The organism is Bordetella petrii, assembly GCF_000067205.1.
Taxonomy (GTDB): domain Bacteria; phylum Pseudomonadota; class Gammaproteobacteria; order Burkholderiales; family Burkholderiaceae_B; genus Bordetella_A; species Bordetella_A petrii.
In genome coordinates, this window is record NC_010170.1 from 2700887 (window position 1) to 2756488 (window position 55602).

The 55602-nt window shown below is 68.4% G+C and carries 54 protein-coding genes (1 of these 54 running past the window's edge); 32 read left to right on the forward strand and 22 right to left on the reverse strand.

The window, feature by feature from the left end; translation table 11 throughout:
* Positions 1-545: the 3' portion of a restriction endonuclease gene (locus BPET_RS13040; RefSeq protein ID WP_050978239.1), read on the forward strand. 49 nt of this gene lie to the left of the window's left edge; only the last 545 of its 594 coding nucleotides appear in the window; its start codon lies beyond the left edge, outside the window; it ends in the stop codon at positions 543-545.
* Positions 546-612: 67 nt separating this feature from the next.
* The gene (locus BPET_RS13045) at positions 613-1752 is read left to right on the forward strand and encodes a lipoprotein (RefSeq protein ID WP_041862886.1); all 1140 of its coding nucleotides are present in this window, start codon (positions 613-615) and stop codon (positions 1750-1752) included.
* Positions 1753-2089: 337 nt separating this feature from the next.
* Here the strand turns inward: BPET_RS13045 and BPET_RS13050 are convergent, their stop codons facing one another.
* The 6 genes from BPET_RS13050 to BPET_RS13075 all read right to left on the reverse strand — a co-directional run bounded on the left by BPET_RS13050 (position 2090) and on the right by BPET_RS13075 (position 8081).
* Positions 2090-3820 (reverse strand): ABC transporter substrate-binding protein, encoded by a 1731-nt coding sequence (locus BPET_RS13050; RefSeq protein WP_012249491.1) that lies wholly within the window; start codon positions 3818-3820, stop codon positions 2090-2092.
* 98 nt (positions 3821-3918) lie between these two features.
* The gene (locus tag BPET_RS13055; protein WP_012249492.1) at positions 3919-4227 is read right to left on the reverse strand and encodes a DUF2160 domain-containing protein; all 309 of its coding nucleotides are present in this window, start codon (positions 4225-4227) and stop codon (positions 3919-3921) included.
* A gap of 12 nt (positions 4228-4239) precedes the next feature.
* Positions 4240-5052: a carbohydrate ABC transporter permease gene (locus BPET_RS13060; RefSeq protein WP_012249493.1), complete on the reverse strand. Its 813-nt coding sequence runs from the start codon at positions 5050-5052 to the stop codon at positions 4240-4242.
* Positions 5045-5926, reverse strand: coding sequence for a carbohydrate ABC transporter permease (locus tag BPET_RS13065; RefSeq protein WP_012249494.1), 882 nt, complete (start codon positions 5924-5926; stop codon positions 5045-5047). The genes BPET_RS13060 and BPET_RS13065 overlap by 8 nt, the downstream gene beginning before the upstream one ends.
* On the reverse strand, positions 5923-7008 hold the full coding sequence (locus BPET_RS13070; protein WP_012249495.1) for an ABC transporter ATP-binding protein: 1086 nt from the start codon (positions 7006-7008) through the stop codon (positions 5923-5925). The genes BPET_RS13065 and BPET_RS13070 overlap by 4 nt, the downstream gene beginning before the upstream one ends.
* Entirely contained in the window at positions 7008-8081 is a 1074-nt protein-coding gene (locus tag BPET_RS13075; RefSeq protein WP_012249496.1) for an ABC transporter ATP-binding protein, read from the reverse strand. Before BPET_RS13075 ends, BPET_RS13070 begins: the two co-directional genes overlap by 1 nt.
* A 135-nt stretch (positions 8082-8216) precedes the next feature.
* Between BPET_RS13075 and BPET_RS13080 the strand changes: the two genes are divergently transcribed.
* The 11 genes from BPET_RS13080 to BPET_RS13130 all read left to right on the forward strand — a co-directional run bounded on the left by BPET_RS13080 (position 8217) and on the right by BPET_RS13130 (position 19637).
* A complete protein-coding gene (locus BPET_RS13080; protein ID WP_012249497.1) occupies positions 8217-9023 on the forward strand; it encodes a DeoR/GlpR family DNA-binding transcription regulator in 807 nt (268 codons plus the stop codon).
* A 26-nt stretch (positions 9024-9049) separates the two neighbouring features.
* A complete protein-coding gene (locus BPET_RS13085; RefSeq protein WP_012249498.1) occupies positions 9050-10648 on the forward strand; it encodes a glycerol-3-phosphate dehydrogenase/oxidase in 1599 nt (532 codons plus the stop codon).
* Positions 10649-10726: 78 nt separating this feature from the next.
* On the forward strand, positions 10727-11479 hold the full coding sequence (locus BPET_RS13090) for a TetR/AcrR family transcriptional regulator (protein WP_012249499.1): 753 nt from the start codon (positions 10727-10729) through the stop codon (positions 11477-11479).
* Positions 11480-11482: 3 nt separating this feature from the next.
* Positions 11483-12472 carry an HlyD family secretion protein gene (locus BPET_RS13095; protein ID WP_012249500.1) on the forward strand — a complete coding sequence of 330 codons (990 nt, stop codon included), beginning with the start codon at positions 11483-11485 and terminating at the stop codon, positions 12470-12472.
* Positions 12469-13443, forward strand: coding sequence for an ABC transporter ATP-binding protein (locus tag BPET_RS13100; RefSeq protein ID WP_012249501.1), 975 nt, complete (start codon positions 12469-12471; stop codon positions 13441-13443). Before BPET_RS13095 ends, BPET_RS13100 begins: the two co-directional genes overlap by 4 nt.
* Positions 13440-14585 carry an ABC transporter permease gene (locus BPET_RS13105; RefSeq protein ID WP_012249502.1) on the forward strand — a complete coding sequence of 382 codons (1146 nt, stop codon included), beginning with the start codon at positions 13440-13442 and terminating at the stop codon, positions 14583-14585. Before BPET_RS13100 ends, BPET_RS13105 begins: the two co-directional genes overlap by 4 nt.
* 4 nt (positions 14586-14589) lie before the next feature.
* Positions 14590-16155 carry an efflux transporter outer membrane subunit gene (locus BPET_RS13110; RefSeq protein ID WP_012249503.1) on the forward strand — a complete coding sequence of 522 codons (1566 nt, stop codon included), beginning with the start codon at positions 14590-14592 and terminating at the stop codon, positions 16153-16155.
* A complete protein-coding gene (locus BPET_RS13115) occupies positions 16118-16600 on the forward strand; it encodes a YbaK/prolyl-tRNA synthetase associated domain-containing protein (RefSeq protein ID WP_012249504.1) in 483 nt (160 codons plus the stop codon). The genes BPET_RS13110 and BPET_RS13115 overlap by 38 nt, the downstream gene beginning before the upstream one ends.
* 13 nt (positions 16601-16613) lie before the next feature.
* Positions 16614-17384 (forward strand): NRDE family protein, encoded by a 771-nt coding sequence (locus tag BPET_RS13120; RefSeq protein ID WP_012249505.1) that lies wholly within the window; start codon positions 16614-16616, stop codon positions 17382-17384.
* 897 nt (positions 17385-18281) lie between these two features.
* The gene (locus tag BPET_RS13125; protein ID WP_012249506.1) at positions 18282-18719 is read left to right on the forward strand and encodes a carboxypeptidase-like regulatory domain-containing protein; all 438 of its coding nucleotides are present in this window, start codon (positions 18282-18284) and stop codon (positions 18717-18719) included.
* Positions 18720-18773: 54 nt separating this feature from the next.
* Positions 18774-19637 (forward strand): CPBP family intramembrane glutamic endopeptidase, encoded by an 864-nt coding sequence (locus BPET_RS13130; protein ID WP_012249507.1) that lies wholly within the window; start codon positions 18774-18776, stop codon positions 19635-19637.
* Positions 19638-19671: 34 nt separating this feature from the next.
* On the opposite strand, the gene BPET_RS13135 is transcribed toward BPET_RS13130, so the two are convergent.
* Both BPET_RS13135 and arfB read right to left on the reverse strand, forming a co-directional pair.
* Positions 19672-20343: a DUF2238 domain-containing protein gene (locus BPET_RS13135; protein ID WP_012249509.1), complete on the reverse strand. Its 672-nt coding sequence runs from the start codon at positions 20341-20343 to the stop codon at positions 19672-19674.
* A 3-nt stretch (positions 20344-20346) separates the two neighbouring features.
* Complete coding sequence (gene arfB, locus BPET_RS13140) at positions 20347-20763, reverse strand: alternative ribosome rescue aminoacyl-tRNA hydrolase ArfB (RefSeq protein ID WP_041863934.1); 417 nt, start codon at positions 20761-20763, stop codon at positions 20347-20349.
* Positions 20764-20862: 99 nt separating this feature from the next.
* On the opposite strand from arfB, the gene queE reads away from it, so the two are divergent.
* Together queE and queD are read left to right on the forward strand one after the other, a co-directional pair.
* The gene (queE, locus tag BPET_RS13145; RefSeq protein ID WP_041862887.1) at positions 20863-21495 is read left to right on the forward strand and encodes a 7-carboxy-7-deazaguanine synthase; all 633 of its coding nucleotides are present in this window, start codon (positions 20863-20865) and stop codon (positions 21493-21495) included.
* Positions 21496-21523: 28 nt separating this feature from the next.
* Entirely contained in the window at positions 21524-21967 is a 444-nt protein-coding gene (gene queD / locus BPET_RS13150) for a 6-carboxytetrahydropterin synthase QueD (RefSeq protein WP_012249510.1), read from the forward strand.
* A gap of 12 nt (positions 21968-21979) precedes the next feature.
* Here the strand turns inward: queD and BPET_RS13155 are convergent, their stop codons facing one another.
* Both BPET_RS13155 and BPET_RS13160 read right to left on the reverse strand, forming a co-directional pair.
* Positions 21980-23065: a TRAP transporter substrate-binding protein gene (locus tag BPET_RS13155; RefSeq protein ID WP_012249511.1), complete on the reverse strand. Its 1086-nt coding sequence runs from the start codon at positions 23063-23065 to the stop codon at positions 21980-21982.
* An 11-nt stretch (positions 23066-23076) separates the two neighbouring features.
* A complete protein-coding gene (locus BPET_RS13160; RefSeq protein ID WP_012249512.1) occupies positions 23077-23865 on the reverse strand; it encodes an aldolase in 789 nt (262 codons plus the stop codon).
* A 179-nt stretch (positions 23866-24044) separates the two neighbouring features.
* Here BPET_RS13160 and BPET_RS13165 point away from each other — a divergent pair, with 179 nt between their 5' ends.
* From BPET_RS13165 to BPET_RS13190, 6 genes are all read left to right on the forward strand, one after another.
* Positions 24045-24638, forward strand: coding sequence for a helix-turn-helix domain-containing protein (locus tag BPET_RS13165; RefSeq protein WP_041862888.1), 594 nt, complete (start codon positions 24045-24047; stop codon positions 24636-24638).
* A 333-nt stretch (positions 24639-24971) separates the two neighbouring features.
* A complete protein-coding gene (locus BPET_RS13170; protein WP_012249514.1) occupies positions 24972-25448 on the forward strand; it encodes a MarR family winged helix-turn-helix transcriptional regulator in 477 nt (158 codons plus the stop codon).
* Entirely contained in the window at positions 25445-27499 is a 2055-nt protein-coding gene (locus BPET_RS13175) for an FUSC family protein (protein WP_012249515.1), read from the forward strand. Before BPET_RS13170 ends, BPET_RS13175 begins: the two co-directional genes overlap by 4 nt.
* Positions 27496-27705, forward strand: a complete 210-nt coding sequence (locus tag BPET_RS13180; RefSeq protein ID WP_012249516.1) for a DUF1656 domain-containing protein — start codon at positions 27496-27498, stop codon at positions 27703-27705. Before BPET_RS13175 ends, BPET_RS13180 begins: the two co-directional genes overlap by 4 nt.
* 4 nt (positions 27706-27709) lie before the next feature.
* Entirely contained in the window at positions 27710-28588 is an 879-nt protein-coding gene (locus tag BPET_RS13185) for an efflux RND transporter periplasmic adaptor subunit (RefSeq protein WP_012249517.1), read from the forward strand.
* Positions 28585-30072: an efflux transporter outer membrane subunit gene (locus BPET_RS13190; RefSeq protein ID WP_012249518.1), complete on the forward strand. Its 1488-nt coding sequence runs from the start codon at positions 28585-28587 to the stop codon at positions 30070-30072. Before BPET_RS13185 ends, BPET_RS13190 begins: the two co-directional genes overlap by 4 nt.
* 28 nt (positions 30073-30100) lie before the next feature.
* Here BPET_RS13190 and ypfH read toward each other — a convergent pair whose 3' ends face one another.
* The gene (gene ypfH, locus BPET_RS13195; RefSeq protein ID WP_012249519.1) at positions 30101-30811 is read right to left on the reverse strand and encodes an esterase; all 711 of its coding nucleotides are present in this window, start codon (positions 30809-30811) and stop codon (positions 30101-30103) included.
* A gap of 337 nt (positions 30812-31148) precedes the next feature.
* On the opposite strand from ypfH, the gene imuA reads away from it, so the two are divergent.
* The 3 genes from imuA to BPET_RS13210 are packed head-to-tail and all read left to right on the forward strand — an operon-like array spanning position 31149 to position 36489.
* Positions 31149-31856, forward strand: coding sequence for a translesion DNA synthesis-associated protein ImuA (imuA, locus tag BPET_RS13200; protein WP_041862889.1), 708 nt, complete (start codon positions 31149-31151; stop codon positions 31854-31856).
* Complete coding sequence (locus BPET_RS13205; RefSeq protein ID WP_012249521.1) at positions 31786-33252, forward strand: Y-family DNA polymerase; 1467 nt, start codon at positions 31786-31788, stop codon at positions 33250-33252. Before imuA ends, BPET_RS13205 begins: the two co-directional genes overlap by 71 nt.
* A gap of 39 nt (positions 33253-33291) precedes the next feature.
* A complete protein-coding gene (locus tag BPET_RS13210) occupies positions 33292-36489 on the forward strand; it encodes an error-prone DNA polymerase (protein WP_012249522.1) in 3198 nt (1065 codons plus the stop codon).
* A 66-nt stretch (positions 36490-36555) separates the two neighbouring features.
* On the opposite strand, the gene BPET_RS13215 is transcribed toward BPET_RS13210, so the two are convergent.
* The 3 genes from BPET_RS13215 to hmpA all read right to left on the reverse strand — a co-directional run bounded on the left by BPET_RS13215 (position 36556) and on the right by hmpA (position 39650).
* Positions 36556-37806, reverse strand: a complete 1251-nt coding sequence (locus tag BPET_RS13215) for a D-amino acid dehydrogenase (RefSeq protein WP_012249523.1) — start codon at positions 37804-37806, stop codon at positions 36556-36558.
* 170 nt (positions 37807-37976) lie between these two features.
* Positions 37977-38414 carry an Rrf2 family transcriptional regulator gene (locus tag BPET_RS13220; RefSeq protein ID WP_012249524.1) on the reverse strand — a complete coding sequence of 146 codons (438 nt, stop codon included), beginning with the start codon at positions 38412-38414 and terminating at the stop codon, positions 37977-37979.
* An 18-nt stretch (positions 38415-38432) separates the two neighbouring features.
* A complete protein-coding gene (gene hmpA, locus BPET_RS13225; RefSeq protein WP_012249525.1) occupies positions 38433-39650 on the reverse strand; it encodes an NO-inducible flavohemoprotein in 1218 nt (405 codons plus the stop codon).
* Between the two features lie 141 nt (positions 39651-39791).
* Between hmpA and BPET_RS13230 the strand changes: the two genes are divergently transcribed.
* Complete coding sequence (locus BPET_RS13230; RefSeq protein WP_012249526.1) at positions 39792-40250, forward strand: GatB/YqeY domain-containing protein; 459 nt, start codon at positions 39792-39794, stop codon at positions 40248-40250.
* Here the strand turns inward: BPET_RS13230 and dinB are convergent.
* On the reverse strand, positions 40231-41346 hold the full coding sequence (dinB, locus tag BPET_RS13235; protein WP_012249527.1) for a DNA polymerase IV: 1116 nt from the start codon (positions 41344-41346) through the stop codon (positions 40231-40233). The genes BPET_RS13230 and dinB overlap by 20 nt on opposite strands.
* Before the next feature lie 116 nt (positions 41347-41462).
* Between dinB and BPET_RS13240 the strand changes: the two genes are divergently transcribed.
* The gene (locus BPET_RS13240) at positions 41463-41876 is read left to right on the forward strand and encodes a PaaI family thioesterase (RefSeq protein ID WP_041863941.1); all 414 of its coding nucleotides are present in this window, start codon (positions 41463-41465) and stop codon (positions 41874-41876) included.
* A gap of 262 nt (positions 41877-42138) precedes the next feature.
* Here the strand turns inward: BPET_RS13240 and BPET_RS13245 are convergent, their stop codons facing one another.
* The gene (locus tag BPET_RS13245) at positions 42139-42558 is read right to left on the reverse strand and encodes a BPTD_2524 family lipoprotein (RefSeq protein ID WP_012249529.1); all 420 of its coding nucleotides are present in this window, start codon (positions 42556-42558) and stop codon (positions 42139-42141) included.
* Between the two features lie 146 nt (positions 42559-42704).
* Between BPET_RS13245 and BPET_RS13250 the strand changes: the two genes are divergently transcribed.
* The 4 genes from BPET_RS13250 (at position 42705) to BPET_RS13265 (ending at position 49099) form a co-directional block, all read left to right on the forward strand.
* Positions 42705-44576: an alpha/beta hydrolase family protein gene (locus BPET_RS13250; protein ID WP_012249530.1), complete on the forward strand. Its 1872-nt coding sequence runs from the start codon at positions 42705-42707 to the stop codon at positions 44574-44576.
* Between the two features lie 115 nt (positions 44577-44691).
* The gene (locus BPET_RS13255; protein WP_012249531.1) at positions 44692-47295 is read left to right on the forward strand and encodes a penicillin-binding protein 1A; all 2604 of its coding nucleotides are present in this window, start codon (positions 44692-44694) and stop codon (positions 47293-47295) included.
* A 446-nt stretch (positions 47296-47741) separates the two neighbouring features.
* Entirely contained in the window at positions 47742-48917 is a 1176-nt protein-coding gene (locus BPET_RS13260) for a PepSY-associated TM helix domain-containing protein (RefSeq protein WP_012249532.1), read from the forward strand.
* The gene (locus BPET_RS13265) at positions 48914-49099 is read left to right on the forward strand and encodes a hypothetical protein (protein WP_012249533.1); all 186 of its coding nucleotides are present in this window, start codon (positions 48914-48916) and stop codon (positions 49097-49099) included. Before BPET_RS13260 ends, BPET_RS13265 begins: the two co-directional genes overlap by 4 nt.
* Before the next feature lie 57 nt (positions 49100-49156).
* Here BPET_RS13265 and BPET_RS13270 read toward each other — a convergent pair whose 3' ends face one another.
* Complete coding sequence (locus BPET_RS13270) at positions 49157-49984, reverse strand: aldo/keto reductase (protein ID WP_041862890.1); 828 nt, start codon at positions 49982-49984, stop codon at positions 49157-49159.
* A 275-nt stretch (positions 49985-50259) separates the two neighbouring features.
* Between BPET_RS13270 and BPET_RS13275 the strand changes: the two genes are divergently transcribed.
* Both BPET_RS13275 and BPET_RS13280 read left to right on the forward strand, forming a co-directional pair.
* The gene (locus BPET_RS13275) at positions 50260-52062 is read left to right on the forward strand and encodes an ABCB family ABC transporter ATP-binding protein/permease (RefSeq protein WP_012249535.1); all 1803 of its coding nucleotides are present in this window, start codon (positions 50260-50262) and stop codon (positions 52060-52062) included.
* Positions 52063-52068: 6 nt separating this feature from the next.
* Complete coding sequence (locus tag BPET_RS13280) at positions 52069-52476, forward strand: Rieske (2Fe-2S) protein (protein WP_012249536.1); 408 nt, start codon at positions 52069-52071, stop codon at positions 52474-52476.
* Here the strand turns inward: BPET_RS13280 and BPET_RS13285 are convergent.
* From BPET_RS13285 to BPET_RS13305, 5 genes are all read right to left on the reverse strand, one after another.
* The gene (locus tag BPET_RS13285; RefSeq protein WP_012249537.1) at positions 52460-52675 is read right to left on the reverse strand and encodes a hypothetical protein; all 216 of its coding nucleotides are present in this window, start codon (positions 52673-52675) and stop codon (positions 52460-52462) included. The two genes, BPET_RS13280 and BPET_RS13285, sit on opposite strands and share 17 nt — an antisense overlap.
* Positions 52676-52783: 108 nt before the next feature.
* Positions 52784-53890, reverse strand: a complete 1107-nt coding sequence (locus BPET_RS13290) for an AGE family epimerase/isomerase (protein ID WP_041862891.1) — start codon at positions 53888-53890, stop codon at positions 52784-52786.
* A 135-nt stretch (positions 53891-54025) separates the two neighbouring features.
* Positions 54026-54238: a hypothetical protein gene (locus BPET_RS13295; protein ID WP_012249539.1), complete on the reverse strand. Its 213-nt coding sequence runs from the start codon at positions 54236-54238 to the stop codon at positions 54026-54028.
* 176 nt (positions 54239-54414) lie between these two features.
* Positions 54415-54630 carry a hypothetical protein gene (locus BPET_RS13300; RefSeq protein ID WP_231852598.1) on the reverse strand — a complete coding sequence of 72 codons (216 nt, stop codon included), beginning with the start codon at positions 54628-54630 and terminating at the stop codon, positions 54415-54417.
* 61 nt (positions 54631-54691) lie between these two features.
* On the reverse strand, positions 54692-55438 hold the full coding sequence (locus BPET_RS13305; RefSeq protein WP_041862892.1) for a sulfite exporter TauE/SafE family protein: 747 nt from the start codon (positions 55436-55438) through the stop codon (positions 54692-54694).
* Positions 55439-55602 lie beyond the last annotated feature (164 nt).

Sequence of the window (55602 nt, forward strand, 5' to 3'; positions counted from 1 at the left end):
CATGGTGGATCAGCCTGCTGGTGGCGGCCGTACTGATCATCATCGGACTGGCGGCGCTGCCGCCTGCCTACGCGCCGTTTCCGGTCTTTGCGGCCATTCCGTTCCTGGCGATTGCCGGCATCGCCGCCTGGAAGCAGCGCGGCAAGCCTTCGCCGGCGCGGGTCGAGCAAACCGCCAGCGCCCTGGCCGCGCTGTCCTGGCCCGCCTTTGCCGACGCGTTGGAAGCCGCGCTGCGCCGCGACGGCTGCGAGGTCAGGCGCCTGGATGGCGCGGCGGCCGATTTCGAAGTCACCCGCGCCGGCGGTGGCCGCGCCCTGCTGGCCGCGCGCCGCTGGAAGGCGGCCCATACCGGCGTCGAGCCTCTGCAACGGCTGGAAGCCGCCCGGGCCAGTGCCGGCGCCGGCACGAGCATCTACGTGGCACTGGGCGCCCCCTCGGCGCCGGCCCGCGACTACGCCGCCCGCCACAACATCAGTTTCATGGATGCCGAGGCGCTGGCGCGCCTGCTGCCGGCAGGTGTGCCGCAAGCGCCCCGCCAGCAGTAGAATCTGGCGCCTGACGGCGCGCGCAGCCTTCCCTCACTGCCCGCGCGCCGCGCTTCGGAGCCCACCCATGCCCCCCATCGAAACGTCTTGCCCGCCCGCCCCGCGGCAAGGCATCCGCATTGCCGCGCCCGACGCCGGCGCGCTGCAGGCCGAATGCCAGGCGGCTCGAAACTTTCTGCAGGGGTTGGGCCTGGCGCGGTACGTGCAGGCGGTGCCCGACGGTCCGCACGCCATGCATTTCGAACCCAGCCAGGCCCTGCTGGACCAGGCGCCCCAGCGCGACACCACCGCGCTGTGCGCCCGCCTGGGGCTCGATACCGAAGCCCGTGCCGACGACCTGGCGCGTGAAATCCTGCTGGCCATGTTGCTCGGGCCCGTAGCCTTTCCGTTTCCCGACGCCGCCGAGCTGCGCAGCGCCGTGCGCATCCGCCAGCACATTGTGCAGGCCGCCCGCAAAACCGCCCTGGCCTTCGACACCGAACAGGCCGAACGGCCGGCCGGTTACTGGCGCTACGACGAGGCGCGCGGCTTCACCATCGAGCCGGGCGTGTCGTTGATCGAGGCCTTGCAGAAGGCCACGCAGCCCGATGCCTCGGGCAAGCTGTATTCGTTTTCTTGCTACCGCGCCACCGAATACGTCACGCTGCTGGGCATTGCCCTGGAACTGCGGGATGCGCATCCGGCGCTGTACGCGCGGCTGGAACGCCAATGGCAGACGCGCGCCATCATGTCCGGGCCGTTCCATGACGTGTTCCTGCGTGAATACGGCTCGATGGACGCTCCGCTGCCGCCCCGCTACTACGTGCCAGGCGACCGGCTGTGGTTCCGCAACCCCGACGCGCACTCGTCCAACGTGGAAGGTTACGAAGGTTCGTGGGTGTTCTACCTGGGTAGCGGCCTGTTCAACAATTTCTGGAAGCGCGACCAGCCCTACACCCTGACCAGCAAGTGCGTCGAGATCTACCACTGGCGTGACGGCGCGCGCCAGGACGGACAGGGCCGGCTGGTGCTGGACGAAGCCATCGTCGAAGAGCGGGTGGCGCGCAGCCTGGCCGACCCGGCCATGGTGCGGGACATTCTGGCGCGCATGCTGCGGCGGCGCGACCCGCAAGGCGTCTACGCCGAAGGCGGCTGCATCGACGCCACCCGCGAATGCGCGCAATGGGTACTGCCGGGCACGGCGCAGATCGTACTGCCCGATGCGTGAACTGTACGGCTGCGCGGCGCGGCACAACGGTGTCTGACACCTACGGAGTCAGACACCTGACGATTACGCATTACCCGCTTGACTGCCAAGACGGTATCTACGGAGTCAGCCACGTGACGCTATGCGGCGACGTGATGCGGCGACGTGATGCGGCGGCGTTATGCGGCGCCCGGTGTCGCGCGGCGGCCGCCCCAGGGGTCAGGCTCCGCAGGTGCCTGACCCCGCGCTTTAGCGAAACAGCCGCCGCAGGTGCCTGACCCCGCGCTTTAGCGAAACAGCCGAGGCGCTCGGCGGTGTCTGACGCCTGCGGAGTCAGACACCTGGCGCGCATTCAGGTTCAGCGAACTTTGCCCTCCTTCCAGGCTTGCAGCAGCTGGTCGTACGGAATGGTCTGGCCTTGCGGCTTTTCGTTGGCCAGCTTCTTCCACGGCGCGTGCTCGTCGGACAGCCATTTCGACGGATCGCTCTTCTTGTTGAGCTTGGGCGCGCAGTGGCTCATGCCGGCGCGTTCCAGGCGCGCCATGACGCGGTCCATTTCGTCAGCCAGGTTGTCCATGGCCTTCTGCGGCGTCTGTTCGCCCGTGACCGCCGTGGCCACGTTCTTCCACCACAGCTGGGCCAGCTTGGGATAGTCGGGCACGTTGTTGCCGGTGGGCGTCCATGCCACCCGCGCCGGGCTGCGGTAGAACTCGATCAAGCCGCCGTAGCGGTCGGCGTTCTTGGTGAAGTAGTCGCTATGGATGTCGCTGTCGCGGATGAACGTCAGCCCGGTGATGGACTTCTTCAGCGACACGGTCTTGGACGTGACGAACTGCGCGTACAGCCAGGCGGCGGCCAGACGGTCGGGGTCGGTGGACTTGAAGAAAGTCCATGAGCCCACGTCCTGATAGCCGTTCTGCATGCCGTCTTTCCAGTACGGCCCATAGGGCGATGGCGCCATGCGCCACTTAGGCGTTCCGTCTTCGTTGACCACCGGCAGGCCCTTCTTGGTCATGTCGGCCGTGAAGGCGGTGTACCAGAAGATCTGCTGGGCGATGTGGCCCTGCGCGGGCACCGGCCCCGATTCCGAGAACGTCATGCCCATGGCCTGCGGCGGCGCGTACTTCTTCATCCAGTCGATGTATTTGGTCAGCGCGTAGACGGCCGCCGGACTGTTGGTGGCCCCGCCCCGCTCTACCGAGGCGCCCACCGGCGTGCACTTGTCATCGGCCACGCGGATGCCCCATTCGTCCACCGGCATGCCGTTGGGCAGGCCCTTGTCGGCCGCGCCCGCCATCGACAGCCACGCGTCGGTGAAGCGCCAGCCCAGCGAGGGATCTTTCTTGCCGTAATCCATGTGACCGTAGATCTTCTTGCCGTCGAGTTCCTTCACGTCATTGGTGAAGAAATCGGCAATGTCTTCGTACGCCGACCAGTTGGTGGGCACGCCCAGGTCGTAGCCGTACTTGGCCTTGAATTTCTCGCGCAGGTCCGGACGGGCGAACCAGTCGGCGCGGAACCAGTACACATTGGCAAACTGCTGGTCGGGCAACTGGTACAGCTTGCCGTCGGGCGCGGTGGTGAACTTGGTGCCGATGAAATCCTTCAGGTCCAGGTCGGGGTTGGTCCAGTCCTTGCCGGCTCCGGCCATGTAGTCGGACAGCGGCAGAATGGCGCCGTACCGGTAGTGCGTGCCGATGAGGTCAGAATCGGAGATCCAGCCGTCGTAGATGGATTTTCCCGACTGCATCGACGTCTGCAGCTTCTCGACCACGTCGCCTTCCTGGATCAGGTCGTGATTGACCTTGATGCCGGTGATCTCGGTAAAGGCGCGCGCCAGCGTCTTGGACTCGTACTCGTGGGTGGTGATGGTTTCGGACACCACGTTGATCTCGTTGACGCCCTTGGCCTTGAGCTTGGCCGCCGCGTCGATGAACCATTGCATCTCGGCCATCTGCTTGTCTTTGGACAGCGTCGACGGCTGGAATTCGGAGTCGACCCATTTCTCGGCCTCGGGCACTCCTGCCCACGCGGCCGACCACCCGATCAAGGCGATGCTTGCCGCCATGACTTGCAATCGCAATTTCATGACTTCCTCCTCGTTATACCTTCCCGTCTTTTGCTGCAGACCGCGGCCTGGGAAGATGCCGGCCGGCGGCCGTACGCTACAGCTCTTTGTCGGCTTGCCTATCCCTTGCGCATGATCCACGCCAGCAGCAGCATCGAAGCCACGAAACTGATCCACACCGTGGGCGGATCATCCAGCGCGAACCAGTCCATCATCTTTTCGCCCAGGCCCACATAGGCCAGGTTGACCCAGGCCGCGGCCATCAGCCCGATGAACAGGCGGTCGCCGCGCGTGGTGGCAATGGGCAAAAAGCCCTTGCGCAGCCGGGTGGGCGATTTCAGTTCCCACACCGTCATGCCCGCCAGCATCAGGGCGACGCAGATGAAGAACACCGCCACCGGCGTCGTCCACACCATCCACTGGAACATGGCCCTGCCCTCCTATACCCGGCCCATCGCGAACCCCTTCGCGATGTAGTGCCGCACGAACCAGATGACAATGCCGCCGGGCACGATGGTCAGCACGCCCGCCGCGGCCAGCACGCCCCAGTCCATGCCCGAGGCCGACACCGTGCGGGTCATGGTGGCGACGATGGGCTTGGCGTTCACCGAGGTCAGGGTGCGTGCCAGCAGCAGCTCGACCCAGCTGAACATGAAGCAGAAAAAAGCCGCCACTCCCACGCCGGACTTGATCAGCGGCAGGAAAATAGTCAGGAAGAAGCGCGGGAATGAATAGCCGTCCACATAGGCGGTTTCGTCGATCTCGCGCGGCACGCCCGACATGAAGCCTTCCAGAATCCACACCGCCAGCGGCACGTTGAACACCAGGTGCGCCAACGCCACCGCCAGGTGCGTATCCATCAGGCCCAGCGAGCTGTACAGCTGGAAAAACGGCAGCAGGAATACCGCGGGCGGCGTCATGCGGTTGGTGAGCAGCCAGAAGAACACATGACGGTCGCCGATGAAGCGGTAGCGCGAGAATGCGTAGGCCGCGGGCAACGCCACGGCCAGCGACACCACCGTGTTGATGGCCACGTAGATCAACGAATTGATATAGCCCGAATACCAGGCCGGGTCGGTGAAGATGGTGCGATAGTGCTCCAGTGTGAAATGGCTGGGCCACAGCGTCAGGGTGCTGACGATTTCGGTATTGGTCTTGAACGACATGTTCAGCATCCAGTACAGCGGCAGGATGGCGAACAGCAGGTACAGCGCCAGGAAGGCCCCGCGCCAGGCAGCGCCGCGCTTATCCATGGGTGGTCTCCTCGGCGGCCGTGCCGGCCCGCAACATCCAGTTGTACAGCATGAAGCACAGCAGCAGGATGATCAGGAAATACACAATCGAAAACGCCGCCGCCGGCCCCAGGTCGAACTGGCCCACGGCTTTCTGGGTCAGGTATTGCGACAGGAAAGTCGTGGCGTTGCCCGGCCCGCCGCCGGTCAGCACGAAAGGCTCGGTGTAGATCATGAAGCTGTCCATGAAGCGCAGCAGCACGGCGATCATCAGCACGCCCCGCAGCTTGGGCAGTTGTATGTAGCGGAACACCGCCAGGCGCGATGCACCGTCGATGCGCGCGGCCTGGTAATAGGCCTCGGGAATGGCGCGCAGGCCCGCATAGCACAGCAGCGCCACCAGCGGCGTCCAGTGCCAGACGTCCATGGCCAGCACCGTCAGCCACGCGTCGAGCGGGTCGCCGGTGTAGTGGTAGTCGACGCCCAGCCAGGTCAGGGCCGCGCCCATCAGGCCGATGTCGGTGCGTCCGAACACCTGCCAGATGGTGCCCACCACGTTCCACGGAATCAGCAGCGATAGCGCGATCACCACCAGCACCGCCGAGGCGCGCCAGCCCGTGGCGGGCATGCACAGCGCCAGCAGGATGCCCAGCGGGATCTCGATGGCCAGCACCGCCAGCGAAAAACCGATCTGGCGCAACAGCGCCCCGTGCAGTTCTTCGTCCTGCAGCACCATGGCATACCATTCGGTGCCCACGAAGACGCGGCGGTCGGGCGAGATGATGTCCTGCACCGAGTAGTTCACGATGGTCATCAAGGGCAGGATGGCCGAGAACGCCACGCAGATCACCACCGGCAGCACCAGCAGCCAGGCGCGTTGGTTGATGGGCTTCATGAAATGCGCTCCTCGTTGCGGTAGAAGCAGGTGTGCGGGTTCAGCAGCGGCAGCCACGCCGTGTCGCCCTGGGCGGCCGCGCTGCCGGCGCGCGCCCGGGCGCGCAAGGTGGCGCCTTCGAAGTCGCCCGTCAGCAGCAAGTAGGTGCCCAGATCCTGCACGCGGGTAATGCGCACCGGCACGGCGCCCTGGGCGCCCGCGGTACAAGGCTGCAGGTACTCGGGCCGCACGCCCAGGCGCACCTCGCCCGCGCCGGCCAGGGCCTCGGCCATGCCGGCCGGCACGCCCGACAGGCGGCGCGTGCCCACCGCCAGCGCGCCATCGCGCCACTGCGCGGGCAGGAAGTTCATGCCCGGCGAGCCGATGAAATGCCCCACGAAGGTATGCGCGGGCCGCTCGAACAGATCGTCAGGGGTGCCGATCTGCACCGCCTTGCCGCGCGACATCACCACCACCTGCTCGGCGAATGTCAGCGCCTCGGTCTGGTCGTGCGTGACGTAGATCAGCGTCAGCCCGAGTTCCTGGTGGATTTCCTTCAGCTTGCGACGCAACTGCCATTTCAGGTGCGGGTCGATCACGGTCAAGGGCTCGTCGAACAGCACCGCCGACACATCGCTGCGCACCAGGCCGCGACCCAGCGAGATTTTCTGCTTGGCATCGGCCGACAGCCCGCTGGCGCGCCGGTCCAGCTGCGCCGACATATCCAGCATTTCGGCGATGCGGCCGACCCGCTCGCGAATGCGCGCCGGCTCCATGCCGCGGTTGCGCAGCGGAAACGCCAGGTTCTGCGCCACCGTCATGGTGTCGTACACCACCGGAAACTGGAACACCTGGGCAATGTTGCGCTGTTGCGGCGTCAGGTTGGTCACGTCGCGCCCGTCGAACAAAATGCGGCCCTGCGAAGGGCGCAGCAGGCCCGAAATGCAGTTCAGCAAGGTTGTCTTGCCGCAGCCGGAGGGGCCCAGCAGCGCATAGGCGCCGCCGTCGCGAAACGTGAAGCGCAGCGGCAGCAAGGCGTAGTCGTCGTCCGAGCTGGGCGCGCGGACGTACGAATGGGCCAGATCCAGTTCGATGGCCGCCATCAGGCTGCTCCCGCGGGGCGGCCGGCGGCCAGCAGGCGGCCGTCGGCGTCGAAGGCATACAGACTGGCCGGCTCGAAATACAGGGTCAACGGGTCCTCCAGTTCGTAGCGGTGCACGCCGGGCAGTTGCGCCACCACGGGCCCGGCCGCGGTCATTGCGTGCACATAGGTGTCCGACCCGGAAATCTCGGCCAGCTTGACCGAGCCTGGCAGCGCCACGCGACCGGTGGCGGGCGTAACATGGAACGCGCCGGCCCGCAGGCCCGCCGTGATTTCCGCCGCGCCGCCGTCGGGCAACGGATACGCGGCCGTTACGCCGCCGGGCAACGTGATGGTGTCGTGGCCGCGCCGGGCGGCGAACAGGTTCATGGGCGGGTCGCTGAACGCCTGCGCCACCCGCAGCGAGGCGGGCTGGTGGAACACCTGCGCCGCCGGCCCGTACTGCAGCAGTTCGCCGGCATCCATGACAGCGGTATAGCCGCCCAGCAGCAGCGCCTCGGCCGGCTCGGTGGTGGCGTACACCACGGTCGAGCCGCCGCCGGCGAACAAAGCCGCCAGTTCGTCGCGCAATTCTTCGCGCAGCTTGTAGTCCAGGTTGACCAGCGGCTCGTCCAGCAGCACCAGCGGCGCCTCTTTGGCCAGGGCGCGCGCCAGCGCCACGCGCTGTTGCTGGCCGCCGGACAGCTCGGCCGGATGGCGCTCGAGCAGATGCTCGATGTGCAGGCGCTCGGCCATCGCCCGCACGCGGGCCGCGATCTCGGCGGCGCCGCGCAGCTTCAGCGGCGACGCGATGTTGTCGTACACCGTCATCGACGGGTAGTTGATGAATTGCTGGTACACCATCGCCACGTTGCGGCGCCGCACCGGCACGCCCGTAACGTCGGCGCCGTCGACCAGGACCCGGCCTTCGGTGGGGCGGTCCAGGCCCGCCATGATGCGCATGAGCGAAGTCTTGCCCGCCTGCGTGGCGCCCAGCAGCACCGTCATGGCGCCGGGCACGGGGGTCAGGCTCATGGGATACAGGTGGGTTTGCGACCCGGCCTGCAGGGCGATCTGGTCCAGCGTCAACTGCATCGTTCTCCTCCAGATGGACGAATGCGCTTCGCTTTCGTTGTTTTTTTGCTTTTTTGCGTTTTACCTAACAAGCGAAAGAAAAACAATCTTGCAGCGCGGCATTATTTTTCGCTTTTGTTGTTTTATGATGCGAATATGACACTGAATCCTCGCCAAAGCGCCCTGGTGGAAATGGTCCGATCCCAGGGGTCGGCCACCATCGAAGCCCTGGCCCGCCATTTCGACGTCACGCTGCAAACCGTGCGGCGCGACGTCAACCTGCTGGCCGAGGCCGGGCTGCTGTCGCGCTTTCACGGCGGCGTGCGCATCGAAGCCTCCACCATCGAGAACATCGCCTACCGCAAGCGCCAGGGGCTGCACGCCGAAGCCAAGCAGCGCATCGCGCGGGCCGTGGCGCAGGCCGTGCCCGACGGCTGTTCGCTGATCCTGAACATCGGCACCACCACCGAGGCCATCGCGCGCGCGCTGTTGCGCCACCGTGGCCTGCGAGTCATCACCAACAACCTGCACGTGGCCGACATCCTGTCCGATAACCCCGATTGCGAAATCATCGTGGCCGGCGGCGTGGTGCGCCCGCGCGACCGCGGCATCGTCGGCGAGGCCACGGTCGATTTCATCCGCCAGTTCAAGGTCGACATCGGCCTGATCGGCATTTCCGGCATCGAGGCCGACGGCACGCTGCGCGATTACGATTTCCGCGAAGTGCGGGTGGCGCGCAGCATCATCGAGCAATCGCGCGAGGTCTGGCTGGCGGCCGACAGCAGCAAGTTCCAGCGCCAGGCCATGGTCGAACTGGCCCACATTTCGCAAATCGACCGCTTCTTCACCGACGCCTACCCTCAAGAACCCCTGGCGCAAGTGTTGCAAGAGTCCGGCGTGCGCTGCGAGATCGCTGCCGCCGACCCCGACGCCGCCGACGACGAACCGCGCGGCAGCGCCTGACCCCTATTCCCGCCATACGTCCCAACATGAATCCCAACCCCGCATCCCTGCCTGTGCCCGGCCGCGCCGCCCTGCTCGAAACGCTGAACGACAACGCCGCCTGGGACGTCATCGTGATCGGCGGCGGCGCCACCGGACTGGGCACCGCGGTCGATGCCGCATCGCGCGGCTACCGCACGCTTTTGCTTGAAGCCGCCGATTTCGCCAAAGGCACGTCCAGCAAGGCCACCAAGCTGGTGCACGGCGGCGTGCGCTACCTGGCCCAGGGCAACATCGCGCTGGTGCGCGAAGCCCTGCACGAGCGCGGGCTGCTTAACCGCAACGCGCCGCACCTGGTCTGGCCGCTGGGTTTCGTGGTGCCGGCCTACGGCCTGTTCGACCAGCCCTTCTACGGCATCGGCCTCAAGATGTACGACATGCTGGCGGGCAAGCTCAATCTGTCGCCCAGCCGCTGGCTGTCGCGCGCCGAAACACTGGCCCAGGCCGCCACGGTGGCCCCGTCGGTAGCCGGGCGCGGCCTGCGCGGCGGCGTGCTGTACTACGACGGCCAGTTCGACGACGCGCGCCTGGCCATGGCCCTGATGCGCACCCTGTTCGACCTGGGCGGCACCGCCGTCAATTACGTGCGCGCCAGCGGCCTTACCCGCAACGAGAAAGGCGCCATCGACGGCGTGATTGCGCAAGACGTGCTGGGCGGCGGCGAAGTCACGCTGCGCGCGCGCTGCGTGGTCAATGCCGCGGGCGTTTGGGTGGACAGCGTGCGCCGCATGGACGACGCCCAGGCGCAGACCATGGTGGCGCCCAGCCAGGGCGTGCACCTGGTTCTGCCGCGCGAATTCCTGCCCGGCGACAAGGCCATTCTTATTCCCAAGACCGACGACGGCCGCGTGCTGTTCGTGGTGCCCTGGAATGGCCACACCCTCGTCGGCACCACCGACACCCCGCGCGCCGACCTGCCGCTGGATCCGCCCGCCACCGCCACCGAGGTCGATTTCATCCTGCAGACCGCCGCGCGCTATCTCAGCCGCAAACCCACCCGCGCCGACGTCACCAGCGTCTGGGCGGGGCTGCGCCCCCTGGTCAAGGCCACCGGCGAAACCAAAACCTTGTCGCGCGAGCACACCATCGTGGTGTCGCGCGCCGGCCTGGTCACCGTCACCGGCGGCAAATGGACCACCTACCGCAAAATGGCGCAGGACGTGGTCGATACCGCCATCCAGCACCAGCTGCTGCCGCAGGCGGGCTGCCGCACCGCCGACCTGCCGCTGCATGGCGCGGGCGGCGCGCCCGGGCCCGACGCACCGGCGCCCGGCACGCCCGACAGCTACTACGGCAGCGACCTGCCGACGTTGCGCGCCCTGCCCGGCAGCGAACACATCCTGGTCAAGGCCAGCGGGCTGACCGAAGCCCACGTGCGATTCGCCGCGCGCCATGAACTGGCGCGCAGCGCCGAAGACGTGCTGGCGCGGCGCAACCGCGCGCTGTTCCTGGACAGCCAGGCGGCCCTGCTGGCCGCGCCCGAAGTCGCGCGCATCCTGGCCGAAGAGCTGGGTCATGACGCGGCCTGGCAACGCGCCACGGTCGAAGACTTCACCCGCACCGCCGCGCATTACCGGCTCGATTAAGCAAGGCCTCGGGGCTGGCTGGGTCCGGCCCCGCGCCGCCCTCTTTTAATTAATTAAATAATTAATTAAACTGCCGGCATGCCTACTTCAACGCCACGGCCCGCCCGCAAGCTCGGCCGCCCCGCCCGCCCGCAACGCGCAGACAGCCGCGACGCCATGCTGGACGTCGCCACCGCGCTGTTCGCCGCGCAGGGCGTCGCCGCCACCACCATCGCGCACATCGCGCGCCGCGCCGACGTCACGCCGGCGATGGTCCACTACTACTTCAAGAACCGCGAACAACTCATCGACGTCGTGGTGGCCGAACGCCTGGCGCCGGTCATCGCCTCCGTCTGGGCGCCGGCGGCCCTGCCCGCCGGCAATGGCCCTGGCGCCGCGCCGCCGACGCCGCCCGAGCCGCGCGCCATGGTGGCGCAGGTCGTCGCGCGCATCATGCAGTGCGCGGCCGAGCGCCCCTGGCTGGCGCCGCTCTGGATGCGTGAAGTGGTTAACGAAGGCGGGCAACTGCGCGAGAAAGTCTTTCGCTACCTGCCGGTCGAACGCCTGCACGCCTTCGCCGCCACGATCACGTCGGCCCAGCAGCAAGGCGCGGTGAACCCCGGCATCGAGCCGCGCCTGGTGTTCCTGTCCATCCTGGGCATGACGCTGCTGCCGCTGGCCACCTCGGCGCTATGGCAACGCATCTGGGACGCCCAGGGCCGCGCCGCCGGCCTGGACGCCGACGCCATCGCCGCCCATGCCACCGCCCTGCTCGCGGGCGGACTGTTCCCTTCCGAACCCCGCGCGCGGCGTCCCGCCGCGCGCCGCACCCCCACCCGGCAAGGACGCTGACCCATGCCCGCCCTTTTCCGCCTGCCCGCCCTATTGCGCATTACCCCCTGGCGCCGCCTGGCGCTGGGCTGCCTGCCCCTGTGGCTGGCGGCCTGCGGCAACGATGCCGCGCCTTTCTACCAAGGCTATGTCGAAGGCGAATTCGTCTACATGGCCGCCTCGCAGGCCGGCCGCCTGCAAACCCTGCATGTGGCGCGCGGCCAGCAGGTGCAGGCCGGCGCGCCGCTGTTCGCCCTAGAAGCCGACCCCGAAGCCCAAGCGCAGCGCGAGGCACGCGCGCGCCTGGCGTCAGCGCAGGCGCAGCGGCAAGACCTGGCCACCGGCAAGCGCGCGCCCGAAGTCGATGTCGTGCGCGCGCAGCTGGCGCAGGCCGAGGCCGAAGCCAAACGGGCCGCCGCGCAGCTGGCGCGCGATCGCGTGCAGTTCCAGGCCGGCGGCATCGCGCGCGCGCAGCTCGACGACAGCCGCGCGCAGGCGCAGTCCAGTGCGGCCCGCGTGCGCGAACTGCGCGCCCAGTTGCAAGTGGCTGGCCTGCCGGGCCGCGACGAGCAACTGCGCGCCCAGGACGCCCAGGTCGAAGCCGCCCGCGCCGGGCTGGCGCAGGCCGATTGGGCGCTGGCGCAGAAACAGGTGGCCGCCGCCCAGGCCGCGCGGGTGTTCGATACGCTGTACCGGGTAGGCGAATGGGTGCCGGCCGGCAGCCCCGTGGTGCGGCTGCTGCCGCCCGGCAACATCAAGCTGCGCTTCTTCGTGCCCGAGACCGCCCTGGGCGGGCTGCGCTCGGGCCAGGCGGTGCGGGCGCGTTGCGACGCCTGCGGCGAACCGGTCGCGGCCACCATCAGCTATATCGCCGCCGAGGCCGAATACACCCCGCCCGTGATCTACAGCCGCGACAGCCGCGGCAAGCTGGTCTACATGGTCGAGGCCCACCCGGCCCCGCGGGACGCCACCCGCCTGCACCCCGGCCAGCCCGTCGAGGTCACGCTGCCATGACGCCAGCCTCTGCCCGCCCAACCTCTGCCACCCCGCCCTCTGCCGGCGCCCTGGTCATCGACGTGCGCGGCCTGAACAAACATTTTGGCGACAAGCACGTGGTCAACGACGTCTCGCTGCAGGTGGGGCGCGGCGAGATCTACGGCTTCCTGGGCCCCAACGGCAGCGGCAAAACCACCTGCATCCGGTTGATGTGCGGCCTGCTCACGCCCGACTCGGGCAGCGGCACGTGCCTGGGCTACGACATCCTGACCCAGAGCGCCGACATCAAGCGGCACGTGGGCTACATGACGCAGAAATTCTCGTACTGGGAAGATCTCACCATTCGCGAGAACCTCGATTTCGTGGCACGCATGTACGAAATGCCCGACCGCCGGCAGGCCGTGGAGCAGGCCCTGGAAGGCCTGGGCCTGCAAAGCCGCGCCAACCAGCTCACCGGCTCGCTGTCGGGCGGCTGGAAGCAGCGGCTGGCGCTGGCCGCCTGCCTGCTGCATGAACCGCAACTGCTGCTGCTCGACGAGCCCACCGCCGGCGTCGATCCCACCGCGCGGCGCGATTTCTGGGAAGAGTTGCACGCCCTGGCCGCGCGCGGCATCTCGGTGCTGGTCAGCACCCACTACATGGACGAGGCCGAACGCTGCCACAAGCTGGCCTACCTGGCCTACGGCCGCCTGCTGACGCAGGGCACCGCCGCGAGCGTCACGGCCGAACAGGGGCTGGCCACCTGGGCCATCCACGGCCGCGACCTGGTGCCGCTGGGCCAGCGCCTGCGCGGCAGTCCCGGCGTGGACCAGACGGTGGCCTTCGGCTCGGCGCTGCATGTCAGCGGCAAAGACCACGCCCTGCTCGAGCGTACCCTGCGCCAGGCGGTGGCCGGCGGCGACCTGAAGCTGGAGCCGGTCGACACCAGCCTGGAAGACGTATTCATCTACTTGATGAACCATTCCACCGACAACTGGAGCCCCGCATGACAGTCCGTGAACGGCGCTTTTCGTGGGCGCGCTGGTGGAGCATGGTGCGCAAGGAATTCCTGCAGCTGCGCCGCGACCGCATCACCTTCGGCATGATTGTCGGCATTCCCATCATGGAGCTGGCGCTGTTCGGCTACGCCATCAACACCGACCCCAAGCAGATGCCCACCGCGGTGATCGTGTCCGACCACAGCGAATTCACACGCACCTTCGTGTCGGCGATGAAGGCGTCCGACTACTTCCATATTGTCGAAGAACTGCCCGACGAAGAGGCCGGGCGCGCCGCGCTGGCGCAGGGCCGGGTGCTGTTCGTGCTGAACATTCCGCCCGGTTTCACGCGCAGCCTGCTGCGCGGCGAGCGCCCCGCGCTGCTGATCGAGGCCGACGCCACCGACCCCATGGCCACCGGCATGGCAGTGGGCGCGGCGACGCAGCTCAGCCAGGCTGTGGCCCGCAAAGACCTGACCGGCCCGCTGGCGCACCTGGCGGGCGGCCAGCCGCCGTTCGAAGTGCGCGTGCACCGCCTGTACAACGAAGAGCAGATCGCCCAGTACAACACGGTGCCGGGGCTGATGGGGGTGATCCTGAGCATGACGCTGGTCATGATGACGGGCCTGGCCATGACGCGCGAGCGCGAGCGCGGCACCATGGAAAACCTGCTGGCCACGCCAGTGCGCCCGCTGGAAGTCATGACGGGCAAGATCGTGCCCTATATCGCCATCGGCCTCATACAGGCCACCATCATCCTGCTGGCCGCGTTGTATGTATTCCATGTGCCGCTGATGGGCAGTCTGCTGGCCGTCTACCTGGCCGCGCTGCTGTTCGTGGCGGCCAATCTCACGGTGGGCATCACGCTGTCGTCGCTGGCGCAGAACCAGCTGCAGGCCATGCAGCTGACGATGTTCTATTTCCTGCCCAACATCCTGTTGTCGGGGTTCATGTTTCCGTTCCAGGGCATGCCCGTGTGGGCGCAGCACATAGGCAACCTGCTGCCGCTCACGTATTTCAACCGCCTGATCCGCGGCATTCTGCTCAAAGGCAACGGCTGGGCCGACTTGTGGCCGCATGTGTGGCCGCTGCTGCTGTTCACCGCCCTGATCATGGCGCTGGCCGTGAAGTTCTATCGCCGCACGCTGGACTGAATCCATGAACGCCTTTTCCGCCTCTCCGTTGCATGCCGGCGCCCCGCGCGCCGCATCGGCCATGCTGGCCGCGCTGCTGGCGTTGTCCGGCTGCGCCGTGGGACCCGATTTCGAGCAACCCGCGGCGCCGGCCGCCGAACGTTACAGCGCCGCAGCCACGCCCGCCGCGACCGCGGGCGATGACCGCACGCCCGCCCAGCGCCTGCACGCCGGCATGGATATTCCCGCGCAGTGGTGGACGCTGTTCCGCTCGCCCGAGCTCGACCGGCTGGTGCGCGAGGCGCTGGCGCACAGCCCCACGCTGGAGCAGGCGCGCGCGCGCCTGCTCCAGGCGCAGGAAGAATTCCGTGCGGAATCCGGCGCGCGCACCCTGCCCTCGGTGGACGCGAACCTCTCCGGCGCGCGGCAGAAGGTCGACCCTTCGGCATACGGCGTGCCCGTCACCCAGCCGCCGGCTCCGTTCACGCTGTACAACGCATCGATCGACGTGTCGTACACGCTGGACCTGTTCGGCGGCGAACGGCGGGCCGTGGAAGGCCTGCTGGCCCAGGTCGATTACCGGCGGCACGAGCTGCAGGCGGCGCGCATGACGCTGGCCGCCAACGTGGTCACGGCGGCCATCCGGCAGGCCGGGTTGCAGGCCCGCCTGGACGCCACCCAGGCGCAGCTCGATGCGCAGGCCCATCAACTGGACATCGTGCGCCAGCGCCATCAGGCTGGCGGCGCGGCGGCGCTGGAGGTGCGCCGGCAGGAATCACTGCTGGCGCAGACGCGCGCCACGCTGCCAGCGCTCGAGCAAGACATCGAGCGCACGCGGCACCAGCTGGCGGTGTACCTGGGCCGCCTGCCCGCCCAGGCCGACTGGCCGCCGCTATCGTTGCAGGCGCTGCAACTGCCGCTGGACGTGCCGCTGGGCGTGCCGTCGCAACTGACCCGCCAGCGGCCCGACATCCTGGCCGCCGAGGCCCTGTGGCATCGCGCCGCGGCCGACGTCGGCGTGGCCACCGCCAACCTCTATCCGCGCTTCACGCTGACCGGAAGCTTCGGATCGCAGCGCACCCGCGCTGGCGATGTCGCCGACGGCGTCAATGTCTGGAGCCTGGCGCTGGGCCTGACCCAGCCGCTGTTCCATGGCGGCGAACTGCGGGCCCGCCGGCGCGCCGCCGAAGCCGCCTACCAGGCCGCCGCCGCGGCCTACCGCGACACGGTGCTGCAGGGCTTGCAGCAAGTGGCAGATGCGCTGAGCGCCGTGCAGGCCGATGCCGACACGCTACAGGCCCGGGCCGAGGCCGAGCGGCAGGCCGAGGCTGCGTATCGCATCACGGCACAGCAGTACCAGGCCGGCGGAGTCAGCCAGCTGGCCCTGCTCGATGCGCAGCGCGAGCAACTGCGCACCCGCGCCGAGCGCATCCAGGCCCAGGCCGACCGCCACGCCGATACGGCCGCGCTGCTGCAGGCGCTGGGCGGCGGATGGTGGAACGAGCAGGAAGGCGTATCATCGCTGCATCCGACGCAATCCCCGCCCGCCTGCCATGGATGTCTTCCAGCAACTGCAAGCCCTGCTCGCTGACCACCAAGTTCCCTACCGCCTGCTGCGCCACGAACCGGCCGGCAAATCCGAAGAAGTCGCCGCCATCCGCGGCACCGCCGTCAGCCAGGGCGCGAAGGCGCTGGTGTGCCGGGTGAAAATCACGTCGAACCAGCGCATGCATGTGCTGGCCGTGTTTCCGGCCGACAAGCAGGCCGACCTGGCCGCCATTGCGCTGGCCGCCGGCGGCAAGAAGGCGTCGCTGGCCTCGCACGACCAGGCGCGCGAACTGACCGGCTGCGAGATCGGCGCGATTCCTCCCTTCACGTTCAACCCCGACCTCGCGCTGCTGGTCGACCCGACGCTGCGCGAACGGCACGACGAAATCGTATTCAACGCCGGGCGGCTCGACGCCTCGATCGTGATGCGCATCGACGATTACTTCCGCCTGGCCCAGCCGCGGCAGGCCTCTTTCGTGCACGCCTGAACGGAGCCGCGCCATGTGTCTTGCCGTCCTGGCCCTGCACAGCGTTGCCGGCATTCCCGTGCTGATGGCCGCCAACCGCGACGAATTTCATGCCCGCCCCACCCAGGCGGCCGCGGCCTGGCCCGGCCAGCCCGTCATTTACGCCGGCCGCGACCTGCGTGCCGGCGGCACCTGGATGGGCGTGAGCGAACAAGGCCGCTTCGCGGTCGTCACCAATTTCCGCGATCCGCTGCACATCCTGGCCGATGCGCCTTCGCGCGGCGCGCTGACCGAAGACTACCTGCGCGGCACGCAGACGCCGGCCGACTACGCCGCCGCCGTGCACGCACGGGGCGCGCGCTACAACGGCTTCAACCTGATCGTGGGCGATACCGCCACGGCCTGGTATGTCAGCAACCGCGACGGCGCGCCGCGCAAGTTGCCGCCAGGCATTTACGCGGTGTCCAACCATTTGCTCGACACGCCCTGGCCGAAACTGGAACGCACCAAGACCGCCTTCGCGCGCGTGCTGCGCGGCGCGCCGCAACCCGACCTGCCGGCGCTGTACGCCACGCTGTTCGACCGCACACCCGCTGACGACGCCAGCCTGCCCGAGACCGGCATCGGGCTGGCGCGCGAGCGGCTGCTGAGCAGCCCGTTCATCGTCAGCCCCGACTACGGCACGCGCGGCTCCAGCGTGCTGGCCTTGCACGCCGACGGGCGCGGCGAACTGCACGAACGCCGCTACGGACCCGATGGCGCGCCCAGCGGCGACAGCGACCTGTTCTTTCAATGGCGCAAATGAATCATGCCTCGCCCCTGGGGTCTGGCCGCCTGACGCGCCGGCGCACCTTCGTTTCAGGTGTCTGCGCGCCTGACGTGTCGACGCACCTTCGTTCCAGGTGTCTGCGCGCCTGACGTGTCGGCGCACTTTCGTTCCAGGTGTCTGGCTCCCGCCAGGGTGCCTGACACCGTGCGATTGAGGCAGCCGCTGCACACTTCGGTGTCTGGCACCGGAGGAGCCAGACACCTGGGAAGCAAACACCTGGGAAGCAAACACCCACGACGCACGACGCCTGATACGTGCCGGCGCACTTTCGTTCCAGGTGTCTGGCTCCCGCCAGGGTGCCTGACACCGTGCGATTGAGGCAGCCGCTGCACACTTCGGTGTCTGGCACCGGGGGAGCCAGACACCTGGGAAGCAAACACCTGGGAAGCGGACACCAGGGAAGCAAACACCTGGGAAACGGGCACCCACGACGCACGAGGCCTGATACGTGCCGGCGCACTTTCGTTCCAGGTGTCTGGCTCCCGCCAGGGTGCCTGACACCGTACGATTGAGGCAGCCGCTGCGCACTTCGGTGTCTGGCACCGGGGGAGCCAGACACCTGGGAAGCAAACACCTGGGAAGCGGACACCAGGGAAGCAGACACCTGGGAAACAAACACCTGGGAAGCGGACATCAGGGAAGCGGAGATCAGGGAAACAAACACCTGGGAAACGGACAACCCGGACGCACGACGCCTGATGCGTGCCGGTGCACCTTCGTTCCAGGTGTCTGGCTCCCGCCAGGGTGCCTGATACCGTGCTTGAACAAGGCGAACTTCGCGGCCGCAATTTGATCTAAAGATTGCCGTCCCGCCCGTCCGGGACACCGCCGCGCCCGGCCGCGGCCAAGCGCCGGGCTTGCAGGAGTATGCCCATGAACAAGCGCCACGAACGTTCGCGCATGGCCGCCATGCTGGCGGCCGGCAGCCTTGCCCTGGCCTGCGGCATGGCCGCCGCCCAGGCCCCCGGCGTATTGCCCGCCGTGCAACAGCAGGGGCAGGTGCAATACCTGACCGGCGGCTTCGGCCACGACGAATCCGAAGCCATCAAGGCCGCCAGCAGCAACTACCCGCTGGCCCTCACTTTCGCCTCGACCCAGGGCGGCGCCTACCTGGCCGACGTGCAGGTCACCATCACCGATGCGCAAGGCAATACCGTGCTCGACGCCACCTCCGACGGCCCGTTCCTGCTGGTGAAGCTGCCGGCTGGCCGCTACACGGTCTCGGCCCGTTTCAACGGCAACGAACAAACCCGCCACGTGGCGGTGCCCGCGCACGGCACGGCGCGGCAGACCTTCACCTGGAACGCATGAACCCGCGCGGCATTTTGGCGTTACGCTGGCGGTCCGTCGTCGTCCGCCGCCATCATGCCGCTGCCCTTGCCTACCCTGTTGCCCTGGATCGCCCTGTGCCTTGCAGCCGCCCTGCTGTGGCCGTCCGCCACCCGCCGGTATGCCCTGGTAGTGCTCGCGGTGGGCTACGCCTGGGGCTGGGCGCAGGGCGCACTGGACCCGATAGTGCTGTTGTGGCTGGCGCTGCTGCTGGCCGCGGGCTGGGCCGTGCGCGCCGCCGGGCCGTCATGGCGCCGCGCCACGGGACACGCGCTGTTCATGGCGCTGGCGGCCGGGCTGGGCCTGCACCTGCTACCCGGCTTCCATAACGCGCAGGCCATCGCGGCCGCCCGCTATACGGCCGACGCCGCGCCGTTCAGCATGTACCTGAACCTGGACAAACCGCTGCTGGCGTTCTGGGTGGTGCTGGCGGCAGCGCCGTCCATGGCCGGCGCCGATGCGGGCGCCACGCTGCGCGCCGCCCTGGCCGCGTGCGCGGCCGCCGCCGTGGCCTGCCTGGGCGTGGCGCTGGCCGTCGGCCTGGTGGGCTGGGCCCCCAAGTGGCCAGCCCAGGGCTGGCTGTGGCTGGCCAACAATGCCCTGCTGGTCACGCTGGCCGAAGAAGCGCTTTTTCGCGGCTACGTGCAGCAGCAACTGACGGCGCGCTGGGGCCACCACCGCGGCGGCGCGGTCCTGGCGATCGGGGCGGCGGCGCTGCTGTTCGGGCTAGCCCATCTGGCGGGCGGCGTGCAGTGGGTGGCGCTGGCAAGCCTGGCCGGCGTGGCCTATGGCGTTGCGTACCGATACGGCGGCCTGGCCGCGGCAGTGCTGGCCCACCTGGGGCTGAACACCTTGCATTTCGCCTGCTTCACTTACCCGATGCGCGCGGTGGCGGGCTAAGGCCGGCTGGCGCGAACGCGCCGGACGGCGCGGCCTACCCCTTGAGACTGTCGGCCCACTCGCGCGCCAGGTCGCGCCGCGCGCCCCGGTTGGCCAGCGCGGTCAGCAACATGGCGATGCATGCGCCGGTAGCGGCCAGGGCCATGTCTTTCTGCGCATCCCAGATGTCGCCCTGCATGCCCAGATAAGCCGCGCCCAGATCGCCGCCAAACAGCGACGCCGCGCCCCATTCGATCAGTTCGTACAACGCCGAGGTGGACAGCGCCACATCGAGCGGCAGCAGGTACCCCCAGAAGCCACGCACTTCGACCACACGCAGGAAGATCTCGCGGATCGGATAGGCGAACAGCAGGCCATACGAAAAATGCACCAGCCGGTCGAAGTGGTTGCGTTGCCAGCCCAGCGCCTCGTTGAGGCTGTGGCCGGTCAGGGCGCGCCACCAGTCGTCGTAGGGCACATTCGAATAGGTGTAGTGCGCGCCCACCGCATGCAGGCACAAGAACAGGAAAATCAGGGTGTACGACACGCGTGAAAACACGAACCAGCGCCGCGTCACCACCAGCACCGCGCCGAACAGCAGCACCAGCGCGTTTTCCAGCAGCCAGTCGCCGCGGTCGAACGGCCGGATGGCCAGCGCCACCCACAGCACGGCGTACAGGACGGCCAGCATGGCCAGGTAGGCATGGCGCGCGGAGGTTTTTTTCATGGCTCAGTCGTCGGTGATCTTGCCGCGCAACCGCTTGATTTCGCCGTGCAGCACCTTGCGCTGCACGCGGCGGCGCTGCGAGGCGCGGGTGGGACGCGTGGGCCGGCGCGGCCTGGCCGGACGCGCCACGGCGCGCACCATCTCGGCGAGCCGCTCGAGCGCCTCGCCGCGGTTCTTTTCCTGGCTGCGGAAGGCCTGCGCCTTGATCACGATGACGCCGTCCTTGGACACGCGGCGGTCGGGCAGCGCGCACAGCGCCTCTTTGATGTGCGCGGGCAGGCTGGAAGCACGCACGTCGAAACGCAGGTGAACGGCGCTGGACACCTTGTTGACGTTCTGGCCGCCGGCGCCCTGGGCGCGGATCATCCCGAACTCGATATCCCGCTCGTCCAGGTACAGGTCTTCTTGGATGTAATACATAGGCCGCCAGTCTACGCCAGCCGGCCCGCCGCCGCGACCCGCGCGGTGCCGGTAAAATGGCGGTTTGGACAGGGCCGGCCGCCAGGCCGCGGCCATCGCATGACTTACTCCACCAAAGAAATCTTCAAGACGCTGCAGGGCGAAGGCGCTCAGGCCGGCCGCGCGGCGGTGTTCTGCCGGTTCGCGGGGTGCAACCTGTGGTCGGGCCGCGAAGCCGACCGCGCTGGCGCCGTCTGCACGTTCTGCGATACCGACTTCGTCGGCACCGACGGCCCTGGCGGCGGCAAATTCGCCAGCGCGGCGCAGTTGGCCGACGCCATCGCGGCGGCCTGGGGCCCCGGCACGCAAGACCGCTACGTGGTGTTCACCGGCGGCGAGCCGCTGCTGCAGCTCGATGCCGCGCTGCTGCAAGCGGTGCACGGCCACGGCTTCACGGTGGCCATCGAAACCAACGGCACCCTGCCCGCGCCAGCTGGCATCGACTGGATCTGCGTCAGCCCCAAAGGCAGCGCGCGGGTGGTCATCGAGCGCGGCCACGAGCTCAAGCTGGTGTATCCGCAGGCCGAGGCCCGGCCCGAAGCCTATGCCCACCTCGATTTCCAGCATTTTTTCCTGCAGCCCATGGATGGCCCGGCGCGCGCCGCCAATACCCAGCAGGCCGTCCAGTACTGCATGCAGCATCCGCAATGGCGGCTCAGCCTGCAAACCCACAAATACATAGGCATTCCATGAACCACCCCCGCGCCGCGCGAGGCCGCCGATGATCTCGGTCACCCGCAGGCTGGAATTCGACGCCGGCCATCGCATTCCCGACCACCGCAGCCAGTGCCGCAACCTGCACGGCCACCGCTACGTGCTCGAAGTCACGCTGGAGGGCGACGTCGCCGACGCGCCCGGCGCGTCCCACAACGGCATGCTGATGGATTTTTCCGAAATCAAGGCCATTGCCAAACGCCACATCGTCGACCCCTGGGACCACGCCTTCCTGGTGTACCGCGACGACGCCGCCGTGCGCGGCTTCCTGGACACGCTGCCAGGCCACAAGACCGTGGTGCTCGACTGCATTCCCACGGCCGAGAACCTGGCGCGCGTCATCTTCGCCGCGCTGGCGCCGCACTACCACGGGCACTACGGCGCGCAGCTGCGCCTGTCGCGCGTACGGCTGTACGAAACCCCCAACTGCTGGGCCGACTGCAGCGGCTGATCTTTTAGCCCGCTAAAGGCCTTTTTCGCGCGTGGCCATCAGGTAATTCTCGGCGGCGCCGTCGTTCACGCTGGCCCACAGCAACTGGTCGGCGCGGAAAGCCCGCCACGAGGCCAGCACCTTGGCGAAGCCGGCATCCTTGGCGGCATAGCCGTCCAGCACTTCGCGGGTGGCGCGTTGCATGGCGTGCATCACTTCGGGCGGCCAGGCCTTCAGCTTGACGCCCTGCCCCACCAGCCGCTTGAGCGCCGGAATGTTGTTGGCGTCGTACTTGGCCAGCAGATCGTCGGCCGCGCAGGCGCTCGCCGCGCGCAAGGCTTCCTGGTAGCGCGGCGGCAGCTTGGCCCAGCTGTCGCGGTTGATGGCCAGGCACAGGCTGGCGCCCAGTTCCAGCACGCCCGGCCCATAGTAATAACTGGCCACCTTGGCGAAGCCGAGCTTTTCGTCGTCGTACGGCCCGACGAATTCCACCGCATCCAGCGAACCCTTTTCCAGCGCCGGGTAAATGTCGCTGCCGGCTACCTGCTGCGGAATCGCACCCAGCTTTTCGTAGACCATACTCAGCAGCCCTGGCGTGCGGATGCGCAGGCCCTTCAGATCGTCGGGGCTGTTGATCTCTTTGCGAAACCAGCCGCCCATCTGCGCGCCCGTATTGCCGCAAGGAATGGCCAGCGCATTAAAACGCGCGTACAGCCCGTCGATCAGTTCCTGCCCGCCGCCATGCAGCAGCCAGGCCGTGTGCTGGCGCGGCGTCAGGCCGAACGGCACGCCGGTGTCGAACACCAGCCCGGGCTCTTTGCCCAGGTAGTAAAAACCGGCAGTGTGGCCGCATTCGGTGGTGCCGTTCTGCACCGCGTCCAGCACCTGCAGGGGCGGCACCAGTTCGCCGGCCGAAAACGGCCGGATGCTGAACTTGCCGTCGGTCAGCGCGGCCACTTTCGCGGTCAGGAATTCGGCCGCGCCCCATACGGTGTCGAGCGAGCGCGGAAAGCTGCTGGGCATGCGCCAGTTGATGACGGGCGCCTCTTGCGCCACCGCGGGCGCGGCTAGCGCCGCCCCGCCGGCGCCGGCCAGGGTCAGGAAACGACGACGTTGCATGGCACGGCTCCTTATTCGATGCAGTCGGGCGCCTCGCGCAACGCGCGACGGGCGAAATAGGCAAACGTCAGCGCCAGGATCTTCGGCTTGACCAGGAAATCGTGCGACTCGCGCGCCAGTTCGGCGGGCACCGGCTTGACCGGGCCGATCGCGCGCGCGCGCAATTGCAGCGCGGCGACCTGCTCCAGCCAGATCGCCATGACCGTGGCTTCCTCGATCGACTTGCCGGCCGTGAGCATGCCGTGGTTGGCCAGCAGAATGGCGCGCTTGTCGCCCAGCGCCTCCGAGATGATCTCGCCTTCATCGTCGCCAATGGGCAGGCCCGGCCATTGCGGCAAATAGGCGCAGTCGTCAAAGAAAGGCGTGGCGTCCATGTGCGCCACCACCAGCGGCTCGCCCACCATCGACAACGCCGACACCGCCGGCGGATGCGTGTGCACGATGCACTGCACCTCGGGCCGGTGCCGGTACACCCAGGCGTGAAAGCGGTTGGCCGGGTTGGGCAAAGACTTGCCGTCCAGCGGATTGATGTCCTCGTCGATCAGGATCAGCTCGCTGGCACGCGCCTCATCGGCGCCCACGCCGAACGGCAGCGTCAGGATCGTACCCGGCGCCTCGCCACGCGCCGTAATCTGACCCGCAAGACCGCCGTGCCAGTGCCCTTGCGCGGCCAGCATGCGGCAGGCCAGCGCCATTTTCTGGGCGGCCGACCAGGCCGCCTGGGGAGCCGCGCGCTCTTCGATCTCGCGATCGACGCGGCGGCGCAGGACATCCTTGCCCTGGGAAATGTAATCAGACATCTTGATCATCCTGGTAATGGCCAAACAATATTGTTTTGTGTTGCCTTATAGGCAACTTGTTGCCCAACATACAAATAATTGTCCGGGCATTCAACGCGGGGAAACCCGCAGGCAGCCGCTGCCTCGGCCAGCCAAAAGTGGCATCATGCTGCCTTCGCTGTCTTGATCGCGCCCGTCCCATGCCGCCGAAACGTCTACCGCCGCCCCCTCCCGCCGCCCCCGACGCCCAGCAGGTAGGGCTGCGGATGCGGGCCACGCGGCGGCGCCGCAAGCTGACGCTGGCGCAGTTGTCGGCCCAGACCGGCCTGGACAAAGGCTTCCTGTCGCGTCTGGAACGCGGCGAGAAATTCGCCTCGGTGGGCTCCCTGCATACGGTGGCGGTCGCCCTGGGCACCACGTTGTCGGCGCTGCTCGGTGAAACCGACCCGCAAGACGAAATCCACATCGTGCGCGCCGACCAGCGCCACCGCATCGCATCGTCAGCCACCGATCCCGGCGAACACGCCTACGAGGCCATTACCATGGGCGGCACAAGCAGTGGCCTGTCGGTCATGGTGGTGCAGGTGGGCACCCATGGCGAACGCACCATCGCCCACCACGGCGGCGACGAACTGATCTTCGTGCTGGAGGGCCGCGTGCGCGTGCATTTCGGCGAACACACCGTGCTGCTCGAACGCGACGACAGCGTGCGCTTTCCCGGCTACCTGCCGCACAGCCTGCAAGCCGAAGGCCGCAAAACCGCCCGCGCGCTGATCATCATCGCAAGCGATTAACCCAAAACCCAGCCCGGCATCACCCCGATGCAACCGCCCGCCGCACCATAGAGCGCCTGGGCGCCCTTTGCATCAACCGCAGTCCCGCGCCATCCGCCCGACCCGGGGCGGGCGTTGGGCGGCGGGGCAGCTGCGCAGCAGGCCTCGGGCGCCTGCATGCGCCCGAGCCCGACGCACGTGCGCCGCCCCGGGTCGGGCGGATGGCGCGGGACTGCCCCAGCACTAGCCCCCCGGCACTAGCCCGAGCCTCACGCCCCCCCTGCCCCCAGGCCGCGCACACCTCACACAACTCCATATTGATAGGATACTAATGAATAGGATACAATCAAATCCATGAAACCCCCCTCCGACTCCCGCCTCATGGCCGCCACGGCCAGCCTGATGGTGCTCTCGCGCGCCTACCGCGGCGCCGCCGATGCCGCCCTGTCCGAATACGGCCTGTCGCAGGCCACGGCCTGGCCCGTGATCATCGCCGGCCGCCTGGGCGACGGCGTGCGCCAAGGCGCCCTGGCCGAAGCGCTGGGCGTCGAAGGCCCTTCCCTGGTGCGCGTCATCGACCACCTGGTGTCGGCCGGCCTGATGGAACGCCGCGAAGACCCGCACGACCGCCGCGCCCGCACCCTGCACCTTACGCCCGATGGCCAGGCCCTGCGCGAACGGGTCGAATGCGTGCTGGCCGCCTTGCGCCGTCAGTTGTTCAAAAACGTCAGCGACGCCGACCTGGAAGCCTGCCTGCGCGTCTTCGACACACTCAAGACCACCCTGGGCCGGCGTTCGGCCTTGGCCACCGAAGAAGAACGCAAGCCATGAAGCTGCCCGACAGCAACGAGCTGATCTTCTCGGCCAAGTGTTACGCGGGCGCCATTGTGGCGCTTTATCTTTCGTACACCATGGGGCTGTCGCGCCCCTTCTGGGCCATGACCACCGCCTACGTGGTGTCGCAGCCCTGGGCCGGCGCCGTGCGATCCAAGGCCGTGTTCCGCCTGGGCGGCACCTTCTTCGGCAGCGCGGCAATGGTGTACCTGGTGCCGCGGCTGTCCAACGCGCCCGAACTGATGATTCTGGCAATGGTGAGCTGGGTCGGCCTGTGCCTGTACATCGCGGTGCTCGACCGCACGCCGCGCTCGTACCTGTTCATGCTGGCGGGCTACACCGCCGCCATGATCGGTTTTCCCAGTGTCACCGATCCCGCCACCGTGTTCGACACTGCGCTGGCGCGCGTCGAGGAAATCAGCCTGGGCATCGTGTGCGCGACGCTGGCGCACAGCCTGGTGCTGCCGCGCGGCATCGCCAGGCCGTTGATGGCCCGGCTGGACGCCACGGTGCGCGACGCGCGCAACTGGATTCGCGAAACCCTCACCCGGCGCGACCCCGCGCAGCACGGCAAAGAGCGCCGGGCGCTGGCCGAAGACATCACGCTGCTGCGCATGCTGTCCACCCACGTGCCGTTCGATACCGGCAACATCCGCTGGACAACCGGGGCCGTGCGCGCCATGCAAGACCAGATGGCCGCCCTGACCCCGCTGGTGTCCGCGGTGGACGACCGCCTGCGCGCCCTGCAGGAAGGCGGGCGCGAGCTGCCCGAACCCGTGACGCAAGTGCTGAACGACATCGCCGCCTGGATCGACGCCGGCCCCCAGGCCGAGCGCGCCCAGGCGGCCACGCTGCGCGCCGAGCTGGCGCGGCTGGCGCCCGCCATCGGCCCGGGCGCCAGTTGGCGCGACGCGCTGCTGGCCAGCCTGTTGACGCGCCTGCGCGAACTGGTCGAAGCCTATGCGCGTTGCCTGGCGCTGCGCCACGACATCCATGCCGGCCTGGCGGGCGCGCCGCGCCACGGCGCGCGCACGGCCCGCCTGGCCGCAGGCCCCGTCCTGCATCGCGACCATGGCCTGGCCCTGCTGTCGGCCCTGTCAGCCGCGCTGGCCATATCGGTCTGCTGCATTTTCTGGATCGGCACGGCCTGGAGCAATGGCGCCACCGCCGCCATGATGGCCGCCATCTTCAGCTGCTTCTTCGCCGCGCAGGACAATCCCGTGCCCGGCATCATGCTGTTCCTGCGCTACACCATCTATTCGATCCCGCTGTCGGCCCTGTACCTGCTGGGCATCATGCCCGCCATTCACTCATTCGAAATGCTGGCGCTGTCGATCCTGCCAGTGGCGCTGGTGCTGGGCGCGCTGATCCCGCGGCCGGCGCACACCGGCAAGGCCATGGCGCTGCTGTTCGGCTTCCTGGGCACGCTGGCGCTGCACGACACCAACACCGCCGACCTGGTGTCGTTCATCGACACCATGGCCGCGCAGATCATCGGCGTGGCCATGGCCGCGCTCATCGCGGCGATTTTCCGCACCATCAGCGCCGAGCAGAGCGCGCGCCGCATCCAGGCGGCCAATTGGAAAGAGCTGGCCGCGCTGGCCAGCGCCAGCCGCGCGCCTTCGCGCTCGGCCTATACGCTGCGCATGCTCGATCGCATCGGCCTGCTGCAGCCGCGCCTGGCGCTGGCCAGGCGTTCCGACGACCAACTGGCCGCCGACACGCTGAAAGACCTGCGCGTGGGCAACGACATCGCCGAGCTGCAGCGCGCGCGGCGCATTCTGCCGGCCGCCGAAGCCGCTATCGGCCCCGTGCTGGGCGGGCTGGCGGGGCTTTTCCGGCGGCGCCTGGCCGGCGGCAGCGGCGCCACCGGCTTGCCCGCCCTGCTGGCCGACATCGACCGCGCGCTGGCGCGCGTGACGGCCGCGCCCGGCGCCCTGGCCGCGCGCGACCGCGCCGTGGTGGCGCTGGTGGGCATCCGCCGCGCCCTGTTCCCGCAAGCCCCCGACTACCGGCCCGACGTACTGCCGCCGGCGCACGCATCATGATTGGCGAATTCAATTTCTACGGCATTTATTTCCCCTGGCTGCTGATGCTGGGGCTGGCCACGCTGGGTGTGGCCTGGGCCGTTCGGCGCCTGCTGGCGCGCGCCGGCTTCTACCGGCTGGTGTGGCATCCGGCGCTGTTCGATGCCGCCCTCTATGTCGTGCTGTTGTACGGCGTCTACCTGATTTCACCTTACGTACTGAAGTAGCACCATGAACATCCTCAATACGCTGCGCCGCCCTGTCGTGGGCAAGTTTTTCGTGACGGCGCTGACCGTCTGCGCGGCGGTCTATGCCGGCTGGCAATTATGGACGCACTACGAAGTCGAGCCCTGGACGCGCGACGGGCGCGTCAAGGCCTACGTCGTGCAGGTCGCCCCTGATGTGTCCGGCCTGGTGACCGCCGTGCCGGTGCACGACAATCAAGACGTCAAGGCCGGCGACGTGCTGTTCGAAATCGACCGCGCCCGCTTCCAGCTGGCTTACGACCAGGCCCAGGCCGCGGTACGCGCGCGGCAGGTGGCGCGCGACCAGGCCGCGCGCGATGCGCGCCGCAACCGTTCGCTGGGCAAGCTGGTGTCGGCCGAAGCGCTCGAACAAAGCCAGGCGCGCCTGCAGCAGGCCGAAGCCGCGCTGGCCGAGGCCGAAGTGCAGCGCGCGACCGCCAGGTTGAATCTGGCGCGCAGCCGGGTGGTGGCGCCCACCGACGGACGCGTCACCAACCTGGACCTGCGCGTCGGCTCGTACGCTACCGCGGCGCACGCGGTCATGGCCCTGGTCGATGCCAGCTCGTTCTACGTAGAAGGCTATTTCGAAGAAACCAAGCTGGCGCAGATCCATGAAGGCGACGCAGTCTCGGTCACGCTGATGGGCGACTCGCGCCAGATCCATGGCCATGTGCAGAGCATCGCCCTGGGCATCGCCGACCGCGACCGCGGCACCGGGGCCAATCTGCTGCCCAACGTCAACCCGACCTTCAACTGGGTGCGGCTGGCGCAGCGCATTCCCGTGCGCGTGCAGATCGACGAAGTACCCAAGGGAGTGCGGCTGGTGGCCGGCCAGACCGCCACGGTGGAGATCAACGCATCATGAACATCCGCCGCCTTCGCATGTTGCCGCTGGGTGTGGCGCTGGCGCTGGCCGGCTGCGCCGCCGTCGGCCCCGATTACCGCGTACCTGACGGCGCCGCCGTCAACCGGCCCACTGCGTCAGCCGGCTTCCAGCAGGCCCGCGCAACGGCCTTCCGGCAGGATGCCGTGCCCGGCGCCTGGTGGCGGCTGTATCGAGACCCCACGCTGGACGCGCTGGTCGGCCAGGCATTGCAGGCCAATACCGACCTGCGCATCGCCGCCGCCAATCTGCAGCGGGCCCAGGCCGCCACGCGCGAGGCGCGCGGACAGCAACAGCCCATGCTGGGCGTGAACGCCACGCCCACCTTCGGACATGTCTCGGGCGTGCAGGCTGGCGCGCCCGACGCGCGGCCGCCCGACAGCTGGTCATATTCCGGCGGCATCAGCGTAGCCTACCAGGCAGATTTGTTCGGCCAGATCCGCCGCGCCATCGAGGCCGCGTCCGGCGACGAGCAGGCGGCCCAGGCGGCCTACGATGCCGCGCGCGTGACGGTGGCGGCCGAAACGGCGCACGCCTATGCCGACATCTGCGCGGCCGGCATGCAACTGGCCTCGGCCCGGCATTCGGTGCAGGTGCAGCGCGATTCGCTCGACGCCGTGCAGCGCCTGCAGCAGGCAGGCCGCGGCACCATGCTCGATGTCACGCGCGCGCGCAGCCAGCTGGAGCAACTGCAGGCCGACCTGCCGCCGTTCCAGGCCAGCCAGCGCACCGCCCTGTATCGCCTGGCTGCCCTTACCGGCCACACGCCCGCGGAAATGCCCGCGGCGCTGCTCGACTGCGCCCGGCCGCCGCGGCTGGCGCAGCCCATCCCGGTGGGCGACGGCGCGGCGCTGCTGCGCCGCCGGCCCGATGTCCGCCAGGCCGAGCGCGCGCTGGCGGCCGCCACGGCCCGCATCGGCGTGGCGACGGCCGAGCTGTACCCCACCATCACGCTCGGGCTGTCCGGCGGCTCGGCCGGCCCTGCCGCCATCGCAGGCGAACGCGGCACATTCAGCTGGAGCATCGGGCCGCTGATTTCCTGGACCCTGCCCAATACAGGCGCCGCGCAGGCGCGCATTGCCCAGGCCCGCGCGGACGCCGGCGCCGCGCTGGCGCGCTTCGACGCCACGGTGCTGGGCGCCCTGCGCGAAACCGAAAGCGCGCTGGTGACATATGCGCGGCAACTCGACCGCGAGGCCACGCTGCAGGCGGCGCGCGACCAGAGCGCGCTGGCCGCCGCCCAGGCCCGGCAATTGTTCGCGGCCGGCAAGACCGATTACCTGACAGTGCTGGATGCCCAGCGCACGCTGGCCGGCACGGAAAGCGCGCTGGCGGCGTCGCAGGCGGCGCTGAGTTCCGACCAGATCGCCCTGTTCCTGGCGCTGGGCGGCGGCTGGCAGGACACGCCGGCCAGCACGGCCGATGCGGCCGCCGCAAGCCGCGCGCCGCGCGCGCCCGGCGTCTAGGGCAGGTTCAAAGAGGGCCGCGCGGGTTTCAGTGCAGCGTCGAGCCCTGCGGCGGCGCCTGGTTCAGGCCCAGCGCCGCTTCCCAGCTGCGCAGCGGCACGCAGGTCTGCAGGCGCTCGATGGCGCGCTGCACCAGGGCCGGGTGCAGGACGTGTCCGACGCGGCTGGCCACATCGATGGTGGCATCGCCATGCAGGGCATCCAGCCGCGCCTGGGCCGCCTGGGCGTGCGAGACGGCCATCACGGCGTCATCGGCGCCGTGCAGCAGATGAATGGTGGTGTATTGGGGCGCGCTCTTGGGCAATTGCGCATAGCGTCCCGAGAAGGCCAGCACCCGCCCGGCCAGGCCGTCATGGGCCTGCACCGCTTCGAGCGCCATGATGGCCCCCTGTGAAAACCCCGCCAGCGCGGTATCGGACTGCAGCAGCCCCAGGCGCGCCTGCGCGGCGCGAATGTAGTCGACCAGCGCCGGCAAGGCGCGCGCCACGCGCCCGGGGCGGTTGTCGTCGTCGACGCCCTGCACGGAAAACCATTGCCGCCCGCCGCCGGCGCCATCGGCCGGCTCGAACCCGGCCGGCGCCAGGATGGCGGCCTGCGGGAAGGCGGCGCGCAGGGCCTGCGCCAGCGGCTGCAGATCGTGCGGCGAGCCGCCCACCCCGTGCAGCAGGATGAACAGTTGCTTGATCTCGATGCCGGGGTCGGGCAGGAACTCTAAGGCGGTGGCAGTGGCGGTGGACATTGGGCGGGGCTGGCTGGCGTTCTAGGGCGGGTCGGTCATTGTAGATCTTGGATCCGGGGAGCTTGCTCGAGGGCGGGAGTTGGATCGGGTTCTTGCGGCGTCCCGGGCCGTTGGGGCAGGCAGGGGGCGGCGCGTTGGGCGGGGCAGTCTGCGTAAGCAGACCTCGGGCGCCTGGATGCGCCCGAGCCCGCCGCACGGGCGCCGCCCCCTGCCTGCCCCAACGACCCGGGACTCGGCGGAGATGGACTCGGGCCATGAGGGCCTACGCGGCTCGTGTTGGTTCAGGCCATGGGAGCTTAAATACTGTATATTTGTACAGTATAAATTCAGATCAGCCATGCTATCCCCCGAACACATCCACCCTGCCCTCTGGCGCGCCACGCAGTTGGCCCGAAGTGCCGAGCGCGGCGTTCCCACCGGCCATGCCGCACTGTCGGCGCTGCTGCCGGGCGGCGGCTGGCCGCCCGGCGCGCTGGTGGAACTGCTGGCCCCGCATCCCGGCATCGGCGAAATCCGCCTGCTGCAGCCGGCCCTGGCCCAGCTCGACAGCCGTCATGCCATCGCGCTGGTGCAGCCGCCCCATGTGCCGCACCTGGCCTGCTGGCAAAGCTGGCGCCTGGCGCCCCGCCAGTTGCTGTGGGTCGCTCCCGAACGCCCCGCCGACGCCCTGTGGGCCGCCGAGCAAATTCTCAAGCACGGCAGTTGCGGGGCCTTGCTCTGCTGGCTGCCCAAGGCGCGGCCCGAGGCCTTGCGCCGCCTGCACCTGGCTGCCCAGGGCGGCAGCACGCTGTGTTTTGCCCTGCGTCCCGCCACGGCGGCGCAGCAGGCCTCGCCCGCTCCCTTGCGGCTGGCGCTGGCGCCGGCCCCGGGCGGGCTGTCCGTTCATATCCTGAAGCGGCGCGGCCCCGCCTGCGCCGAACCCCTGCACATCGTTTTCGAAACCGCCACGCCGCCGGTTTCCGCGCCACCCCGCCATGCCCCTCTGGATCGCCGCCTTCCTGCGCTGCCTGCCGCTCGACGCCGCACGCCCGCAATGGCCTCATGACGCGGCCTTCGCGGTGCTGGAACAAGAGCGCATCGCCGCCCTCACGCCGGCCGCCGCGGCCGCCGGGCTGCAGCCCGGCATGCGGCGCGCCGGCGCGGCGGCCCTGGCGCCGGCCATCGCCCTGCTGGCGCGCGACGTGCCGGCCGAGCATCGCATCCTGCGCGAAGCGGCGCTGGCGCTGCTGCAATACACGCCCGACATCGCGCTGGCCGAACCCGACGCCGTGCTGCTGCAGGTCGATGCCAGCCTGGCGTATTTCGGCGGCCCGCGCGCGTTGCACAAGCGGGTGGCCGCCACGCTGCGCGCCATGGGCCTGCACGCCTCGCTGGGCCTGGCTCCCACGGCTCAGGGTGCCTGGCTGCTGGCGCGCCAGGCCGTCCCGCGGGCGCCGCGCCGCGTGCTGCAAGCCCGCACGCTGGCGCGCCGGCTCGATGCCCTGCCCTGTGCCCTGCTGCCCAGCGCCCAGGCGCGCCTGGACTGGCTGCACGATATTGGCTGCCATACCCTGGGCGCGCTGCGCCGCCTGCCGCGCGCCGGACTGCAGCGGCGCTGCGGCACCGGACTGGTCCGGGCGCTGGACGCCGCCTATGGCGACGCGGCCGAATGCCACGCCTGGATCCAACCGCCCGCGCGCTTTCGGCAACGGCTCGAACTGCCCGACTACATCGAACACGCCGACGCCGTGCTGGCCTCGGCGCGCCGCCTGCTCGAACAGCTCTGCGGCTGGCTGGCGGCGCGGCAGCGCGCCGTGCAGCATTTGACGCTGGTGCTGGAACACGAGCGCGGCCGGCACGCGCGCCCGCCCACCGTGCTGCCCCTCAGCCTGGCCCAGCCGGCCTGGCAGCAGCCGCACTTGCTGGGCTTGCTGCGCGAAAAGCTCGGCCGCCTGCAACTCGAAGCGCCGGTCATCTCCCTGGTGCTGCGCGTGACGGGCACAGTCGAACAGCCCGCCGCCAGCACCTGCCTGTTTCCCGAGCCCGGCGGCACGCCGGCCGAACACGCGCGGCTGCTCGACCTGCTCAGCGCCCGGCTGGGCCGCGAGCGGGTCTTGCATGCGCGGCCGGTGGCCGACCATCGCCCCGAATTCGCCAATGGCTGGCAAGCGGCTCAAGACGGCTCCGGCGGCCAGGCTCCCTTGCCCGGGCCGCTCGATCGTCCGTTCTGGCTGCTGGACCCGCCCCTGCCGTTGCGGGTCATACACCATCGTCCCGTTCATGCCGGCCAGCCTCTGCGCCTGGTGCGGGGCCCCGAGCGCATCGAAAGCGGTTGGTGGGACGCCGCCCTGACGGTGCGCGACTACTTCGTGGCCGAAGACGCCGCCGCGGCGCGCTACTGGATCTACCGCGAGCGCGACACCGAGCACGCCCGCTGGTTCCTGCACGGACGCTACGCCTAGGGCCGGCTCGCACCGGAACAAGCCGCCACGCATTCCCCCATGTCATCCGCCATGCCGTCCGCCATATCGTCCACCCCCTCATCGGCCCTGCTGCCGGCCTATGCCGAGCTTCAGTGCCTGTCCAATTTCTCGTTCCTGCAGGGCGCCTCCCGCCCGGAAGAACTGGTCGCACAGGCCGCGCAACTGGGCTACGCCGCGCTGGCCATCACCGACGAATGCTCGCTGGCGGGCGTGGTGCGCGCGCACGTGGCGGCCAAGTCCTGCGAACTGCCGCTCATCATCGGCAGCACCCTGGCCCTGCAAGGCAGCGCCGATGCGCCCGGCCCGACCCTGGTGCTGCTTGCGCAGAATCGCGAAGGCTACGGCAACCTGTCGGAGCTGATCACGCTGGGCCGTTCGCGCGCGCCCAAAGGCCAATACCGCTTATGCGCGGATGACATCGCCGCGCCCGGCCCCGGCCATGCGCATCTGCGCGGCGTGCCCGATTGCCTGGCCATCCTGGCGCCGCCCGATAGCATCGATGCCGACACACTGGCCCGGCAGGCGGCCTGGCTGGCGCGCACGTTCCCGGGGCGCGCCTGGGTCGGACTGACCTTGCTGCATCGCGCGCGCGACGACCTGCACCGCGCCGCCGTGCAGCAGGCCGCGCAGGCCGCCGCCCTGCCCATGGTGGCGCTGGGCCGGGTGCAAATGCATCTGCGTTCGCGCAAGCCGCTGCACGACACGCTGGCGGCCATACGCAGCAAACGCAGCGTGGCGCAATGCGGCTACGACCTGCAGGCCAATGCCGAACAGCACCTGCGCACCCGCCTGCGGCTGGCGTCGCTGTATCCGGCCGATGCCCTGGCGCAAACCCTGGTCATCGCGCAACGCTGCAGTTTTTCGCTGGATACGCTGCGCTACGAATACCCCGACGAAATCGTGCCGGCCGGCGAAACGCCCGCCAGCTACCTGCGCCGCGAAGTCTATGCTGGCGCCCGCGGCCGCTACCACGGCGATGTTCCCGCATCCGTGACCGCCCAGATCGAAAAAGAACTCACGCTGATCACCGAACTGAAATACGAGCCCTATTTCCTGACTGTCTACGACATCGTGCAGGAAGCCCGCCGCCGCAACATCCTGTGCCAGGGGCGCGGCTCGGCGGCCAATTCGGTGGTCTGCTATTGCCTGGGCATCACCGCGGTGGCCCCCGAGCAAAGCAAAGCCCTGTTCGAACGCTTCATCAGCAAAGAACGCCGCGAGCCGCCCGACATCGACGTCGACTTCGAACACCAGCGCCGCGAAGAAATCATTCAATATATCTACGACAAATACGGGCGGCACCGCGCCGCGCTGACCGGCGTGGTCATCACGTACCGTCCGCGCAGCGTGCTGCGCGACACCGGCCGCGCGCTGGGTGTCGACCTGGGCATCATCGATGCCGTGGCGCGCGCCCATCAGTGGTGGGACGGCCGGCAGGCCATGCTGCGCACGCTGGGCAACTGCGGCCTGGACCCGGACTCCCGCGTGGCGCGGCACTGGGCCGTGCTGGCCGAGACCCTGATCGGTTTTCCACGCCACTTGTCGCAGCATCCGGGCGGTTTTGTGATTTCGCGCGGCAACCTGGCGCGCCTGGTGCCCATCGAAAACGCCGCCATGCCCGACCGCAGCGTGGTGCAATGGGACAAAGACGATCTCGATGCCCTGGGTCTGCTCAAGGTGGACATCCTGGCGCTGGGCATGCTGTCGGTGCTGCACCGCGCCCTGGATCTCACCGCGCAGCGGCGCGGCCAGCCGCTGGCGCTGCATGAAATTCCGCAAGACGACGAAGCTACCTACGACATGATCTGCGACGCCGATACCGTCGGCGTCTTCCAGATCGAGTCGCGCGCGCAGATGAGCATGCTGCCCCGCCTGCGGCCGCGCGAATACTACGACCTGGTCGTGCAGGTGGCCATCGTGCGGCCCGGCCCGATCCAGGGCGGCATGGTGCACCCCTACCTGAAGCGCCGGCAGGGCCTGGAAGACGAAACCTACCCCAGCGAAGCCGTGCGCGGCGTGCTGTCGCGCACCAAGGGCGTGCCCATCTTCCAGGAACAGGTCATGCAGATCGCCATGGTGGCGGCCGGCTTCAGCGCGGGCGAAGCCGATGAGCTGCGGCGTTCGATGGCCGCCTGGAAACGCAAGGGCGGCATCGACAAATACACCGACAAGCTGGTCGCCGGCCTGCTGAAAAACAATTACAGCGCCGAGTTCGCCGCGGCCATCATCCGCCAGATCGAAGGCTTCGGCGAATACGGTTTTCCGGAAAGCCACGCGGCCAGCTTCGCGCTGCTGGCGTACGCCAGTTCCTGGCTCAAGCGCCACGAACCCGAAGCGTTCCTGGCGGCGCTGCTCAATTCACAACCCATGGGTTTTTATGCGCCCGCCCAGCTGGTGCAGGACGCGCGCCGCCACGGCGTCGTCGTGCTGCCGGCCGACGCCGCCGTCAGCTGCTGGGAGGCTGCCCTGGAAAACCTGCCCGCGCCCCCCGGCCAACCCCCGGCACGCCCCGCCGTGCGGCTGGGCCTGAACCAGGTGCAGGGCCTGTCGGAAGACGCGGGCCGCCGCATCGAACAGGCGCGCGCCGCGCGGCCATACACCGACACGCGCGACCTGGGCCGGCGCGCCGCGCTCAGCCGCCACGAACTCGACGCGCTGGCCGCCGCCGACGCCCTGCGCAGCCTGGCCGGACACCGCCGCCTGGCCAGCTGGGAAGCCAGCGCCAGCGTGGCCCACCGCGACCTGCTGCGCGATGCCGACGTAGCCGAAGCCGCCACGCCCGTCCTGCCGGCGCCCACCGAAGGGCAATCCATTTCCGCCGATTACCGCAGCCTGCGCCTGACACTGCGGCGCCATCCCGTGGCCCTGCTGCGCCCGCGCCTGCGGGCCCTGCGCTTCGAAACCGCCGCCGTGCTGCGCCACTACCCCGACCGCCGCCTGGCGCGCGCCTGCGGGCTGGTCACCGTGCGCCAGCGGCCGCAAACCGCCAAGGGCACCATCTTCGTCACCCTGGAAGACGAAACCGGGCCGGTCAACGTGGTGGTGCGCAACGAACTGATCGAGCGCCAGCGCCGCGAACTGCTGGGCGCCACGCTGCTGGGGGTATACGGCACCTGGCAAAGCGCCTCGGGCGTGCACCACCTGATCGCGCAGCGGCTGGTGGATTTGTCGGCGCTATTGGGCGGGCTGCCGGCACGCAGCCGTAACTTCCATTAAGTGCGCCCACCAAGCGCGTCCACCAAGTGCGCCCACCAAGCGCGCAACGCCCCGGGGTGAGGAATTTCAGCGCGGCTTGAATGGCGCGGCGTCGACCGGCAGCTCCAGCCCCGACATCTGCGCTGTCAGCAGGGCCGCGCTGCCGCAGGCCAGGGTAAAGCCCAGCGCTCCCTGGCCAGTGTTCAGCCACAGGTTGTCGGCCACCCGGCTGGCGCCGATCAGGGGCTTGCCGGTGGGCGTGGCCGGACGCAAACCGGCCCAGGCCACCGCCTCGCCCAGGTCCAGCTGCGGAAAAGCCTCGTTCACCTGGTGCTTCAGCAACGCAATGCGGGCCGGGTCGATCTCGGCGTCCTGGCTGCCGATATCGACCATGGCGGCGATGCGCAGCATCCGGCCCACGCGGGCGTAGACGATGCGCCGCTCGTAGTCGGTCACGCTGATGGCCGGCGCGGTGTCGTCGTCGGGCGCCAGCGGCACGCTCAGGCTGTAGCCTTTCAGCGGATACAGCGGCAAGTCCTGGCCCAGCGGCTTGAGCAGCGCGCGCGAGCCCATGCCGGCGGCCAGCACCACGGCGTCGGCGCCGATATCGCCCGTGGCGGTTTCCACGGCCACGATCTTGCGCCCTTCGCGGCGCAACCCGCGCACCGGGCTGGCCATGCGGCATTCGGCATTGCCCAGCTCTTTCAGGCGCCGGAACAGCGCTTCAGTGAACTGCCGGCAATCGCCGGCCTCTTCGCTGGGGGTGTACACCGCGCCCGCCAGGCGATGCCCCAGGCCGGCCAGGGCCGGCTCCAGCTTCAGCGTCTCGGCGGCGTCCAGCACCCGTTGCTCGGCGCCCAGCGCGGCCTGGTAATCCACCAGCTTGCGGGCTTTTTCAAGCAATTCGGGACTGCGGTAGGCAATCAGCTTGCCATTTCGCACATGGCCGAAATCGAGTTCTTCCTGCTCGAGCAGGCGGTGCATGACGTCGCGGCTCAGGTACGACAGGGCCTGCAACTGGGCCGTCGAAGCCTGCGCCACCGAGGCGCGGCAGGCCAGCGCGAACTGCAGGCTCCACAGCCATTGGTGCGGGTCGAGGCGGGGCCGGAACCGCAGCGGCGAGTCGGCGCGCAGCAGCCATCCGGGCACGCTGGACAAGACCCCGGGTCCCGCCAGCGGCGCCACATAGCTGTAGCTGAGCTGCCCGCCGTTGGCGTAGCTGGACACCGTGGCCGGCCGGGCCCGGCTGTCGACCAGCACGACCTCGTGGCCCTGCCGGGCCAGGAAATACGCCGACGTCACCCCGACCACGCCGGCGCCAATGACACATACCCTCATGGAAAACCCTGAATAATTGCACTACGGTCATTCTGGAATGCCGGCCTGCCTCGGGCAAATGCCAAACTCGCCAGCTCCCATAACCTAAAGTTTTCATACGACGCGCACAGGGTCGACGCGCGCGGGCCGGAAAAGCCCGCAGAAGCAGGCCGGCCGGGTCTGCCCGGCCGCTAGGCCGCCCGATGCAGCTGGACGATCGCTTCGGCGGTGGGCGAGCGCACCAGGTCCGCCAGCGTGTGCCGGTTCAAGGCGTCGTAGAACACCTGCAGGCTATCGGCCAGCACGCCGGACAGCCGGCACAGGCCGTTCAGGGCACAGGGGGGTTCGGCGCAGTTGATCAGCGCGCCCTGGTGCTCCAGGGCGCGCACCAAGTCGCCCACCCGGTAGGCGGACGGCGGGTGGGCCAGCCGCAGGCCGCCGCCCTTGCCCCGGGTGGTGGCCACCCAGCCCTGGCGGGCCAGGAAATGCACCACCTTCACCATATGGTTGCGCGACACATTGAAGCGCGCGGCGATCTCGGGAATCGTCGCGGGGACGGCGCGGTCGTCGCCCTGCGTCAGGTACATCAGGACGCGCAGGCCGAAATCAGTGTATCGGGTCAGTTGCATGCGGCCAGACTATACCGGCTAAGCGCCCGGGCCGCCCGTGCCGAAGACCTCGGCATGGATGCGATCGGACGCCACGCCCAACTCCGCCAGGCTCTTGCGCTGGGCATTCATGAACGGCAGCGGGCCGCACAGGTAGTAATCGGCGTCGGGCAGCACCGCCACGTCGCGGATGGCCTGCAGGTCCATGCGGCCGGCGTAGTCGTAGTCGCGGCCAGGCTGGTCGCCAGCGCCCACGTTTTCGTAATAGACCACCTTGCGCACGTTCGGCCAAGCCTGCGCCACCGTGTTGATGTGCGTCTTCATGGCATGCACCGAGCTGTCGCGGCAGGCATGCACGAAGCGGATCTGCCGGCCGTCGTCGCGCGCCACCAGATGGTTCAGCATCGACACCATGGGTGTCAGCCCGACTCCGCCACTGAGCAGCACCACAGGCGTGGCCTGTTCGGCGCGCAGCGTGAAATCGCCCTGCGGCGGCGCCAGGTCCAGCACGTCGCCCTCTTGCACGCGGGTGTGCAGCAGGTTGGACACACTGCCCGCCGGCGCGCCGCCCGCGCCGCCTTCGCGCTTGACCGAAATACGCAGCCGTCCCTGTCCCGGCGCGTCCGACAGGCTGTACTGGCGCGGCTGCATCAGCCCCAGCTCGGGTACATAGACGCGCAGCGAAATGTACTGGCCCGGCAGATAATCGGGTACGTTGCCGCCGTCGGCCGGCACCAGGTAGAACGACGTGATTTCGGCGCTTTCAGGCACCTTGCGCTCTACCCGGAACGCGCGCCAGCCGGTCCAGCCACCTTCCTTGCCGGCCGACTGCGCATACAGGCGGGCTTCTTCGGCGATGAGCAGATCCGCCAGCTGGCCGTAGGCCGCCGCCCAGGCGGCAATCAGTTCGTCAGTGGCGGCCTCGCCCAGCACCTCGCCAATGGACGCGAGCAGATGCTTGCCCACGATGGAATAGTGTTCGGGCCGGATGCCCAGGCTGACGTGCTTGTGCACAATGCGCGTGACCACCGGCGCCAGCACCGACGGGTCGTCGATATGTTCGGCATAGGCGGCCACGGCCGCGGCCAGCGCCTGCTGCTGTTGTCCGCCTTCCTGGTGGCCCTGGTTGAATACGTGCTTCAGCTCGGGATTGTGACGGAACATGCGGGCATAAAAATGGCAGGTCAGCGCCTCGCCATGGGTTTTCAAAACGGGCGCGGTGGCCTTGACCAGAGTACGGACTTCCTGGCTCAACATCTGTACTGCTCCTTCGTCTACGGATAATGCCTAAAACATGTATTTATTATACATCTTCAACCGAAAGGCCCTGCGTTTGCGCGGCGCGGCAACGCCCGGTTAAAACATCAGTTCAGCCGTATCCATCCTAAAGGTTTCACCATGAGCAGCACGCTCAAGACCCGCCTGTCCGACGCCATCAAAGAAGCCATGCGCGCGCGCGATTCGCAGCGCTTGTCCACGTTGCGGTTCCTGTTCGCCGCGGTCAAGCAGAAAGAAGTCGACGATCGCCACGAACTCAGCGACGCCGAAATCACCGCCATCATCGAAAAGCAGGTCAAGCAGCGGCGCGAATCCATCGCCGCGTATGAACAGGCCGGCCGCCTGGAAACCGCCGCCCAGGAAACCGCCGAGCTGGATGTCTTGCGCGAATTCCTGCCGCAGGCCGCCACGCCCGAAGAAATCGAGGCCGCCATCAGCGCGGCGCTGGCCGAAGTGGCCGCGCAGGGTGTCAGCGGCGGGCCCGCCATGGGCAAGATCATGGCCATCCTGAAGCCAGCCCTCGCCGGCCGCGCCGACATGGCGCTGGTGTCGCAGCAGGTCAAGCAGCGCCTGGTGTAGCAGGCAGCCCAGCCGCCTGGCCGAACAAGTCCAGGTCGCCCTGCCGCGCCAGCGCGGCAGGGTCGTCGAAATTGCTCATTCCCACCCCTGCCAGCCGGTAGCGCGTGCCCGCCGGCAGGTCGACGCGCGCGCACAGCTGGAACGCCACTTCAGCCAGCGCCTCGGCCGACGTGGGCGCGCGCGTCAGGGTAAGCGTGCGCGTCAGGATGCGGAACCGGTCGGTCTTGAGTTTCAGCACCACGGTGCGGCCCACCGCGCCTTTTTTCACGGCCTGGCCCCACACCTTGACGGCCAGCCGCCCCAGCGGCTCGCTCAGGGCATGCAGCGGCTGGTCGACGGCAAAGGTCGTCTCGGCCGAAATCTGCTGCAGCGGAGCGTCGGGCTGCACCTCGCGCCTGTCGATGCCCTGCGACAACTCGTGCAGGCGGATGCCGTAGCGCCCGAAATGGTGTTCGAGCTCCACTGCCGTATGGCGCGCCAGGTCGCCCACGGTATGCACGCCCAGCGCCTCGAGGCGGGCCTGCATCACTTTGCCCACCCCCGGCACCTTGCGCACCGGCAATGGCTGCAGGAACGCCAGCACTTGCGCCGGCTTGATCACGAACAGCCCGTCCGGCTTGTCCCAGTCGGACGCGATCTTGGCCAGGAATTTATTTGGCGCCACGCCCGCCGACGCGGTCAGCCGGGTTTCCTGCAGAATCTCGCTGCGGATGCTGCGAGCCACGTCGGTAGCCGAGGGCAACCCCTGCTTGTTGACCGTGACGTCCAGATAGGCCTCGTCCAGCGACAGCGGCTCGATCAGGTCGGTGTGGCGCGCGAAAATTTGCCGCACCTGGCGTGACACATCGCGATAGCGGTTGAAATCGGGCGGCACGTAGACGGCGTCCGGGCACAGCCGCTGCGCGCGCGCCACCGACATGGCCGAATGCACGCCGTAGCGGCGCGCCTCGTACGAGGCCGCGCACACCACCGAACGCGGCCCTTCCCAGGCCACCACCACCGGCAACCCGCGCAACGCCGGGTTGTCGCGCTGCTCGACCGACGCGTAGAACGCGTCCATGTCCACGTGTACGATTTTGCGCGATGACGATGGCATGACAAGCACTCGGAGGGCGATACGAACGGCGATGGCGTGGAAAAAAGAATATTATGACGCGCTGCCACGCATCCACCCTGCATTCACCCCTGATTCACAAACACTTGCCTGTATTCATGACCCCGACCGCCACGACTGATTATTTCGGCCTGACCATCCCGCTGATGGACCTGATAGGGCTGGTGCCCGACAGCATCGGCGCCGACCATGCCCGCACCGTGCTGCCCTGGCGTGCAGACCTCACCAACAGCCGCGGCGACATCCACGGCGGCACCCTGATGAGCGTGCTCGACTTCACCCTCAGCGCCGCCGCCCGGGGCACCGGTCCCTCCGTGGGCATGGCCACCATCGACATGACCACCAGCTTCATGTCGCCCGGCACCGGCGACCTGGTCATCGAAGCACGCTGCCTGCGGCGCGGCGCCTCCATCGCCTTCTGCGAAGGCGAAGTACGCGGCGCCGACGGCCAACTGGTAGCCAAGGCCTCCGCCACCTTCAAAGTCATCAAGCGCCGCCCCGGCGGCGACTGAACGCCCCCACGCATCACATCAACCCAGGCGCCCCCCCCGCCAACAAGAAGAGCCACGATCGCGGCCATCAGATCGAGTCCCGCGGCATGCGGGCAGTCGGGACGGCGCGTTGGGCGGCGGGGCAGCTGCGCAGCAGGCCGAGGGCGCCTGCATGCGCCCGAGTCCGACGCACGGGCGCCGTCCCGACTGCCCGCATGCCGCGGGACGGCCGCAGAACCGCAGACAGGCCCCAGAACCGCCGACAGGCCCCAGAATCACCCCCTTACGGCTTCGGATCCCCCGGCATATAAGCCACGCACGACGGCACGCCATAGACCACAGCCTCGTGCATCGCCCGCACGGCATCGGCATTCCAGATGCCGCGCCCCCACATGGCAATATCCACCTTCGATTGACGCTCATCCAACGCGGCAATGCGCACGCGCGCCACGTCATCCCCCGTGAACGGCGCCTGCACGCGCACCAGCGCGCTACGCCCCGCCTCATCGACACTGCCGTGCACCGTGTAGGCGCCCGTGCCGCGCAAGCAACGCTCGGCCTGCGCCTGCGCGGCGCGATAAGCATCGCGGTAGGCGGACTGCGCGGTAAAACTGTCGGTCAGCGCGCCGCCACTCGAAAGGCCGGTCGAGCATCCCGCCAGGCCCGCGGCGGCCAGCGCCGCCGCCACTGCAACTCTGATCATGTTGACTCCCGTAACGTGGCTGCGATTATCCCGCAATCGACGGTCTGCCCGCCACCGGCGGGCGCCGGACCCGGTTCGACGCGCCCGCCCCGCCTGTGGCATGATCGACGGATGCCGCCGGGCCCGCCCGGCCCAGGAGACCCGTCTTGCCCCACACCTCGCCCCCGCCCGCGCAGCCGCCGCGCCACTACCCCCTGAAAGACTTCTTCCGCAACCCCGACCGCGGCTTCTTCCGCCTGGCCGACGACGGCAACACACTCGGCTTCATGCAGCCGGTGGCGCTGGACGGGCACCCGGCGCGCATGAACATCTACGTGCAGGCGCTGCAAGACGGCCGCCCCACCGGAGAACCGCGCCGCCTCACCAGCGAAACCGAGCGCGACATCAGCAATTTCTTCTGGAAAGGCAACGATGTCGTGCTGTACCAGAAAGACTTCGGCGGCGATGAAAACTTCCACGTGCTGGCCGTCAACGCCCTGACCGGCGCGGCCCACGACCTGACGCCCTATCCCGGCGCGCGCGCCGGCATCGAAGACGACCTGCCCGACGACCCCGACCACGTACTGATCAGCCACAACCAGCGCGACCCGCAAGTCTTCGACGTGTACCGCGTCAATGTGCGCACCGGGGCGGCGGCGCTGGTGGCGCAAAACCCCGGCAACGTGGTCGGCTGGCAGACCGACCACGCCGGCAAAGTGCGCGCGGCCCTCACCAGCGACGGGCTCGACACCACTCTGCTATACCGCGAAGACGAAGCCGAACCTTTCCGCGCGCTGATCACCACCGACTACCGCACCACCGTCAGCCCGGCCTTCTTCACATTCGACGACCGCCGGTTCTATGCCCTGAGCAACCGCGGGCGCGACAAACTGGCGCTGGTCATCATCGACCCCGCCCGCCCCGACGACGAAGAACTCGTGTTCGCCGCCGACGAAGTCGATCTCGATGCCGCCGGCTACTCACGCAAGCGCCGCGTGCTCACGCTGGCGGCCTACCAGGCCGACAAGCCACGCCGCCATTATTTCGATGCTCCCACCGCCGCCCTGTACCAGCAACTGGAGGCGCTGCTGCCCGGCTACGACGTCGCCCTCCAAGGCTGGAACCGCGACGAGGACACCTACATCGTGGCCGCCTACAACGACCGCACGCCGGGCGCGCGCTACCTGTTCCAGAGCAGCGCCGGCACCCTGCACAAGCTGGCGGACATCAACCCGTCCATCCCCGAAGCCGAGATGGCGCCGGTGCAGCCGGTGCGCTACACCAGCCGCGACGGGCTGGACATCCACGGCTACCTCACCCTGCCCGCCGGCCGCGCGCCGCGCGGCCTGCCTTGCATCATCAACCCGCACGGCGGCCCGTGGGCGCGCGACGGCTGGGGCTACAACCCCGAAGTGCAGTTCCTGGCCAATCGCGGCTTCTGCGTGCTGCAGATGAATTTCCGCGGCTCCACCGGCTACGGCCGCCGCTTCTGGGAAGCCGGCTTCGGCCAATGGGGCCTGGCCATGCAGGACGACATCACCGACGGCGTGCGCTGGCTCATCGACCAAGGCATCGCCGACCCGGCCCGCATTGGCATCTACGGCGGCAGCTACGGCGGCTATGCCACGCTGGCCGGCATCGCGTTCACCCCCGACCTGTACGCCGCCGCGGTCGACTACGTGGGCGTCTCGAACCTGTTCACCTTCATGAACACCATCCCGCCCTACTGGAAGCCCCTGCTGGCCAAGATGCACGACATGGTGGGCCACCCCGAGCGCGACCGCGACCGCCTGGCCGCCACCTCGCCGGCCCTGCACGTCGACCGCATCCGCACCCCGCTGCTGATCGCCCAGGGAGCGCAAGACCCGCGCGTCAACAAGGCCGAAAGCGACCAGGTCGTGCAGGCCCTGCGCGAGCGCGGCGTCGAGGTCCAGTACATGGTCAAGGACAACGAGGGCCACGGGTTCCACAACGACGAGAACAAGTTCGAGTTCTACGCGGCCATGGAAGCCTTTTTCGTCGAACACCTGAAACCATAAAAAACGGGGCACGAACACCGGCCGGGACAGCGGCCGGCCGCGCTGGCATGTTTAGTTACGGAAACCTAATCGCCCTCGGGCGGGTCTATCCGGTTCTGACCTAGAATCGGCAGCAATGAATAGTCCTGAGCACCACACCCCTTCCGCCCCCCGCCGGGGCGTCAAGCAGTTCCTGCGCAAGCGCATCCTGGCCAAGGCGGCCGTGGCCCTGGCGGGCCTGGCCATAAGCGGCGCGCTGGCCCTGACCCTGGCCGTGGCGCTGGCCTGGCCCAGCCTGCCTGCCCTGCACGCCATGACCGACTACCGGCCCAGCGTGCCGCTGCGCATCTACACGGCCGATCATGTCCTGATCGGCGAATTCGGCGAAGAACACCGCAACGTGCTGCGCTTTGCCGACATCCCCCTGGTCATGAAGCAGGCCATCCTGGCCGCCGAAGACGACAACTTCTACCAGCACGGCGGCATCGACTGGATGGGCATGCTGCGCGCCAGCCTGGCCAACCTGGTCAGCATGTCGAAGTCGCAGGGCGCCAGCACCATCACCATGCAGGTGGCGCGCAACTTCTACCTGTCGTCCGAGAAAACCTACTCGCGCAAATTCTACGAACTGCTGCTCACCTTCAAGATCGAATCCGAGCTCACCAAAGACCAGATCCTCGAGCTCTACATGAACCAGATCTACCTGGGGCACCGCGCCTACGGCTTTGCCGCCGCGTCGCGCACCTATTTCGGCAAGCCGCTGTCCGAAGTCACCGCCGCCGAGGCCGCCATGCTGGCGGGCATACCCAAGGCGCCGTCGCGCTCCAACCCCATCACCAACCTCGAACGCGCCAAGATCCGCCAGCACTATGTGCTGGGCCGCATGCAGGCGCTGGGCTATCTCACGCCCGAACAGACGCAGGCCGCGCTGGCCCAGCCCCTGCTGATCCGCGGCAGCGAGGGCGCGCAGTCCAACGGCTTCGCGGTGCATGGCGAATACCCGGCCGAACTGGTGCGGCAGATCATGTACGGCATGTTCCAGGACGAAACCTACACGCGCGGGCTCGACGTCATCACCACCATCGATTCCAAATCGCAGCAGGCCGCGTACGAAGCCGTGCGCGCCGGCGTGCTCGACTACACCCGCCGCGCGCCCTACCCCGGCCCCGAAGATCAGATCGACCTGCCCGACGGCATCGAGCACGACCCGCAGGCATTCGAAGAAATCCTCGACGGCGTGCAAGACGAATCGCCCGACAGCGGCGACCTGCTCGCCGGCGTGGTGCTGTCGGCCAGCCCCGCCGAAGTGACGGTGGCGCGCAGCGCCAGCGAAATCATCACCGTGTCCGACAAGAAAGCCCTGGCCATCGTGGCGCGCGCCCTGGGCCCGAAGGCCGACGACGATATCCGCATCCGGCGCGGCTCGGTGGTGTACCTGCACAAGAACGGCGACACCTGGGAAATCGTCAACATGCCCGCGCTGCAGGCGGCGCTGGTGTCGCTGGCGCCGCAAGACGGCGCGGTACGCGCCCTGGTCGGCGGCTTCGATTTCTACCGCGGCTCATTCAACCGCGCCACGCAGGCCTGGCGCCAGCCCGGCTCCACCATCAAGCCGTTCATCTATGCCGCGGCGCTCGAACGCGGCTTCACGCCGGCCACCCAGGTGTCCGACCAGCCGTTCTCGCTGAGCGTCGAGCAAACCGGCTCGCGCCCCTGGACGCCCAAGAACGACGGCAACGAATACGAACCCATGCAGACCCTGCGCCAGGGCCTGTACCGTTCCAAGAACATGGTGTCGATCCGCGTGCTGCAGGCCATCACGCCGCAATACGCGCAAGAATATCTAACGCGCTTCGGCTTCCAGAAAGAACGCTGGCCCGCCGTACTGCCCATGGCGCTGGGCGCGGGTGGCGCCACGCCGCTGCAGGTCGCCAGCGCCTACAGCGTCTTCGCCAACGGCGGCTACCGGGTGCCGCCTTACCTGATCGACCGCGTCACCGACCGCTCCGGCAAGGTTCTCATGCAGGCCCAACCCGCAGTGGCCGGCGACGCCGCGGTGCGCGCCATCGACCCGCGCACCGCCTGGGTCGTGGACGACATGCTGCGCGACGTGGCCTCCATCGGCACCGGCGCGCGCGCCAAACGCACGCTCAAGCGTTCCGATCTGGCGGGCAAAACCGGCACCACCAACGATGCCGTCGACGTCTGGTTCAGTGGCTATACGCCCACGCTCACCACCACCGTCTGGATGGGTTTCGACCAGCCCCGCTCGCTCGGCACCAACGCCTTCGGCAGCGGCCTGGCGCTGAGCACCTGGCTCGACTACATGCAGCCCATGCTGCAGGGCGTGCCCGAACAGCCCCAGCGGCCCATGCCCGGCGGCCTCATCGTGCACAACGACGAATACTATTTCTCGGAATTCCCGCCTGGCCAGGCCGTGGCCGCGCTGGACCTGTCCACCGGCGACGCGCTCACCGACTTCCTGAACAATATGCGGCCCAGCGACAACGCGCCCACCCAGGTGCGCCCGCTCGACGCCCCGGCCCAGGGCGGGCTGCCCATGCCGCCCATTCCCGTGCCGCAGGTCGGGCAGGCCGGCCCACCGCCCGCCGTGCCGGCCAACGCGGCCCCGCCCGCGGGCCCCGCGCCCATCTTCAGCATCCCCATCCCGTCCACGCCCGGCCCCGCCAACGCCCGACCCATCCAGCCGCCCGGCTCGGTCGACTCGCGGCCACTCTAAGCGGCCCCGGCCGCCCCCGGCTTTCCGCTTCGCCCCGCCAGGTGTCTGGCTTCAGGCAATACCCCAGGTGTCTGACTCCCGCGGGGTGTTGGGCACCGTTCGATTGACACACCGGCCGCCCACTTCGGTGTCAGGCACCTGCGGAGCCCGACACCTGGCTGACAAGACCATTCGGTATCCCAAGTGTCTAATTTCCGGCGATTCAGATGTCTGACTCCTGGCAATTCAGGCGTCTGACTCCCGGCGATTCAGGCGTCTGACTCCCGACGATTCAGATTCAGGTGTCTGACTCCCGTAGGGTGTCAGACACCGTCCGTTTGACACACCAGCCAATCCCGCCATGCTTCCGAACCACAAAATTCCCTCGCAATGCCCACCTAGACGATGAGAATGGATATTGTTCATGCTATCGTTCAGGTTTCAGTCATTTGCCCTGCGCCTCGCCCATGACCGCTGCAACCACCGTCAAGACCTGGTATCTGGTCCACAAATGGACCAGCCTGGTGTGTACCTTGTTCTTGCTGGTCATCTGCCTGACCGGGCTTCCCCTGATCTTCCATCACGAAATCGAGCACCTGCTCGACGAGGGCAAGCCGGTGGCCGAATTGCCCGAAGGCGCGCCCACGGTCAGCCTGGACCGCATCGTCGCCCAGGGCCAGGCGCTGTATCCCGGCGAATATGTCGACTACGTCTTCCTCGACGAAGACGAGCCGCAGGCGTATGTGGGCCTGGTGCCCGAACTGGGCAAGGCGGTTGAAAAAGGCCACGCCGTGCGCGTCGACACGCGCACCGCCGAAGTCCTGTACGACGGCCCGCCCTATGCCGAAGACCGGTTTTCGTTCATGGGCATCATGCTGGCGCTGCACGTCGACTTGTTCGCCGGCCTGACGGGCGAGTTGTTCCTGGGCTTCATGGGGTTGCTGTTCGTGGTGGCCCTCGTATCGGGCGTGGTGCTGTACGGCCCCTTCATGAAGAAGCTGGAATTTGGCACCGTGCGCGCCGCGCGCTCCACCCGCCTGAAGTGGCTGGATCTGCACAACCTGCTGGGCATCGTCACCCTGGTCTGGGCCTTCGTCGTGGGACTGACGGGCGTCATCAATGAACTGTCCACGCCGCTGTTCCGCCTGTGGCAGTCCACCGAATTGCCGCGCATCCTGGCGCCCTACCAGGGCCGGCCCGTGCCCACCACCCTGGCCTCGGTGCAGGACGCCGCCGATACCGCCATGAAGGCCCTGCCCGGCCGCGAAGTCTCGTTCATCGCCTACCCCGGCAACGCCTACGGCAGCCCGCACCATTACATCGTGTGGCTCAAGGGCAATACGCCGCTGACCTCCAAGCTCAACAGCCCGGTGCTGGTCGACGGCGTCACCGGGGAACTCAGCGCCGTCGCGCGCATGCCCTGGTACCTGACCGCGCTAGAACTCTCGCGTCCGCTGCACTTCGGCGACTACGGCGGCATGCCGCTGAAAATTCTCTGGACCCTGCTGGATCTGGTCACCATCGTGGTGCTGGGCAGCGGGCTGTACCTATGGATCGCGCGCCGCAAGGCGACTGACGCGCGCATCGCCGAACTGGTGCGGCGCCATCAGCAAGCCGCCACGCCTGAACGGAGCCCCGCATGACCCCCCGCAGCCGTTTCCTGTTTATCTGGGGCGCGCCCATCGTGCTGGGCGTGCTCAGCATCTTCGGGTTGCTGGCGGCGCTGCTGGGCACGGGCCTGTGGCACTGGGCGTCGTGGCTGTCCCTGAGCGCGCTGCTGGCAGTTATTGCCAGGTACTGGTGGTTCCCGCCGGCCAAGGCCTGAAAAGCCCAGCGCCCGCCGCGCGGGCGCCCGGCATCGCTACACTACGCGCCGGCCTGCTCAGCCGCTGAAGCGCTCGGGGTCGGGCCCCAGGCGGGCGCCTTCGGGAAGGCCGTCAATGGCGGCCATGTCATCGGCAGACAGTTCGAAATCGAGCACGTCGATGTTGGCCCGAATGCGGGCTGGCGTGACCGACTTCGGGATCGCGATTACGCCGTTCTGCAGATGCCAGCGCAGCGTCACCTGCGCGGCCGACTTGCCGTACTTTTCCGCCAGCGCGGCCAGCGCCTTGTCGCGCATGACGGTGCCCTGGCCCAAGGGGCTCCAGGCCTCGGTGGCAATGCCCTGCGCGGCATGGAAGGCGCGCAGCGGCTTTTGCGCAAAGCCGGGATGCAGTTCGACCTGGTTCACCGCCGGCACCACGCCGGTCTCGTCGATCAGGCGCTGCAACTGAGCCTGCGGGAAGTTCGACACCCCGATCGAGCGCGCCCGCCCGTCTTCCTTGATGGCCACCAGCGCGCGCCAGGCATCCAGGTACTTGTCGCTGCCGGCCACCGGCCAATGAATAAGATACAGATCGACATACGCCAGCCCGAGCTTGTGCAGGCTGTCGTCCATGGCCCGCTGGGCCGCGTCATAGTCGTGCTGGTCGTTCCACAGCTTGGTGGTGATGAACAAGTCTTTGCGCGCGACGCCCGCCGCGCGCAGGCCCGCGCCCACGCCCACCTCGTTGCCATAGATGGCCGCGGTATCGACCAGCCGGTAGCCTGCCGCCAGCGCCTCTTTCACGCAGCCCGCCGCCTCGTTGTCGGGCACCTGCCACACGCCCAGGCCCAGTTGAGGAATCGAGTTGCCGTCGTTCAATTTCAGTATGGGCACCTTTGCCATGAGACCTCCGAAAGTGAATGAGTAGCATGCGGATACGCCCGGCATGCCGGCAGGCATCTTGCCCCGATGATAGCCCCGCACCCGGCCGCGCTTCCAATCGGAACCCTGGCGCGCAAGACTTGCATACACACAAAACCCATGCACACACCCTAGCACAGTCTCGCCGGGCACGGGCCGCGGCAAGGCCCCGGATAGCGGCGGGGCTTTCAGGCGCACGCCGCCCGGCTGGCGGATAATGCCGCCTTTCCGGCCGCGCCGACCTTGCCGCCTCTCCCATGACCCAGCCCGACCCCTCTCCCACGCCGCGCGGCAGCCTTGCCACGCTGCGCACCCTGCTGCCGTATCTGTGGCCGCCCGGCCGCACCGGCCTGAAGGCCCGCGTCGTCATCGCCCTGCTATGCCTGCTGGCCGCCAAGGCAGCCGTGGTGTACGTGCCGCTGCTGTACAAATCGGCCGTGGACGAACTGGGTAAGCAAACCCCGGGCCCGATCACCGTGCCCCTGGGACTCATCCTGGCCTACGGCGCCGCGCGCGTCTTCTCGCTGCTGTTTTCCGAACTGCGCGACGCGGTGTTCGCCCGGGTGGGACAGCACGCCATCCGCGCCGTGGGACTACAGATCTTCCGCCACCTGCATGCGCTGGCGCTGCGTTTTCACCTCTCGCGCCAGACCGGGGGCCTGACGCGCGCCATCGAGCGCGGCACCAAGGGTATCCAGACCTTGCTGTCGTTCCTGCTCTTCAATGTGCTGCCCACCTTTTTCGAAATCGGCCTGGTGTGCGCCGTGCTGTGGAAGATGTTCGACTTCTGGCTGGCCGCCGTCACGGCCCTGACCGTGGGCCTGTACCTGGCCTACACGCTGGTGGTCACCGAGTGGCGCACCAAATTCCGCCGGCTGATGAACGAAACCGATTCCGAAGCCAACACCAAAGCGGTCGAAAGCCTGCTGAACTACGAAACCGTCAAGTACTTCGGCAACGAAGAACACGAGGCGCGCCGCTACGATGCGTCGCTGACCCGCTACGAGCGCGCCGCGGTACGCAGCCAGGTCAGCCTGTCGATCCTGAACATCGGCCAGGCGATCATCATCTCGGTGGGACTGACGGCTGTCATGTGGATGGCCGCGCAAGGCATTGCCGACGGCCGCTACACGCTGGGCGATTTCGTGTTGGTCAATACTTACCTGCTGCAGTTGTACGATCCGCTCAGTTTCTTCGGTTTTATCTACCGCGAAATCAAGCAGTCCCTGATCGACATGGAGCGCATGTTCGAGCTGCTGGGCCAGCAGCGCGAAATCGGCGATAAGCCCGGCGCCGGCGCGCTGCGGCTGGCGGGAGCCAGCGTGGAATTCCGCGATGTCGTGTTCGGCTACGACGCGCGCCGACCGATCCTGAAAGGCGTCAGCTTCCAGATACCGGCTGGCCGCACGGTGGCGGTGGTGGGTTCGTCGGGCGCCGGCAAATCGACGCTGGCGCGCCTGTTGTTCCGTTTTTACGACGTCGAACGGGGCGCCATCCTGATCGACGGCCAGGACATCCGCGACGTCACGCAGGCCAGCCTGCGCGCCACCATCGGCGTGGTACCGCAAGACACCGTACTGTTCAACGACACCATCCACTACAACATTGCCTACGGCCGGCCCGGCGCCACCGACGGCGAAGTGCAGGCGGCCGCGCGCCTGGCGCACGTACACGACCTGGTCATGAGCATGCCCGACGGCTACCGCACGCTGGTCGGCGAGCGCGGGCTGAAATTGTCGGGCGGCGAAAAGCAGCGCGTGGCCATTGCCCGCACCATCCTGAAGAACCCGTCGATTTTCTTGTTCGACGAAGCCACCAGCGCGCTAGACTCGCACACCGAACGCGAAATCCAGGCTAACCTGCGCGAAGTCAGCCAGGGGCGCACTACCTTGATCATCGCGCACCGCCTGTCCACTATCGCCGACGCCGACGAAATCATCGTGCTCGGCGACGGCCGCATCGTCGAACGCGGACGCCACGCGGCGCTGCTTGCGCGCGGCGGCGCCTACGCCGCCATGTGGGAAAAACAAGCCCACGCGGGCGACGCAATACCAGTCTGAGCCACTATGTCCGATACCTGTCCTGTTGCCCCCGTATACGTCTGCGCCAGCGACGCACTGGTCGAAGGCGGCCTGGGAGTAAAACTGCCGGCCGCCGAAGGCGCCGGGCGCACCACGGTGTTCTTCGTGCGGTACCGCGGACTCGTCTACGGCTACGTAAACCGCTGCGCCCACCAGGGCGTCGAGCTGGACTGGGAAAACAGTTTTTTCACGCGGGCCGGCGATCTGCTGATGTGCGCCCGCCATGGCGCCACCTATCAGCCCGACACCGGCCTGTGCGTGGGCGGGCCGTGCAGAAACGGCCGCCTGGCGCCGCTGCAGGTGCAGGAACGCGACGGTGCGGTGTACTGGCTGCCCGGCGGCAAGGTCCGGCCGCTGGACGAGGCCGCGGAGGCTCCTACGGGGCCAGCTTGAACCCCAGGTCAATGCCCCATTTGTCTGTTTCGCGCAGCCATTTCGCCCCGCATTCCAGGCAGCGGAAATGATCTTCGCGGCAGCCTTCGCGCCCTTTCTGGTTCGAAAATATGAATCCCTGGTGCCCTAGCCCCAGGTGCGGCTCGATCCCCGGCACGCCCGGCGCGATGGTCTGGCATGCAACACACATGATGCTCATGAGCAACCTCTGCACAACAATTAATAAATTTTAAAGGATTTAACTAATTGTTGTGCCCGCCTGTATCTCCGTCGCCTGTATCTCCGTATATGGCGGCGCCGCTTTTGCTCAGGCCGGCGGCAAGGCCGCGTAGCAGGTTGCCAGGTGATAAGGCGTAGTCGAGGGCATATCGGAACGCGCCAGCGCCCCGTCCGCGGCCAGGCATTCCCGCCACCCCAGGGGCGACAAGAACCGGTTGCGCAATGCCGCCAGCTGCACGGCCAGGGCCGCCCGGTCGCCGCTAACCGCCAGGTAGCGCGCGTACTCCGTCTGGGCCCAGATGCGTTCGGTGGCGTCGCACACCCGGCCATCTTCGTGCAGGGCCGCCAGTACGCCGCTGGTGGCATCCCGCACGCCATGCCGACGCGCCCAGGCGCACCCACGGGGCACCGCCAACGCCAGCTCCAGGCCGGCAAACACTGCTGGCGCGCTGTCGAGCAGCACGAACCATTCGAACTGATGGCCAGGCTCGATGCGGTTGCCGGGCGTGCCTAGTGGGGCTTCGGCAATGCATTGCGTGGGCGCGTGCAGGAAGGCATCGGCCACGCCCTGCGCCAGGCCACGCAGCCGCTGCGCGAACCAGGCGGGTTCGGCCACGCGCGAGGCGGCCAGGTAGGCCTCGGTCAGGTGCATGGCCGGATTCTGCGCCGGCCCCTGGCTGACCTGCCGCCAGTCGGCCGACATGGCGGCGTAATACAGGCCGTCATCGCGCCGGAAACGCGCCTCGACCTGCTCGGCCGTCTGCAGCAGGGCCTGGCGCGCCTGGGCATTGTGCGAGCGCGCGAAATAGGCTGCGCAGGCAAACACCACGAAGGCATGGGTGTACAGGTCTTGCGCGTCGTCCAGCGGCCGACCGTCGGCATCGACGCTGTAGCGCCAGCCGCCGTGCCGCTCGTCGCGGAAATAGCGCAGCAACGCCTCGAACAACCGGTCGGCATGCCGCGCATGGGCGGGCTCGGGCGAGCTGGCATACACATACAGCTGGCGCGCGCAGGCCATGGCGCGATAGCGCTGCGGCGCCAGGGGCGTCCCGCTGTCGCCAGCTAGCGATTCATACGGCAGCCCCATGCGTTCATTAAAGCCGTGCCCGATCCACAGCGGCAGTATCACGGTGCTGAAATGATGGCGCAGGGCCTGGATGGTGCGGGAAAGTTCAGGGCTAGCGGAAGCGCTCATCGATGCATGGCGCGCCGATGGCGCGCGCCGTAAATGACAAAGCAGCGACGATAACCCGGATTTGTAGCGCAGCCGGGCCAGGCATCGGTTCTCCTTCATGGGCGCGCGCAGTTTGCAAGGCTCTCCGGGCCTTCGTCAGCGGAATATGTTTTCTTCTACCCAGTTCTGCGCAAAAATTTCTGCGCGATCGCGCGCCTCGTGCAACGAAGCGCAGTCGCCCAGATACGAAAAGGCGGCATCGACTTCGGTGCCTCCTTCGGCCGTTACCGTCAGCAGTACGCCGTATCCGCCGGTATCCATGGCCGCTGTGGATACGTCGATCAGTACTTCCTGGTCATGATGCTGCATGGCTTCCTCCCAGTCGGTTACCCAAACGCGTGAATCCACGCGTGGCGCTGGCGGGGCCCATTTGTAAGGTCTGCATGGCAATTGGACCCCCTGGCGGCACGCAAGTTCATCTTACCGGGGGGGTGCGGGCGGCGATACCCTGGCATCCCCTAGGATGGCGCGCCGTGGCAGAGCGGTTATCCCAGGTGGATGGCGCCCGGCGCTTCCATGTGCAGGGCCAGGCGGCCCTTGTCGGTCAGCACGAGCTGGCCGGCTTCGGTTTCGCGCACGCAACGCAGGATCAGCAAGCCGTCGGCCACGTGCTCGGGCACCTGTCCGCGTGGCACGCCGCCTGTGTCGCCGTTGGCAACGAATTGCAGCCAATGGGCAAGCTCGCCCTGTTGAATCTTCATGCGCGCCATGGGTCTATACGAAGAAAAATCTCATCACTACGATAGCATGCGCCCGGCGCGCTCAGCGCAGCAGCGCCGGCAACGCCGAGGCCAGCAGCGCCAGGCCGGATGCCGTCAGCATTCCCAGCACAATCTTGCGAAACGTTGCATCACTGATGCCAACATAGGCGCGCGCACCCAGCCAGCCGGGCACCAGCATGGCCGGAATGGCCAGGGCCAGCGACGGCGCCATGGCCCGCGTCACCACCCCGCTGGCCAGGTACGACAGCATGGTCGCGGCCAGCATGGCCAGGTTGAAGTTCTGGATGATCGAACGCTGCGCGTCTTTCTCGAACCCGCGCAACGTGCACCATAAGGTGGGCAGCACGCCAGTAAAGCCCCCCACCCCGCCCATGACGCCGCCCAGCAGGCCCACCCCCGCGTCGGCCAGGCGCCCGCCCGCCGTCAGGCGCGGCAGCCGGCTGGCCGCCAGCATGAACGGACACCAGGTGGCCAGGAAACCGCCCACCAGGGCCTTGAACAGCGCGGGGTTCAGCAGGGGCAGCACCGCCACGCCCAGGGGAATGCCCAGCAGCCCGCCAGCCACGAATGGCAGCAGGCGCGCCGCGTCGAAACCGCGCCGCACCGTCACCGCGGCCAGTATCTGCCCGGCCAGGGCACACGCCACCGCCAGCACGGCGGCCAGGCGCGGGTCCAGCGTCCAGGCCCAGAACGACATGGCCACCATGCCGAAGCCGAAGCCGGCCAGGCCTTGCACGAAACCCGCTACCGCCGCGCCGGCGGCAATGACGACAAACATCCAATCCATGGGCACGAAGGCTCCCGGGGCTGCACAGGTACAGGCGCGGATCGTAACGCCTGAAACGATTTTGTGCTTGCGTCCGCCGAAACCCGGGACTAAATTGGAGTTGCCGGGCATCTGACACCCATGCGTGCGAAGCCTGGCAGGAGCGCCCCACACTCGTCCCGAGC

Excerpts from the sequence above, each read along its gene's own strand:
- BPET_RS13055 (WP_012249492.1), bottom strand. The coding sequence starts at position 4,227 with ATGTTCCAGTGGATGGTGTGGACGACGCCGGTGGCGGTGTTCTTCATC.
- BPET_RS13190 (WP_012249518.1), top strand. The coding sequence starts at position 28,585 with ATGAACATCCGCCGCCTTCGCATGTTGCCGCTGGGTGTGGCGCTGGCG.
- queE (WP_041862887.1), top strand. The coding sequence starts at position 20,863 with ATGACTTACTCCACCAAAGAAATCTTCAAGACGCTGCAGGGCGAAGGC.
- BPET_RS13175 (WP_012249515.1), top strand. The coding sequence starts at position 25,445 with ATGAAGCTGCCCGACAGCAACGAGCTGATCTTCTCGGCCAAGTGTTAC.
- BPET_RS13155 (WP_012249511.1), bottom strand. The coding sequence starts at position 23,065 with ATGCAACGTCGTCGTTTCCTGACCCTGGCCGGCGCCGGCGGGGCGGCG.
- ypfH (WP_012249519.1), bottom strand. The coding sequence starts at position 30,811 with ATGTCCACCGCCACTGCCACCGCCTTAGAGTTCCTGCCCGACCCCGGC.
- BPET_RS13075 (WP_012249496.1), bottom strand. The coding sequence starts at position 8,081 with ATGCAGTTGACGCTGGACCAGATCGCCCTGCAGGCCGGGTCGCAAACC.
- BPET_RS13080 (WP_012249497.1), top strand. The coding sequence starts at position 8,217 with ATGACACTGAATCCTCGCCAAAGCGCCCTGGTGGAAATGGTCCGATCC.
- BPET_RS13260 (WP_012249532.1), top strand. The coding sequence starts at position 47,742 with ATGACCGCTGCAACCACCGTCAAGACCTGGTATCTGGTCCACAAATGG.
- BPET_RS13160 (WP_012249512.1), bottom strand. The coding sequence starts at position 23,865 with ATGTCTGATTACATTTCCCAGGGCAAGGATGTCCTGCGCCGCCGCGTC.
- BPET_RS13100 (WP_012249501.1), top strand. The coding sequence starts at position 12,469 with ATGACGCCAGCCTCTGCCCGCCCAACCTCTGCCACCCCGCCCTCTGCC.
- BPET_RS13240 (WP_041863941.1), top strand. The coding sequence starts at position 41,463 with ATGACCCCGACCGCCACGACTGATTATTTCGGCCTGACCATCCCGCTG.
- arfB (WP_041863934.1), bottom strand. The coding sequence starts at position 20,763 with ATGTATTACATCCAAGAAGACCTGTACCTGGACGAGCGGGATATCGAG.
- BPET_RS13305 (WP_041862892.1), bottom strand. The coding sequence starts at position 55,438 with ATGGATTGGATGTTTGTCGTCATTGCCGCCGGCGCGGCGGTAGCGGGT.
- BPET_RS13180 (WP_012249516.1), top strand. The coding sequence starts at position 27,496 with ATGATTGGCGAATTCAATTTCTACGGCATTTATTTCCCCTGGCTGCTG.
- BPET_RS13105 (WP_012249502.1), top strand. The coding sequence starts at position 13,440 with ATGACAGTCCGTGAACGGCGCTTTTCGTGGGCGCGCTGGTGGAGCATG.
- BPET_RS13065 (WP_012249494.1), bottom strand. The coding sequence starts at position 5,926 with ATGAAGCCCATCAACCAACGCGCCTGGCTGCTGGTGCTGCCGGTGGTG.
- BPET_RS13125 (WP_012249506.1), top strand. The coding sequence starts at position 18,282 with ATGAACAAGCGCCACGAACGTTCGCGCATGGCCGCCATGCTGGCGGCC.
- BPET_RS13205 (WP_012249521.1), top strand. The coding sequence starts at position 31,786 with ATGCCCCTCTGGATCGCCGCCTTCCTGCGCTGCCTGCCGCTCGACGCC.
- BPET_RS13110 (WP_012249503.1), top strand. The coding sequence starts at position 14,590 with ATGAACGCCTTTTCCGCCTCTCCGTTGCATGCCGGCGCCCCGCGCGCC.
- BPET_RS13090 (WP_012249499.1), top strand. The coding sequence starts at position 10,727 with ATGCCTACTTCAACGCCACGGCCCGCCCGCAAGCTCGGCCGCCCCGCC.
- BPET_RS13230 (WP_012249526.1), top strand. The coding sequence starts at position 39,792 with ATGAGCAGCACGCTCAAGACCCGCCTGTCCGACGCCATCAAAGAAGCC.
- BPET_RS13165 (WP_041862888.1), top strand. The coding sequence starts at position 24,045 with ATGCCGCCGAAACGTCTACCGCCGCCCCCTCCCGCCGCCCCCGACGCC.
- BPET_RS13135 (WP_012249509.1), bottom strand. The coding sequence starts at position 20,343 with ATGAAAAAAACCTCCGCGCGCCATGCCTACCTGGCCATGCTGGCCGTC.
- BPET_RS13245 (WP_012249529.1), bottom strand. The coding sequence starts at position 42,558 with ATGATCAGAGTTGCAGTGGCGGCGGCGCTGGCCGCCGCGGGCCTGGCG.
- BPET_RS13300 (WP_231852598.1), bottom strand. The coding sequence starts at position 54,630 with ATGAAGATTCAACAGGGCGAGCTTGCCCATTGGCTGCAATTCGTTGCC.
- BPET_RS13045 (WP_041862886.1), top strand. The coding sequence starts at position 613 with ATGCCCCCCATCGAAACGTCTTGCCCGCCCGCCCCGCGGCAAGGCATC.
- BPET_RS13220 (WP_012249524.1), bottom strand. The coding sequence starts at position 38,414 with ATGCAACTGACCCGATACACTGATTTCGGCCTGCGCGTCCTGATGTAC.
- BPET_RS13215 (WP_012249523.1), bottom strand. The coding sequence starts at position 37,806 with ATGAGGGTATGTGTCATTGGCGCCGGCGTGGTCGGGGTGACGTCGGCG.
- BPET_RS13210 (WP_012249522.1), top strand. The coding sequence starts at position 33,292 with ATGTCATCCGCCATGCCGTCCGCCATATCGTCCACCCCCTCATCGGCC.
- dinB (WP_012249527.1), bottom strand. The coding sequence starts at position 41,346 with ATGCCATCGTCATCGCGCAAAATCGTACACGTGGACATGGACGCGTTC.
- BPET_RS13265 (WP_012249533.1), top strand. The coding sequence starts at position 48,914 with ATGACCCCCCGCAGCCGTTTCCTGTTTATCTGGGGCGCGCCCATCGTG.
- BPET_RS13170 (WP_012249514.1), top strand. The coding sequence starts at position 24,972 with ATGAAACCCCCCTCCGACTCCCGCCTCATGGCCGCCACGGCCAGCCTG.
- BPET_RS13070 (WP_012249495.1), bottom strand. The coding sequence starts at position 7,008 with ATGGCGGCCATCGAACTGGATCTGGCCCATTCGTACGTCCGCGCGCCC.
- BPET_RS13120 (WP_012249505.1), top strand. The coding sequence starts at position 16,614 with ATGTGTCTTGCCGTCCTGGCCCTGCACAGCGTTGCCGGCATTCCCGTG.
- BPET_RS13270 (WP_041862890.1), bottom strand. The coding sequence starts at position 49,984 with ATGGCAAAGGTGCCCATACTGAAATTGAACGACGGCAACTCGATTCCT.
- BPET_RS13275 (WP_012249535.1), top strand. The coding sequence starts at position 50,260 with ATGACCCAGCCCGACCCCTCTCCCACGCCGCGCGGCAGCCTTGCCACG.
- BPET_RS13285 (WP_012249537.1), bottom strand. The coding sequence starts at position 52,675 with ATGAGCATCATGTGTGTTGCATGCCAGACCATCGCGCCGGGCGTGCCG.
- BPET_RS13280 (WP_012249536.1), top strand. The coding sequence starts at position 52,069 with ATGTCCGATACCTGTCCTGTTGCCCCCGTATACGTCTGCGCCAGCGAC.
- imuA (WP_041862889.1), top strand. The coding sequence starts at position 31,149 with ATGCTATCCCCCGAACACATCCACCCTGCCCTCTGGCGCGCCACGCAG.
- BPET_RS13130 (WP_012249507.1), top strand. The coding sequence starts at position 18,774 with ATGCCGCTGCCCTTGCCTACCCTGTTGCCCTGGATCGCCCTGTGCCTT.
- BPET_RS13085 (WP_012249498.1), top strand. The coding sequence starts at position 9,050 with ATGAATCCCAACCCCGCATCCCTGCCTGTGCCCGGCCGCGCCGCCCTG.
- BPET_RS13115 (WP_012249504.1), top strand. The coding sequence starts at position 16,118 with ATGGATGTCTTCCAGCAACTGCAAGCCCTGCTCGCTGACCACCAAGTT.
- BPET_RS13050 (WP_012249491.1), bottom strand. The coding sequence starts at position 3,820 with ATGAAATTGCGATTGCAAGTCATGGCGGCAAGCATCGCCTTGATCGGG.
- hmpA (WP_012249525.1), bottom strand. The coding sequence starts at position 39,650 with ATGTTGAGCCAGGAAGTCCGTACTCTGGTCAAGGCCACCGCGCCCGTT.
- BPET_RS13095 (WP_012249500.1), top strand. The coding sequence starts at position 11,483 with ATGCCCGCCCTTTTCCGCCTGCCCGCCCTATTGCGCATTACCCCCTGG.
- BPET_RS13255 (WP_012249531.1), top strand. The coding sequence starts at position 44,692 with ATGAATAGTCCTGAGCACCACACCCCTTCCGCCCCCCGCCGGGGCGTC.
- BPET_RS13185 (WP_012249517.1), top strand. The coding sequence starts at position 27,710 with ATGAACATCCTCAATACGCTGCGCCGCCCTGTCGTGGGCAAGTTTTTC.
- queD (WP_012249510.1), top strand. The coding sequence starts at position 21,524 with ATGATCTCGGTCACCCGCAGGCTGGAATTCGACGCCGGCCATCGCATT.
- BPET_RS13295 (WP_012249539.1), bottom strand. The coding sequence starts at position 54,238 with ATGCAGCATCATGACCAGGAAGTACTGATCGACGTATCCACAGCGGCC.
- BPET_RS13290 (WP_041862891.1), bottom strand. The coding sequence starts at position 53,890 with ATGAGCGCTTCCGCTAGCCCTGAACTTTCCCGCACCATCCAGGCCCTG.
- BPET_RS13060 (WP_012249493.1), bottom strand. The coding sequence starts at position 5,052 with ATGGATAAGCGCGGCGCTGCCTGGCGCGGGGCCTTCCTGGCGCTGTAC.